Annotated in this window: 52 protein-coding genes and 3 tRNA genes (1 of these 55 only partly in view); 33 read left to right on the plus strand and 22 right to left on the minus strand. The window is 66.7% G+C overall.

Annotated elements, in window-relative coordinates; all coding sequences use genetic code 11:
* Positions 1-103: 103 nt before the first annotated feature.
* Both LJ760_RS14415 and LJ760_RS14420 read right to left on the minus strand, forming a co-directional pair.
* Positions 104-1,054, minus strand: coding sequence for a zinc-binding dehydrogenase (locus LJ760_RS14415; protein ID WP_227923933.1), 951 nt, complete (start codon positions 1,052-1,054; stop codon positions 104-106).
* A 211-nt stretch (positions 1,055-1,265) separates the two neighbouring features.
* The gene (locus LJ760_RS14420) at positions 1,266-3,287 is read right to left on the minus strand and encodes an FAD/NAD(P)-binding protein (protein ID WP_227923935.1); all 2,022 of its coding nucleotides are present in this window, start codon (positions 3,285-3,287) and stop codon (positions 1,266-1,268) included.
* A gap of 97 nt (positions 3,288-3,384) precedes the next feature.
* On the opposite strand from LJ760_RS14420, the gene LJ760_RS14425 reads away from it, so the two are divergent.
* From LJ760_RS14425 to LJ760_RS14440, 4 genes are all read left to right on the plus strand, one after another.
* Entirely contained in the window at positions 3,385-5,514 is a 2,130-nt protein-coding gene (locus tag LJ760_RS14425; protein WP_227923938.1) for a prolyl oligopeptidase family serine peptidase, read from the plus strand.
* Between the two features lie 82 nt (positions 5,515-5,596).
* Positions 5,597-5,684, plus strand: a tRNA-Ser gene (locus LJ760_RS14430).
* 82 nt (positions 5,685-5,766) lie between these two features.
* The gene (locus LJ760_RS14435; RefSeq protein WP_227923942.1) at positions 5,767-6,393 is read left to right on the plus strand and encodes a GNAT family N-acetyltransferase; all 627 of its coding nucleotides are present in this window, start codon (positions 5,767-5,769) and stop codon (positions 6,391-6,393) included.
* A gap of 12 nt (positions 6,394-6,405) precedes the next feature.
* On the plus strand, positions 6,406-7,446 hold the full coding sequence (locus LJ760_RS14440) for an aldo/keto reductase (RefSeq protein ID WP_227923946.1): 1,041 nt from the start codon (positions 6,406-6,408) through the stop codon (positions 7,444-7,446).
* 34 nt (positions 7,447-7,480) lie between these two features.
* Here LJ760_RS14440 and LJ760_RS14445 read toward each other — a convergent pair whose 3' ends face one another.
* Positions 7,481-8,038 (minus strand): hypothetical protein, encoded by a 558-nt coding sequence (locus LJ760_RS14445; protein ID WP_227923949.1) that lies wholly within the window; start codon positions 8,036-8,038, stop codon positions 7,481-7,483.
* Between the two features lie 89 nt (positions 8,039-8,127).
* On the opposite strand from LJ760_RS14445, the gene LJ760_RS14450 reads away from it, so the two are divergent.
* The gene (locus LJ760_RS14450; protein WP_227923950.1) at positions 8,128-8,964 is read left to right on the plus strand and encodes a crotonase/enoyl-CoA hydratase family protein; all 837 of its coding nucleotides are present in this window, start codon (positions 8,128-8,130) and stop codon (positions 8,962-8,964) included.
* Here LJ760_RS14450 and LJ760_RS14455 read toward each other — a convergent pair.
* A complete protein-coding gene (locus tag LJ760_RS14455) occupies positions 8,915-9,502 on the minus strand; it encodes a hypothetical protein (RefSeq protein WP_227923951.1) in 588 nt (195 codons plus the stop codon). The two genes, LJ760_RS14450 and LJ760_RS14455, sit on opposite strands and share 50 nt — an antisense overlap.
* A 153-nt stretch (positions 9,503-9,655) precedes the next feature.
* Here LJ760_RS14455 and LJ760_RS14460 point away from each other — a divergent pair, with 153 nt between their 5' ends.
* Positions 9,656-10,498 (plus strand): alpha/beta fold hydrolase, encoded by an 843-nt coding sequence (locus LJ760_RS14460; protein WP_227923952.1) that lies wholly within the window; start codon positions 9,656-9,658, stop codon positions 10,496-10,498.
* Positions 10,499-10,562: 64 nt separating this feature from the next.
* Here LJ760_RS14460 and LJ760_RS14465 read toward each other — a convergent pair whose 3' ends face one another.
* On the minus strand, positions 10,563-12,731 hold the full coding sequence (locus LJ760_RS14465) for a RecQ family ATP-dependent DNA helicase (RefSeq protein WP_442860665.1): 2,169 nt from the start codon (positions 12,729-12,731) through the stop codon (positions 10,563-10,565).
* Positions 12,732-12,828: 97 nt separating this feature from the next.
* On the opposite strand from LJ760_RS14465, the gene LJ760_RS14470 reads away from it, so the two are divergent.
* Both LJ760_RS14470 and LJ760_RS14475 read left to right on the plus strand, forming a co-directional pair.
* Entirely contained in the window at positions 12,829-14,235 is a 1,407-nt protein-coding gene (locus LJ760_RS14470) for a phosphomannomutase/phosphoglucomutase (protein ID WP_227923956.1), read from the plus strand.
* 2 nt (positions 14,236-14,237) lie between these two features.
* Positions 14,238-14,690, plus strand: a complete 453-nt coding sequence (locus LJ760_RS14475) for a hypothetical protein (RefSeq protein WP_227923958.1) — start codon at positions 14,238-14,240, stop codon at positions 14,688-14,690.
* A 66-nt stretch (positions 14,691-14,756) separates the two neighbouring features.
* On the opposite strand, the gene LJ760_RS14480 is transcribed toward LJ760_RS14475, so the two are convergent.
* Positions 14,757-16,643: a phosphoenolpyruvate carboxykinase (GTP) gene (locus tag LJ760_RS14480; RefSeq protein ID WP_227923961.1), complete on the minus strand. Its 1,887-nt coding sequence runs from the start codon at positions 16,641-16,643 to the stop codon at positions 14,757-14,759.
* 303 nt (positions 16,644-16,946) lie between these two features.
* Here LJ760_RS14480 and LJ760_RS14485 point away from each other — a divergent pair.
* The 5 genes from LJ760_RS14485 to LJ760_RS14505 all read left to right on the plus strand — a co-directional run bounded on the left by LJ760_RS14485 (position 16,947) and on the right by LJ760_RS14505 (position 22,259).
* Positions 16,947-17,022: transfer RNA gene (locus LJ760_RS14485), tRNA-Arg, on the plus strand.
* 158 nt (positions 17,023-17,180) lie between these two features.
* Positions 17,181-17,912, plus strand: coding sequence for a GAF and ANTAR domain-containing protein (locus LJ760_RS14490; RefSeq protein ID WP_227923963.1), 732 nt, complete (start codon positions 17,181-17,183; stop codon positions 17,910-17,912).
* Positions 17,913-17,955: 43 nt separating this feature from the next.
* Positions 17,956-19,389: a dihydrolipoyl dehydrogenase family protein gene (locus tag LJ760_RS14495; protein ID WP_442860666.1), complete on the plus strand. Its 1,434-nt coding sequence runs from the start codon at positions 17,956-17,958 to the stop codon at positions 19,387-19,389.
* A 135-nt stretch (positions 19,390-19,524) separates the two neighbouring features.
* Positions 19,525-20,196 carry an ABC transporter ATP-binding protein gene (locus LJ760_RS14500; RefSeq protein ID WP_227923969.1) on the plus strand — a complete coding sequence of 224 codons (672 nt, stop codon included), beginning with the start codon at positions 19,525-19,527 and terminating at the stop codon, positions 20,194-20,196.
* A complete protein-coding gene (locus tag LJ760_RS14505; protein WP_227923972.1) occupies positions 20,193-22,259 on the plus strand; it encodes a YhgE/Pip domain-containing protein in 2,067 nt (688 codons plus the stop codon). The genes LJ760_RS14500 and LJ760_RS14505 overlap by 4 nt, the downstream gene beginning before the upstream one ends.
* Here LJ760_RS14505 and LJ760_RS14510 read toward each other — a convergent pair.
* From LJ760_RS14510 to upp, 3 genes are all read right to left on the minus strand, one after another.
* Positions 22,256-22,780, minus strand: a complete 525-nt coding sequence (locus LJ760_RS14510; protein WP_227923974.1) for a SixA phosphatase family protein — start codon at positions 22,778-22,780, stop codon at positions 22,256-22,258. The genes LJ760_RS14505 and LJ760_RS14510 overlap by 4 nt on opposite strands.
* Before the next feature lie 71 nt (positions 22,781-22,851).
* A complete protein-coding gene (locus LJ760_RS14515; protein ID WP_227923977.1) occupies positions 22,852-23,721 on the minus strand; it encodes a winged helix-turn-helix domain-containing protein in 870 nt (289 codons plus the stop codon).
* Between the two features lie 552 nt (positions 23,722-24,273).
* Entirely contained in the window at positions 24,274-24,906 is a 633-nt protein-coding gene (upp, locus tag LJ760_RS14520) for a uracil phosphoribosyltransferase (RefSeq protein WP_227923979.1), read from the minus strand.
* Between the two features lie 75 nt (positions 24,907-24,981).
* Here upp and tadA point away from each other — a divergent pair, with 75 nt between their 5' ends.
* From tadA to LJ760_RS14535, 3 genes are all read left to right on the plus strand, one after another.
* Positions 24,982-25,452: a tRNA adenosine(34) deaminase TadA gene (gene tadA, locus LJ760_RS14525; RefSeq protein WP_227923982.1), complete on the plus strand. Its 471-nt coding sequence runs from the start codon at positions 24,982-24,984 to the stop codon at positions 25,450-25,452.
* A 70-nt stretch (positions 25,453-25,522) separates the two neighbouring features.
* Positions 25,523-26,008: a pyridoxamine 5'-phosphate oxidase family protein gene (locus LJ760_RS14530; protein WP_227923985.1), complete on the plus strand. Its 486-nt coding sequence runs from the start codon at positions 25,523-25,525 to the stop codon at positions 26,006-26,008.
* A gap of 75 nt (positions 26,009-26,083) precedes the next feature.
* Positions 26,084-26,173: transfer RNA gene (locus LJ760_RS14535), tRNA-Ser, on the plus strand.
* A 59-nt stretch (positions 26,174-26,232) separates the two neighbouring features.
* Here LJ760_RS14535 and LJ760_RS14540 read toward each other — a convergent pair.
* From LJ760_RS14540 to LJ760_RS14555, 4 genes are read right to left on the minus strand one after another with little or no spacing between them, the layout of a single operon-like run.
* Positions 26,233-27,225 (minus strand): phosphatidate cytidylyltransferase, encoded by a 993-nt coding sequence (locus LJ760_RS14540; protein ID WP_227923987.1) that lies wholly within the window; start codon positions 27,223-27,225, stop codon positions 26,233-26,235.
* Positions 27,222-27,611, minus strand: a complete 390-nt coding sequence (locus LJ760_RS14545) for a lysophospholipid acyltransferase family protein (RefSeq protein ID WP_331460730.1) — start codon at positions 27,609-27,611, stop codon at positions 27,222-27,224. The genes LJ760_RS14540 and LJ760_RS14545 overlap by 4 nt, the downstream gene beginning before the upstream one ends.
* Positions 27,604-27,954 (minus strand): 1-acyl-sn-glycerol-3-phosphate acyltransferase, encoded by a 351-nt coding sequence (locus LJ760_RS14550; protein ID WP_227923999.1) that lies wholly within the window; start codon positions 27,952-27,954, stop codon positions 27,604-27,606. Before LJ760_RS14550 ends, LJ760_RS14545 begins: the two co-directional genes overlap by 8 nt.
* Positions 27,951-28,646, minus strand: coding sequence for a CDP-alcohol phosphatidyltransferase family protein (locus tag LJ760_RS14555; protein WP_227924002.1), 696 nt, complete (start codon positions 28,644-28,646; stop codon positions 27,951-27,953). The genes LJ760_RS14550 and LJ760_RS14555 overlap by 4 nt, the downstream gene beginning before the upstream one ends.
* Positions 28,647-28,770: 124 nt before the next feature.
* On the opposite strand from LJ760_RS14555, the gene LJ760_RS14560 reads away from it, so the two are divergent.
* The 3 genes from LJ760_RS14560 (at position 28,771) to LJ760_RS14570 (ending at position 30,625) form a co-directional block, all read left to right on the plus strand.
* On the plus strand, positions 28,771-29,388 hold the full coding sequence (locus tag LJ760_RS14560; protein ID WP_227924005.1) for a hypothetical protein: 618 nt from the start codon (positions 28,771-28,773) through the stop codon (positions 29,386-29,388).
* Positions 29,389-29,915: 527 nt separating this feature from the next.
* Positions 29,916-30,191: a hypothetical protein gene (locus LJ760_RS14565; protein WP_227924006.1), complete on the plus strand. Its 276-nt coding sequence runs from the start codon at positions 29,916-29,918 to the stop codon at positions 30,189-30,191.
* Between the two features lie 119 nt (positions 30,192-30,310).
* The gene (locus tag LJ760_RS14570; protein WP_227924007.1) at positions 30,311-30,625 is read left to right on the plus strand and encodes a hypothetical protein; all 315 of its coding nucleotides are present in this window, start codon (positions 30,311-30,313) and stop codon (positions 30,623-30,625) included.
* A 34-nt stretch (positions 30,626-30,659) separates the two neighbouring features.
* Here LJ760_RS14570 and LJ760_RS14575 read toward each other — a convergent pair whose 3' ends face one another.
* Positions 30,660-31,526 carry a patatin-like phospholipase family protein gene (locus tag LJ760_RS14575; protein WP_227924008.1) on the minus strand — a complete coding sequence of 289 codons (867 nt, stop codon included), beginning with the start codon at positions 31,524-31,526 and terminating at the stop codon, positions 30,660-30,662.
* Between the two features lie 110 nt (positions 31,527-31,636).
* Between LJ760_RS14575 and LJ760_RS14580 the strand changes: the two genes are divergently transcribed.
* From LJ760_RS14580 to LJ760_RS14605, 6 genes are all read left to right on the plus strand, one after another.
* Positions 31,637-32,092, plus strand: a complete 456-nt coding sequence (locus LJ760_RS14580) for a 23S rRNA (pseudouridine(1915)-N(3))-methyltransferase RlmH (RefSeq protein ID WP_227924009.1) — start codon at positions 31,637-31,639, stop codon at positions 32,090-32,092.
* A 129-nt stretch (positions 32,093-32,221) separates the two neighbouring features.
* Positions 32,222-32,836: a hypothetical protein gene (locus tag LJ760_RS14585; RefSeq protein ID WP_227924012.1), complete on the plus strand. Its 615-nt coding sequence runs from the start codon at positions 32,222-32,224 to the stop codon at positions 32,834-32,836.
* Positions 32,837-32,903: 67 nt separating this feature from the next.
* A complete protein-coding gene (locus LJ760_RS14590; RefSeq protein ID WP_227924015.1) occupies positions 32,904-33,629 on the plus strand; it encodes a YcnI family copper-binding membrane protein in 726 nt (241 codons plus the stop codon).
* Between the two features lie 120 nt (positions 33,630-33,749).
* Positions 33,750-34,421 (plus strand): DUF4232 domain-containing protein, encoded by a 672-nt coding sequence (locus LJ760_RS14595; RefSeq protein ID WP_227924017.1) that lies wholly within the window; start codon positions 33,750-33,752, stop codon positions 34,419-34,421.
* A 69-nt stretch (positions 34,422-34,490) separates the two neighbouring features.
* Complete coding sequence (locus tag LJ760_RS14600; protein ID WP_227924019.1) at positions 34,491-39,380, plus strand: ATP-dependent helicase; 4,890 nt, start codon at positions 34,491-34,493, stop codon at positions 39,378-39,380.
* A gap of 38 nt (positions 39,381-39,418) precedes the next feature.
* Positions 39,419-40,216, plus strand: coding sequence for an Fpg/Nei family DNA glycosylase (locus LJ760_RS14605; protein WP_227924022.1), 798 nt, complete (start codon positions 39,419-39,421; stop codon positions 40,214-40,216).
* 16 nt (positions 40,217-40,232) lie between these two features.
* Here LJ760_RS14605 and LJ760_RS14610 read toward each other — a convergent pair whose 3' ends face one another.
* Positions 40,233-41,099: a LysR family transcriptional regulator ArgP gene (locus LJ760_RS14610; protein ID WP_227924025.1), complete on the minus strand. Its 867-nt coding sequence runs from the start codon at positions 41,097-41,099 to the stop codon at positions 40,233-40,235.
* A gap of 93 nt (positions 41,100-41,192) precedes the next feature.
* On the opposite strand from LJ760_RS14610, the gene LJ760_RS14615 reads away from it, so the two are divergent.
* On the plus strand, positions 41,193-41,765 hold the full coding sequence (locus tag LJ760_RS14615) for a LysE/ArgO family amino acid transporter (RefSeq protein ID WP_442860670.1): 573 nt from the start codon (positions 41,193-41,195) through the stop codon (positions 41,763-41,765).
* Positions 41,766-41,812: 47 nt separating this feature from the next.
* On the opposite strand, the gene LJ760_RS14620 is transcribed toward LJ760_RS14615, so the two are convergent.
* Genes LJ760_RS14620 through LJ760_RS14635 form a run of 4 tightly spaced genes read right to left on the minus strand, consistent with a single transcriptional unit; the run spans position 41,813 to position 46,347 of the window.
* On the minus strand, positions 41,813-43,171 hold the full coding sequence (locus tag LJ760_RS14620; protein WP_227924029.1) for a hypothetical protein: 1,359 nt from the start codon (positions 43,169-43,171) through the stop codon (positions 41,813-41,815).
* Positions 43,168-44,073, minus strand: a complete 906-nt coding sequence (locus tag LJ760_RS14625) for an ABC transporter ATP-binding protein (RefSeq protein ID WP_227924032.1) — start codon at positions 44,071-44,073, stop codon at positions 43,168-43,170. The genes LJ760_RS14620 and LJ760_RS14625 overlap by 4 nt, the downstream gene beginning before the upstream one ends.
* Complete coding sequence (locus tag LJ760_RS14630; protein ID WP_227924035.1) at positions 44,070-45,224, minus strand: FecCD family ABC transporter permease; 1,155 nt, start codon at positions 45,222-45,224, stop codon at positions 44,070-44,072. The genes LJ760_RS14625 and LJ760_RS14630 overlap by 4 nt, the downstream gene beginning before the upstream one ends.
* The gene (locus LJ760_RS14635) at positions 45,199-46,347 is read right to left on the minus strand and encodes an ABC transporter substrate-binding protein (RefSeq protein ID WP_227924036.1); all 1,149 of its coding nucleotides are present in this window, start codon (positions 46,345-46,347) and stop codon (positions 45,199-45,201) included. The genes LJ760_RS14630 and LJ760_RS14635 overlap by 26 nt, the downstream gene beginning before the upstream one ends.
* A 165-nt stretch (positions 46,348-46,512) precedes the next feature.
* On the opposite strand from LJ760_RS14635, the gene LJ760_RS14640 reads away from it, so the two are divergent.
* Positions 46,513-47,037: a MarR family winged helix-turn-helix transcriptional regulator gene (locus LJ760_RS14640; protein WP_227924037.1), complete on the plus strand. Its 525-nt coding sequence runs from the start codon at positions 46,513-46,515 to the stop codon at positions 47,035-47,037.
* A gap of 192 nt (positions 47,038-47,229) precedes the next feature.
* On the plus strand, positions 47,230-48,048 hold the full coding sequence (locus LJ760_RS14645; RefSeq protein WP_227924038.1) for a serine/threonine-protein kinase: 819 nt from the start codon (positions 47,230-47,232) through the stop codon (positions 48,046-48,048).
* 43 nt (positions 48,049-48,091) lie between these two features.
* Here the strand turns inward: LJ760_RS14645 and LJ760_RS14650 are convergent, their stop codons facing one another.
* Positions 48,092-49,546, minus strand: coding sequence for a SulP family inorganic anion transporter (locus LJ760_RS14650; protein ID WP_227924179.1), 1,455 nt, complete (start codon positions 49,544-49,546; stop codon positions 48,092-48,094).
* A gap of 233 nt (positions 49,547-49,779) precedes the next feature.
* Here LJ760_RS14650 and LJ760_RS14655 point away from each other — a divergent pair, with 233 nt between their 5' ends.
* Positions 49,780-50,685 (plus strand): RluA family pseudouridine synthase, encoded by a 906-nt coding sequence (locus LJ760_RS14655; protein WP_227924180.1) that lies wholly within the window; start codon positions 49,780-49,782, stop codon positions 50,683-50,685.
* 20 nt (positions 50,686-50,705) lie between these two features.
* Here the strand turns inward: LJ760_RS14655 and LJ760_RS14660 are convergent, their stop codons facing one another.
* Together LJ760_RS14660 and LJ760_RS14665 are read right to left on the minus strand one after the other, a co-directional pair.
* Positions 50,706-51,011, minus strand: coding sequence for a hypothetical protein (locus LJ760_RS14660; protein WP_227924039.1), 306 nt, complete (start codon positions 51,009-51,011; stop codon positions 50,706-50,708).
* A 128-nt stretch (positions 51,012-51,139) separates the two neighbouring features.
* Positions 51,140-51,589 (minus strand): hypothetical protein, encoded by a 450-nt coding sequence (locus tag LJ760_RS14665; protein WP_227924040.1) that lies wholly within the window; start codon positions 51,587-51,589, stop codon positions 51,140-51,142.
* Between the two features lie 332 nt (positions 51,590-51,921).
* On the opposite strand from LJ760_RS14665, the gene LJ760_RS14670 reads away from it, so the two are divergent.
* The 4 genes in view from LJ760_RS14670 to LJ760_RS14685 are tightly spaced (each overlapping or abutting the next) and all read left to right on the plus strand, a layout consistent with a single transcriptional unit that may run on beyond the window.
* The gene (locus tag LJ760_RS14670; RefSeq protein ID WP_269436607.1) at positions 51,922-53,451 is read left to right on the plus strand and encodes a pyridoxal phosphate-dependent decarboxylase family protein; all 1,530 of its coding nucleotides are present in this window, start codon (positions 51,922-51,924) and stop codon (positions 53,449-53,451) included.
* Positions 53,448-54,794 (plus strand): lysine N(6)-hydroxylase/L-ornithine N(5)-oxygenase family protein, encoded by a 1,347-nt coding sequence (locus tag LJ760_RS14675; protein ID WP_227924043.1) that lies wholly within the window; start codon positions 53,448-53,450, stop codon positions 54,792-54,794. The genes LJ760_RS14670 and LJ760_RS14675 overlap by 4 nt, the downstream gene beginning before the upstream one ends.
* On the plus strand, positions 54,791-55,330 hold the full coding sequence (locus LJ760_RS14680) for a GNAT family N-acetyltransferase (RefSeq protein ID WP_227924045.1): 540 nt from the start codon (positions 54,791-54,793) through the stop codon (positions 55,328-55,330). Before LJ760_RS14675 ends, LJ760_RS14680 begins: the two co-directional genes overlap by 4 nt.
* Positions 55,327-55,869: the 5' end (the start) of an IucA/IucC family protein gene (locus LJ760_RS14685; RefSeq protein ID WP_374200068.1), read on the plus strand. 1,329 nt of this gene lie beyond the right edge of the window; 543 of the gene's 1,872 nt are visible here — the first part of the coding sequence; it begins with the start codon at positions 55,327-55,329; its stop codon lies off the right edge, out of view. Before LJ760_RS14680 ends, LJ760_RS14685 begins: the two co-directional genes overlap by 4 nt.

Consider the following 55,869-nt stretch of genomic DNA (forward strand, 5'->3'; position numbering starts at 1 on the left):
TTGAGCTTTCGATGACCAACCCGGGCTAGTCAAATAACGCCGGCGGCTGCGCACCTTGGAAGGTGCGCAGCCGCCGTCGTTAACGGTTATTCGCCGTTAACAGCTATTCGCCGAAGCGGGCCACCAAGCGCCCCAGCACCTGGTTGTTCTTGAGCCGCTCAAGCCCGTCACCGACCTGGTCGAAGCTGATTTCCTCGTACCCCGGAGTGATCTCGCCGCGGAGCATCAGGTCGAAGACTTCCTCGATGTCTTCCACGGTGCCGCCGAGGGAACCCTCAATGGACTTGCCGAGGATGGTGTTGGTCGCCACCGTGAAGGTGGGCTTGCCGAGGCCAACCTGGACCACCTTGCCGCCGCGCCGGACCGCATTCACGGCCTTCTGCGTGGTGTCGAACCCTGCGTAGTCAACGATGAGGTCGAAGTCGCCGCCACGCCGCGGGTCGGTGACCCATTCCGCGGCGTCCTTGACGCAGGAAACCACGCCGGCCTCCTTGGCATTGGCCCAGGCTTCTTCCTTCATCTCGGCTACGTGCACTTCGGCACCGGCCAGGACGGCGGCGCGGGCGCCGATCTGCCCCAGGCCGCCGAAGCCGATCACGCCGACCTTCATGCCCTTGGCTGCCTTCCCGACTTTGATCATGGCGTGATAGGAGGTCATGCCGGCGTCCGTGGCGAGGGCAGCGAGGGAAATATCGAGGCCCTCGGGAACGCGGGCCAGGTCGCGGTAGTCCGCAGCGAGCTTGTCCGCGAAGCCGCCGGGAGTGAACATGCCGGTAGGCGGCTGGACTCCGGAGGAGCATACGCCGACGACGTCCCCGACCTGGAAGCCGGTCACCTCGGATCCCAGCGCGGTGATCACGCCGGCGTTTTCATGCCCCTGCGTCATCGGCAGGAACGGCATGGCGGATTCTCCGACCTCCATGTACATCACGTCGGAGTGGCACAGGCCCGCCGCCTTGACGTCAATGATGACCTGCGTGGGTGCCGGAACGGGCTCCGGGATTTCGTTCAGCTGGATCGGTTTGCGGTCCCCCATGTACTGCCAAGCTTTCATCACAACGTGTCCTCTCGGGTTGATTCGCGAGGCGGCTGCCGTGCTGGATAGGAGCACGAAATGGAGTGGTTCAGCCCCGCTGATGCCGATTTTATCGGCGCGGCACACCCTGGCAGGGGCCAGGTTCACCCGCCGCTGAGCGCTGGGCGCGCCGCTCCGGCGCCCCTCACCGCCACTGTTACTGTGCGACGTGCAGGCTTGAAAGCCGGGTTCAGCCCAGCACAGCAGGTTGGTCCTGGCCGGCCGACGGTTCCGGGGCCGTGGCCCGCGAATTCGGAACCGCAGCGGTGGACGCGGCAGCGGACAGCACCGCAGCGGCTATCGCGTCGGCGTCCTGCAGCGTCCGCGAGCCTTCCGCTGCCGGAGCGCCGGCCTCGGCGGCAATCGCCGTTCCCCACTGGACCGAGGACAGCTGCAGGCCCAGCACAAACAGGTTCTCCACCGGTTCGCCGCTGACACCCACCGCCCGGTAAGGCGGCAGGGTAACGTCCAGCCCGGGAGTCAGCACGGGGGTACCGTCGGCGGACATCATGACCTTCGGCCGGGCCAGGCCGTCGCGGATCAGTCCTGCCAGCAGCGGTGAGACGCTGCGGTCCACCCGGTTGGGCGGCATCATGGCCTCCATCAGGGTGGAGGCGGCATACTCCGTACCCACCCACGGTGAGGAGGCGGTGAACACGCCGCGGGCCTCGTCCACGTCGAAACGGGGATCGGGGCCGACAAAGTGCACCAGGCCGGCGCGGACCAGTGCGGCGAGCTGTTCGATCCGCTCCGGCGGCGGGCCGCTGGCCAGGCCTTCGACGAGCGGTTCGAACCAGCCCCGCAGTTCGCTGAGCCAGGATGCTTCGGCCAGGCCGCCGTCGGCCACCACCGCTTTCAGGAGGCTGCGTCCGGCGTTCAGGGCTCCGATTGCCATCTTCAACGGGTCGTCTTCCCCGGCGGCAGATCCTGCTGCGTCATCCTCCAGATAGGCCAGGACGGCGTTGTCCGCATCCTCGGCCCCGTTGAACGGCCGGCGTCCCAGCGGCTGGGCCAGGGCTTCAAGGTTGGTGCGGCGGTTGGACGGGACGTAGGCGTCCAGCACCGCTTCCTTCGCGGCATCCCACTCCGGGCCCGGAAGGTTAAGGGCAGCTTCCAGCTGGTCAGAGAATTGCGCGGCGGTGCCGTTCAGCTCGGCGGGGGCCACCCGGGCGAGCGTGCTGTAATACGCCCAGACCGCATCACGGTGCAGCAAGGGCCAGAGATCATGGTCGAAACCGGGCAACAGGCCGTCCGCCCGGAGGGCGAGCGCCCTGTCGCGGGTCAGCCAGCGGAGGTGGACTCCGCGGGGAACGTAGGAGTCCAGTTTCGCCTTGGCCCGGTAGGGCGTGCCGCGGCGCGAGGCGGCGATCAGCTGCGGTTCCCGGCCCGAGGGTTCGTAGCGCAGGGCGCGGCCGGCAGGCTGCCCGGTGGACACGTACCGCCCGCCGCGGCCAACGGTGGCCGCAGCCATCACGTCAAAGAAATTCAGGCCCAGACCGCGCACCAGCACCGGTTCCCCGGCGGGCAGGCGGGAGAAGTCGACGTCGGCCGGCACTGCCGGCGGAAGGTAGGTCAGGCCGTGGCGTTGGGCGGCGTCCTGTAGCCGTGCCTGTTCCGGGGAAAGCAGTGCGGGCAGGTGCCCCAGGGCCAGCACCACGGCGTCCGTCGCCAGAACCTGCTGGCCTTCCAGCTCGACGATCAGCCGGCCGGCCGCTTCGCGGGAGATGCCCAGCGCTTCGGTGCGGCGGTGTACGAGCTCCACGCCGTCGTCGGCCGCCGTTTTCCGAAGCTGGTCGTAGGTCCACTCCAGATACCGCCCGTACAACGGACGGCTGGGGAAATCCGCGGGACCAAGCGCGGCCAGCTCCTGGCGGTCACCGGCGGAGAGACCATCCGCCGCACGGGTGCCGGCACCCATCAGCTCGCGCCACTGGTTAAAGGAGAGTCCGGCGGGCGAGGGCAGCAGGTCGCGGACCGTATCCCCGGCCGGGACCACGGTGGGGAACAGCGCCGGTGTGTTCATCAGGAAAAGCCGCGACTGATTGGTCCGCCAGACGTGGCCCGGACCCGGGTTAAAAGGGTCAATCAGCTCAATCCGGAGGGGCTGGCGCTGCGCACCGGCCCGCCGGTTGGTCAGAAGCCGGTCCACTACGGAGAGGCCGCGGGGTCCTGCGCCAATGACAGCTACCCGGAAACTCTGCGTGTGATCCATCCATCTAGGGTATCCGGAGCCGGAGCGGCGCGGGTTCGGGCAGGCGGGCACACCCCGTCGAGCACGACTGGAAAGCCTCGGTAGCTAGGATGGGCGCATGACATCCCCGAACCTCGACGCCGCCGATTCAGCCCCTACCGACGAGTTCCTCTGGCTGGAGGACATCTACGGAGATAAGCAGCTGGACTGGGTCCGCTCCGAGAACGCCGTGACCGAAAACCTGCTCTCGCGCACCGGATTCGAGCAGACGGAGGAACGGCTGCTCGAAGTCCTGGATTCCACGGACCGGATCCCCATGGTCGCCAAGCGCGGGGAGCACTATTACAACTTCTGGCGCGACGCAGAACACCCGAAGGGCCTGTGGCGCCGCACCACGTGGGAGAGCTACACGGCAACGGAAACCGAGTGGGAGGTGCTGCTGGACCTGGATGAGCTCAGCGCGGCCGAGGGGATCGAATGGGTGTGGGGCGGGTCTATGTTCCTGCGCCCGCAGGACGGCGTTTCCTACCGCCGTGCATTGGTGGCCCTCTCCCCCGACGGCGGTGACGCGGCCCGCTACCGGGAGTTCGACGTCGTCGACCGCGCTTTCGTGCCCGGCGGCTTCGACATTCCCGCGGCCAAGAGCCGGATTAGCTGGGCCGGTGAGGACAGCCTGTATGTGGGGACGGACTTCGGCCCGGGTTCCATGACTACCTCCTCCTACCCGCGCACCAGCCGCATCCTGCACCGGGGGCAGGACTTGTTGGACGCCGAACCCTTCTTCGAGGTTCCGGAAGACCACATGATGGCCGTGGTGCAGCGGGACCAGACGCCCGGCTTCGAACGGGACCTGGCCGTGGACATCATCGACTTCTACAACACGCGTACCTTCCTGCGGGAGGGCAGCGACTGGGTGCAGCTTGATGTCCCGCTGGACGTGAACGTGGATGTTCACCGCCAGTGGCTGCTGCTGCGGCCGCGGACCGACTGGGAGATCGACGGCCTCACCCACCCCGCCGGTTCGCTGCTGGCCGCGTCGCTGGACGAATTCACCGCCGGAAACCGGACCGTCCACCGCCTCTTCACCCCGGATGCGTCCACGTCGCTGCAGTCCTGGAGCTGGACCCGGGACCGGCTGCTGCTGAACCTGCTGCGCGATGTGAGCTCCGAAATCCTGGTCCTCACCCCCGAAGACGGCTGGCGGGCGGACATCCTGGACGCCTGCCCGCCGCTGCACTCGGTGGACGCGTACGCCGTGGATGACGAGGACGAAGACGCCGGCAACGATTACTGGCTGATCAGCACCGGGTTCCTGACGCCGTCCACGCTGTCCCGCGGCACCCTGGCCGGTCCCGGTTCCCGGGACGGCAGCCGGGCCGAAGCGGTCAAGACCTCCCCCACCATGTTCGACGCTTCGGGACTGACGGTCGAACAGCACTTCGCCGTGTCTGCGGACGGCACCAAGGTTCCCTACTTCCAGGTGGGCCCGCAGGACCTGGTGCTCGACGGCTCCAACCCCACCCTGCTCAACGGGTACGGCGGATTCGAAGCCTCCCTGACCCCCGCGTACAGCGGAGTAGTGGGCCGCGGCTGGCTGGAGCGGCGCACCACGGACGCCGACGGCGTCGAACGGCACGGCGTCTATGTGCTGGCCAACATCCGCGGCGGCGGGGAATACGGACCCGAATGGCACCGTGCCGCGCTGCAGGAAAACCGGCACCGGGCCTACGAGGACTTCGCCGCCGTGGCCGAGGACCTCGTGGCCCGCGGCGTTACCTCCCGGGAGCATCTGGGCTGCACCGGACGCAGCAACGGCGGATTGCTGGTGGGCAACATGCTCACCACCTATCCGCACCTGTTCGGTGCTGTGTCCTGCGGGGTGCCGCTGCTGGACATGCGCCGCTACACCAAGCTTTCCGCCGGATATTCCTGGATCGCCGAATACGGTGACCCGGACGATCCCGCGCAGTGGGAGTTCGTTCAGACGTTCTCCCCTTACCACCTGATCAAGGAAGACGTTTCCTATCCGCCCACGCTGATCTGGACGGCCACCAGCGATGACCGGGTAGGTCCGGTGCAGGCCCGCAAAATGGCTGCCCGGATGAAGGCCATGGGTGCGGACAAGGTCTGGTTCCACGAAGCGTTGGAGGGCGGGCACGCCGGTGCGGCGGACAACCGGCAGTCGGCCCGGATGCACGCCATGTCCTACGAATTCCTCTGGGAAGCGCTCACCGGAAGACTGGCCTGAGGCGTTTTGCCCTAATCGGCAAGTTGCCGGTAGTCTTGTCAGGCTGGCAGCGGAAGTTGCCGGCGTTGTAAGTATGCAAGTTGGAGACGTGCCAGAGCGGCCGAATGGGCTTCACTGCTAATGAAGTGTGGGCCTAAAGCCCACCGGGGGTTCAAATCCCCCCGTCTCCGCGCTGAAACCCCCGGGCAACCGGGGGTTTTTTTGCGTCTACCCTAGATTCACCACCGAATCGCTTCAGAAGGGCACGCAGCTATGGCACTGGACGGCATCCTGCTTCACGGACCGCGGGTGACGCTGCGGGATTTCCGGGCCGACGACGTCGACGCCGTGCACGCATTTGCCTCCGATCCGATGGTCACGCAGTGGTCCACGTGGGGACCCAATACCTGGCCCGATACGCGGTCCTTCGTCGCGGACGCCGCCGCCGAACCTGCTGCCCCGGAGAGGACCCGGTTCACGCTGGCCGTGCTGTTCCAAGACCGTCTGGTGGGGACGGCGGCGGTGTGGACCACCAGCGCGTCCGACCGCAACGGGGAACTGGGATATACGCTGGCGCATGATGTGTGGGGGCAGGGCCTTGCCACCGAAGCCGCAGCACTCCTGCTCGGCCATGCCTTCGGTCCGATGGGGCTGGTGCGGGTGGAAGCCACCTGCCATCCCGGGAACGCGGGCTCGGTCCGGGTGTTGGAAAAGAACGGCTTCGCCTTCGAAGGCCGGCTCCGGGAACACCGGCTGGTGCGCGGGAAGCGGCGGGATTCCCTGTTGTTCGCCGCCCTCCTTTCGGACCGGAAGCTCTCAGGCCGGGACCTCTGCGACCGGGAGCTTTCAGGCCCCTCGGCGGATAAGCTGGCAGCCGGTTCACCGGCTTCCCTACCGTGAAGGAAAATACCCATGGAAATGCGACTGCTCGGCAACAGTGGAACCTCTGTCAGCAACTATGCGCTGGGCACCATGACCTTCGGGAACGAATCCGACGAGCGGGCCTCGAACGCCATCCTCGACGATTACGTCCGGGCCGGCGGGAACTTCGTGGACACCGCGGATGTCTACACAACCGGTGCGTCCGAAGAAATCATCGGCCGTTGGCTGCACGCCCATCCCACGGAAGCTGCCGACGTCGTCCTCGCCACCAAGGGGCGCTTCCCGATGGGCGGCGGGGCCAACGACCTGGGCACGTCCCGGCGCCATCTGCGCCGCGCGCTGGATGACTCCCTGACCCGGCTGGGTGTGGACCACGTGGACTTGTACCAGCTGCATGCCTGGGATCCCTGCACTCCGCTTGAGGAGAGCCTGGGCTTCCTCAATGACGCCATCACCGCGGGGAAGATCAGCTATTACGGGCTTTCCAACTTTACCGGCTGGCAGCTGACCAAGGCCGTCTACGTGGCCCGCGAACACGGCTGGGCGTTGCCGGTCACGCTCCAGCCGCAGTACAACCTGCTTGAGCGGGAGATCGAATCCGAGATTGTTCCCGCAGCGCTCGACGCCGGGCTGGGGTTGCTGCCCTGGTCGCCGCTTGCCGGCGGCTGGCTCACCGGCAAGTACCGCCGCGAGACGGTACCCGCCGGGAACACGCGCGTGGGCGACAACCCCACTCGGCAGTTCCAGGGGTGGGACCTGCGCAGCCATAACGAGCGGACCTGGCGGATCGTCGACGAACTGCGGACGCTGGCTGCCGCACACTCCGCCACGCCGGCACAGGTGGCACTGGCCTGGCTGGCGGACCGTCCCGGAGTGACCTCGGTAATCCTCGGCGCGCGCACGACGGACCAGCTCGCTGACAACCTGGGGGCGGCGTTCCTGGTGCTGACCGCCGAGGAAAAGCAGCGCCTGACGGACCTGAGCGTCCCGCAGGTCGGCAACTATCCGTACGGTCCGGACGGCCGGAACCAGCGGGAGCGTCTGCTCGAGGGCGGCCGGGCCGGGCGGTAACGCCTGCTGCACCCAATGCCCCGGCGGGAGTGCCCTACGGCTTGAGGAAGTCCTCGGGGCGCAGCTTCTGCGCCCATTTGCTGATCTCTTCTTCCCGGACCGCTTCTGATTCTGCCCCGGCTGCGGGTTTGGCTGCATCCGGCGCGGCCGCACCGGGCTTCGCGGCGTCGGGCGTGGCCGCCGACGCGGGATCCGGGATGGGCCGTACATACGGCTGCGGGTGCGCAGCCATGTTCGTGATGGCAGCCCCCGAGGCCCGGATGCCGGCGCCGGTGAACATCGCGTAGAGCTTCAGCGCCTTTACCGGCTGGCCCTGTCCGAGGGCGGCATATATCTGCCGGTGCTGATCTGCGCTCAGCAGCGCGGCAGCATCTCTGGCGGCCTGCGGCGACGTGCCGGTTGCCGCCGGCGCGGGACGGGGACGTGCAGGCCGTGCCGGCCGCGCCGGGCGTGCACCGCCCGAACCGTCGGCACCGCTGGAAGCGCCTGCCTCCGGCTTGGGGTTGGCGGCACGGCGCTTCTCGAACCTGCCCCAGAGCGCACTCAAAACAGCGATGGATAGGACGAAGAGAATGATAACCGCAAGCTCCATACCTTGATCCTAGCTTTGCTTTCTTCGGGCCTTAAAACGACCGGTATATTGACGTCCAGCACAATGACGCCCAAATCAACGGAGATGCCATGACGTCCAGCGCCACTTCACTGCCTTCCCTGAAATCCCTGAGTGTCGAAATTCATGGCGGCGTGGCCGAGGTGCAGTTGATCGGACCCTCCAAAGGCAACGCCATGGGCCCGGATTTCTGGGCCGAGCTGCCCGCAGTGTTTGACGCGCTCAGCACCGACGACGCCGTCCGGTCCGTCCTGCTCTACGGCTCCGGCGGGAATTTCAGCTACGGCCTGGACCTGCCCGCCATGGCTCCGGTGTTCGCGCCGCTGCTCGCCGCCGGCGGCATGGATGCCAAGCTGCGCGAAGGTTTCCGCCGGCAGATCAAGGACCTCCAGGACGCCGTCACCTCGCTGGCCCGCAGCGCGAAGCCGGTCATTGCAGCGGTGGACGGCTGGTGCATCGGCGGAGCCATTGACGTTATTGCCGCAGCGGACATCCGTATTGCCTCCCGCACCGCGCGCTTCAGCGTCCGTGAGGTTCGGGTAGCCATCGTGGCGGACCTCGGCTCGCTGCAGCGGCTGCCCGCCATCATCGGTGAAGGCGCCACCCGGCAGCTGGCCCTGACCGGAGAGGATTTCGACGCCGACCGCGCCGCGTCCCTTGGCCTGGTCACGGAACTGGCGGACGACGTCGTCGCGCGCGGACGCGAGCTGGCCGTGCAGATAGCTGCGAATCCCCCGCTGGTCGTGCAGGGCGTCAAACAGGTGATGAACCGGCGGACCCAGGCGCAGGTCCAGGACGGGCTGGATTATGTGCAGGTCTGGAACACAGCGTTCCTGGCCAGCCACGATTTCGGCGAGGCTACCGCTGCCTTCGCTGAACGGCGTCCGCCGGTTTACCGCGGCCAGTAGGGTTTCCGGAGGGCAGGGTTCTGCCCGGCCGCACCGCGACCGAGAGGGCGGCAATGGTCACCAGCCCCAGCATCACCGGAGCCCCGGGCAGGTCAGGAAACACCGCAAGCACGACCGCTGCAGCGAGTGCCGTGATGCCCATCGCCGCAGTCCGGGCATCGCGGGTCCGCACCGCAAGCAGCAGTAGGACAGCCCCGAAAACCGGGCTGAAGACCAGATCCGGGGTGAAGGGAACGCTGAACACTGCGAGTCCTGCGAGCGCTGCCAGGGCTCCCCGCTGCTGCCGGGTCCCCCGTCTGCCCTCCCACCATGCCGTGAGCGCCCAGGCTGCTGAGAGCAGCGCCGCGGCCAGGATCCCGGCGCCGAAACCGACAAGCAGGGAGCCGAACCGGTTCTGCGGAAGGAAAGGGAGATTGCCGGCGAGGTGCCAGGCCGCGCCCAGCACTACTCCGGCACCTGTCGCCGCCGCCAGCCACCGTGTCGCGTTGTGGTCCGCCCTGCGTTTGGTGCCCAGCTCTTGCGAATCATCCTGACGCATGCGCTTCCCCTCCCGGCTACACGTGCCGCCTCCCGGATAGAGTCTGCAGCATTTGCGGGCAGCCCGCACGCTTACCGAATGGCGTTCCTTCTCTTAGCATCTTCCTCGCAACGGGAACGGCCGTTCCCGCCCGATCCGAGAGGGGAACCCCTGATGGGTTACATCGAAGTTGGCACCGAAAACAGCACCGCCATCCACCTCTACTACGAAGACCAGGGAACCGGCCAGCCGGTAGTGCTGATTCACGGGTATCCCCTGGACGGCCATTCCTGGGAGCGCCAGACCCGCGAACTGCTCGCCTCCGGCTACCGCGTCATTACCTACGACCGCCGCGGCTTCGGACAGTCAAGCAAGGTCGGTTCCGGCTACGACTACGACACCTTCGCCGCGGACCTGAACACCGTGCTGGAGACGCTCGACCTGCGCGACGTGATCCTGGTCGGCTTCTCCATGGGCACCGGGGAACTGGCCCGCTACGTCAGCCGGCACGGCCATGACCGCATTGCCAAACTCGCTTTCCTCGCCTCGCTCGAGCCGTTCCTGGTGGCCAAGGAAGACAATCCCGAGGGCGTGCCGCAGGAAGTGTTTGACGGCATCGCAGCAGCCGCCCGCGAAGACCGTTACGCCTGGTTCACCAACTTCTACTCCGATTTCTACAACCTGAAGGAGAACCTGGGCAGCCGGATCAGCCAGGAGGCCGTCACGGCCAGCTGGAACGTCGCCACGGCGAGTGCCCCGGTGGCAGCCTACGCCGTGGTGCCCACCTGGATTGAAGACTTTCGGGCCGACGTCGATGCGGTCCGCGAAAGCGGCAAACCCGTGATGATCCTGCACGGCACGGCGGACAACATCCTGCCGATCGACGCCACGGGCCGCCGCTTCCGGAAGTTGGTCCCCGCAGCGGACTACGTGGAGATCGACGGCGCACCCCACGGCCTCCTGTGGACGCATACCGCCGAGGTCAATGCAGCCCTGCTGGAATTCGTCGGCAAATAACCGGTGGGAAAACAGCGGCGGGACGGGCTCGCCCGTCCCGCCGCTGTTGCACCGCAGGGCGGCGCTAGGCCTTCAGCGCCAGCACGAACGGCAGCACCGCTTCGGCCCCGGCTTCCCGCAGCACGCGCCCGGCTTCGGTGAGGGTCCAGCGGCTGTCCGCGAAGTCGTCCACCAGCAGCACCGGTCCGGGGTTCGCGGCGAACCAGGCAGCCCCTTCGGGGGGAACCGCAAACTGGTCCCAGACGGCGGCCAGCCGGAAGGCACTGTTGCCGCCGGGGCCGCCCGTGGGTCCGCCGTGCGGCAGCTGGAGCGTCCCCAGATACGGAATCCGGCCAAGCTCCGATAGCCCGCTCGCGAGCGAGTCCACCAGCTGCGGCCGGGACCGGGACGGAATGGACACAATGGCCACCGGGCGTTCGGCCCAGCCCCACTGCGCCAGGACCTGTACACAGCCGTGAAGCAGTGCCGAGTCCACCGGCATGTCTTCGGCGCCGGGGGCGAAGATTTCCCGTAGCCGTCCACCCCACCCCAGGTCGGTCAGCCGGGCCAGGGCACGCCCGCTGGAAACGGTCCGGTCCGGCTTGATCTTGCCCTTGACCGGCACACCCAGCCGGTCCATGCCCGAGGGGTACATTCCACGCGGATCCACCTCCACGCCAACCTTGTCCAGCGCCTGGGCCGCGTTGTCGGTGGCCTCCGCCGCGACGTCGTCGCCGAACCAGCGGCCTGCGCAGTTGTCGCAGCGTCCGCAGGGTGCGGCGGCCGGATCGTCGAGCTGCTGGGAGAGGAACTGCATGCGGCAGCCGGTGGTGCTCTCGTAATCGAGCATCGCCTGCTGTTCCTTCACCCGGGCCGCGGCAATGCGTTCATAGCGTTCCCGGTCGTAATGCCACGGCTGCCCGGTGCCCCGCCAACCGCCGGCCACCTTTTCGACGGCGCCGTCCACGGACAGGACCTTCAGCAGCAGTTCCAGCGGCGAGCGCTTCAGGTTGACCCGGGTCTCCAGGACACCGACGGACAGCACTTCGCCGGACGCCAGCTCGGAGAGCACTGCGGTGGCAGGCCCTTCCTCCGGCATGGAGGACGTGGCGAAGTACTGCCAGATGTCACGGTCCTCCGCACCCGGCAGCAGCAGCACATCGGCGTTCGGGGTGCCGCGGCCGGCACGTCCCACCTGCTGGTAGTACGCCACCGGGGAGGACGGCGCACCCAGATGGATCACGAAGCCCAGATCGGGTTTGTCGAAGCCCATGCCCAGCGCGCTGGTGGCCACCAGCGCCTTGACCCGGTTCTCCTTCAGGGCGGCTTCGGCCTCTTCCCGGTCCGCGGGATCGGTGCGCCCGGTGTAGGCAAGGACCGGATGTCCGGCCTTCTGCAGCAGCCGGGCGGTGTCTTCGGCGCCGGAGACGGTCAGGGCGTAGATGATGCCGCTGCCGGGCAGCTCGTCCAGGTGCGTCAGCAGCCAGGCCAGGCGCGCCTTGGGGTTGGGCAGCCGCAGGACACCGAGCCGCAGGGATTTGCGGGCCAGCGGGCCGCGGATGGTGAAGACGTCTTCGCCGCCGGCGGCGAGCTGTTCCTCAATGTCCTTCACCACGCGGCTGTTGGCCGTGGCAGTGGTCGCCAGCACCGGAACCGTGGAGGGCAGCCGCTCGATCAGGTGGCGGATGCGGCGGTAGTCCGGGCGGAAGTCGTGGCCCCAGTCGGAGATGCAGTGCGCTTCGTCGATCACCAGCAGCCCGGAGCGCCGGATCAGCTCGGGCAGGTGCTGTTCGCGGAACCCGGGATTGTTCAGCCGTTCCGGGGAAACCAGCAGCACATCCACCTGGTCGGCCTCGAGCTTCGCGGAAATGTCCTGCCACTCCAGCTGGTTGGCGGAGTTGATGGCCACGGCGCGGACCCCGGCCCGCGCGGCGGCAGCCACCTGGTCCCGCATCAGCGCCAGCAGCGGGGAAACAATCAATGTGGGACCTGCCCCCCGTGCCCGCAGCAGCAGGCTGGCGACGAAGTACACCGCGGACTTGCCCCAGCCGGTGCGCTGGACCACCAGGGCACGCCGTCCGCCGGCCACGAGGGCCTCAATGGCTTCGAACTGGTCCTGGTGGAACTCTGCGGAGTCATTGCCCACCAGGGCCCGCAGCAGCTCCACCGCCTCGCTGTGCAGCAAACGCGTGCTCTCGGAAACAGAGTCAGAAGCGGTCCCAGAAACAGTGCCTTGCGTATCAGTGCTTTCCATACCATCCACTATCCCAGCCCCTTGGAACTGTTCCCTGCACCGGATTTGAACTGTGGACAAGACCGCCGCGGCGGGCACCCCCTATAGACTGGCCAACGTGAACAATGCATTCGACCTCTCCGCGTCCTTCAAGGCCTACGACGTCCGCGGCGTCGTGGGCGAGACCATCACCCCGCAGATCGTCGAGGCCGTAGGGGCCGCGTTTGTAGACGTTCAGGGCCTGTCCGGGCAGACAGTACTGGTTGGCGGTGACATGCGTCCGTCCTCGCCCGAGTTCATCCGCGACTTCGCGCGCGGCGCCACCGCCCGCGGCGCCGATGTGCTCCTGCTGGACCTGATTTCCACCGACGAGCTCTACTACGCCTGCGGAGTGATGAATGCGGCCGGTGTGACCTTCACCGCAAGCCACAACCCGGCGCAGTACAACGGGATCAAGATGGCCAAGGCCGGCGCCGTGCCCATCTCCTCGGAGACCGGCCTCAAGGAGATCCAGGCCCTCGCCGAGCAGTACCTGAACGAGGGCGTCATTCCGGCGGCGGCAGCCAAGGGTTCCATCTCCGTCCGGGATGTCCTGTCCGACTACGCCAAGTACCTGCGCAACCTGGTGGACCTGTCCGGGATCCGGCCGCTGAAGGTAGTGGTGGATGCGGGCAACGGCATGGCCGGCATGACCACCCCCGCAGTGCTCGGCGACAGCATCCTGCCCGGGCTGCCCCTGGACATTGTTCCCCTCTACTTTGAACTGGACGGGTCCTTCCCGAACCACCCGGCCAACCCGCTGGAGCCGGAGAACCTGCGGGACCTGCAGGCCGCCGTCGTCGAACACGGCGCCGACATCGGTCTCGCCTTCGACGGCGACGCCGACCGCTGCTTCGTGATCGACGAAAAGGGCGAGCCGGTCAGCCCCTCCGCCGTCACCGCCCTGGTCGCCCGCCGCGAGATCGCCCGGGCCAAGGCCGCCGGCGAAGAGACGCCCGTGATCATCCACAACCTGATCACCTCCCGCGCGGTGCCCGAACTGGTGGCGCACGACGGCGGCCGTGCCGTCCGCACGCGGGTGGGCCACTCCTTCATCAAGGCAGTGATGGCCAGCGAAGGTGCCGTCTTCGGCGGCGAGCACTCCGCGCACTACTACTTCCGCGACTTCTACAACGCCGACACCGGCATGCTTGCGGCCATGCACGTACTCGCGGCCCTGGGCGAGCAGTCCCGCAGCCTCTCGGATCTGGCCCGCGAATATGAGCCGTACATCTCCTCCGGCGAAGTGAATTCCCGGGTCGAGGACGTCCCGGCCGCCGTTGCCCGCGTCCGCGCCGAATTCGAGCGCGACGGCGTCACGGTGGACACCCTCGACGGCGTGACGTTCACCGCCGACGACGGCGCGTGGTGGTTCAACCTCCGCGCGTCCAACACCGAACCCTTCCTGCGTCTGAACGCTGAAGCAGAGGACCTGCCCACCATGGAGCGGGTCCGCGACCACGTATTGAAACTAGTAAGGAAATAACAATGGCAGATGTAGAACTGAACGGATCAGAGCCCTCCGCCGAGGTCCAGGAGGACCTGAACTCCCTGCTGGGTACCGCCCTCGGTGTGACGCAGGAGCAGCTTGAGGCGCAGGGCGCTTTCCTGCCGGCCGCGCTCGTGGTGCAGAAGGACGGCGAACTGCGGATGATCGCCGTCGCCCCCGAGGACAGCGACGAGGACCTGGATGCGGACTCGATGATCGAGGACCTTTACACGGTGCTGACCGAGCAGAAGGGCGAAAACCGCGCCGTTGCCGTGTTCTCCGACATCCACCTGCCGGAGGAAAACACCGACGCCATCCACATCGTCACCGAACACTCCGAAGGCGTCTGCATCTCCGCCATCCAGACCTACTCGGAGCAGGACGGCGAGTGGACGTTCAACGAACCCATCTGGGAGGGCGGCGAGCCCATCGTCTGGGCCGACGCTGAGTAACCAGCCCTAGTACTGCAAAAGGGAAGCCCCGCCGGAGTTCGGCGGGGCTTCCCTTTTGTCTGCCGGTTAGGCGGTGGCGAAGCGGTCCTTCAGCTCGGCCAGCCGGTCCTTCAGTTCCTGCGGCAGGGTGGGACCGAAGCGGTGGTACCACTCGTCGATGCCCTCCAGCTCGGTGGCCCATTCCTGCGGATCCACGCGGACGGCCTGCTCCACGTCGGCGGGGGTCATGTCCAGGCCGGTGAGGTCAATGGAATCGCCCGTGGGCACAAACCCGATGGGCGTTTCCACCGCGTCCGCCTTGCCCTCGAGGCGTTCGATGACCCACTTGAGCACCCGGGCGTTGTCGCCGAAGCCCGGCCAGGCGAATCCGCCGTCGGCCGTGCGGCGGAACCAGTTGACCAGGAAGATCTTCGGCAGCTTCTCCTGGTTGGCCTTGCCGCTGAGTTCGATCCAGTGCCGCAGGTAGTCGCCGGCGTCGTAACCCATGAACGGAAGCATGGCCATCGGATCGCGCCGGACCACGCCCACCTGACCGGCAGCGGCGGCGGTGGTTTCGGAGGACAGCGTGGAGCCCATGAAGATGCCGCTGGCCCAGTCACGGGCCTCCGTCACCAGGGGAACGGTGGTCTTGCGGCGCCCGCCGAACAGGATGGCCGAGACCGGGACCCCGTTCGGAGAGTGGTATTCGTCTGCCAGCATGTCGATCTGGTCGATCGGCGTGCAGAAGCGCGAGTTCGGATGCGCGGCCGGGCGGCCGGCGTCGGGCGTCCATTCCTGCCCGAGCCAGTCGGTGAGGTGCGCGGGCGCCTCATCCGTCATGCCCTCCCACCAGACACCGCCGTCGTCGGTCAGCGCCACGTTGGTGAAGATGGAGTTGCCCTTGGCGATGGCACGCATGGCATTGGGGTTGGTGCTCCATCCGGTGCCCGGAGCGACGCCGAAGAGGCCCGCCTCCGGGTTCACCGCACGCAGTTCGCCTTCCTTGCCGAACCGCATCCAGGTGATGTCATCGCCCAGGGTTTCGACCTTCCAGCCCTCGATGGTCGGATCCAGGAGCGCCAGGTTGGTCTTGCCGCAGGCCGAGGGGAAGGCGGCGGAGACGTAGTAGTCCTTCTGTTCCGGGCTGGTGAGCTTGAGGATGAGCATGTGCTCGGCCAGCCAGCCTTCGTCCCGGGCCATGATGGAGGCAATGCGCAGGGCATAGCATTTCTTGCCCAGCAGGGCGTTGCCGCCGTAGCCCGAACCGTAGGACCAGATGGAGCGGTCCTCGGGGAAATGCACGATCCACTTCTCGTCGCTGCAGGGCCAGGTTACGTCCTCTTCGCCCTCGGCCAGCGGGAAGCCTACGGAGTGGAGTGCCGGCACGAAGAAGGCGTCCACCTCTTCCATCTTGCGCAGCACTTCGGTGCCGATGTTGGCCATGATGCGCATGGAGGCGACCACGTAGGCGCTGTCGGTGATTTCAACGCCGAACTTCGGGTCCTCCGCGGCCAGGTGGCCCATAACGAAGGGCACTACGTACATGGTGCGCCCGCGCATGGAACCGGCGAAGAGGCCGTTGAGCTTGGCGCGCATCTCGCCCGGGTCCATCCAGTTATTGGTGAAGCCGGCGTCTTCGCGCTTTTCGGAGCAGATGAAGGTCTGCTCTTCGACCCGGGCCACGTCCTTGGGGTCGGAGAAGGCAGCAAAGGAATTCGGGAAGGTCTCGGGGTTCAGCCGCACCAGGGTGCCGGCATCCACAAGTTCGTTCGTGAGGGACCGGTTTTCCTCTTCGGAACCGTCGACCCAGTACACGCGGTCAGGCTGCGTCAGCTCGGCTACTTCTTTTACCCACGCAAGGAGGGCCTGGTGGGTGGTGGGTGCAGCAGCCTCTCCCGTGGTGCTGTCCAGCGGCTGGCTTGCAGCATTCTCGCCGTTCTCATCAAGAACTAGCTGACGCGCGTCATGGCCCATGACTCTTCCCTTCGTTGGGTCAGTGGTGTGTTTTGATGCTAGTTGTGCCTTTCGGGACGCTTTGCCGGTAAAGATCGCACCTTTACTGCTGCATTCGTGATCGGTCCCACAAATCCAAGAGAATCAGGGCCTCCAACCTGCTCTAATGTGACTAAGGTCACGTAGACCGGTCTAGTGACACAGCCGACATACATCTCGATTGGTGTTGCCTCCAAAAGCCCGCTATAGTTATCTACGGCCAAACAGCCACGGAAGAACTTGAAAGAAACCGATGAGAATCGGTTTTGATACAATAGTTCTTATGCGTGCGTAGCTCAACGGATAGAGCATCTGACTACGGATCAGAAGGTTGGGGGTTCGAATCCCTTCGCGCGCACCACTCAGACCCGGTCCGATCAGGAGAACTGATCGGGCCGGGTTTTTTGCTGTCTCTGGCTACCCGCCCCTGCCCTACGTAGGGTGGTCGGTAAGCAACCGGGCCGGCAGTCTGCGCCGGAAGGCCTTTCCCGCAGCGGCCGGACCCCTAAGGACGCCGGCATGCCCAGTCCGAATAGCACGCAGTTACCCTCGGTACTCATAGATCTGGTGCTGGAGAGCCCGGACGTACAGGATTTCCTCAACCGGTCAGCAGTCCTGGCCTCCCGCGAATTCTCCGGCCCGGACGGCCCCGTCTCCTGCGCCGTGACGCTCCTGCATAAATCCCGGCCCCGTGTCGTGGCCAGCAGCAGCGAGGAGGCCAGGCACCTGGATGAGATCCAGTATTCGTACGGCGACGGCCCCTGCCTCACCGCAGCACGCAGCGGCACAACCGTCCTGGTGAAGGATCTGGCCGCCGAGCAGCGCTGGCCGGACTACACCAGCGAGGTAACACGTCACGGCCTGCGCTCCGTCCTCGCCGTGCCCATTGCCCTGTCCGGCGACTACCTCAGCGCCCTGAACCTGTACGCAGACCGCGAAAACGCCTTCCCCGACGCCACGGTGCAGGCGGCTGAGAGTTTTGCCCGGCATGCTGCGGCAGCCGTACGGCTGGCTATCCGCATTACCGACACAGCCGCAAGGGCAGAGGACCTTGTGGCCGCCATGCGTTCCCGCACCAGCATCGATATTGCCATCGGCATCATCATGGGACAGAGCCGCTGCTCCCAGCAGCAGGCCTTCGATGTACTGCGTGCGGCCTCCAGCCACCGGAACATGAAACTGCGCGAGGTCGCCGAATCCGTGGTGGCCTCGGTCAACGGTCGGCCCGCGGAAACGTATTTCGACGGGTAGGACAAGCTACCCGTTGCCCCGCTCCCGCCGCGGTGCAAGGCTCATGTCCATGACTGAGACTCTGCAGACCGACGTAGTGGTGATTGGCGCAGGTGCCGTGGGAGAAAATGCGGCAGACCGCATTGTCCGCGGCGGGTTGGCCGCCGTCCTGGTGGAAGCGGCCCTGGTGGGCGGCGAATGCTCCTACTGGGCCTGCATGCCCTCCAAGGCGCTCCTGCGACCCGGCACGGCGTTGAAGGAGGCACAGTCGCTGGCGGGTTCCCGTGAGGCGGTCACCGGCACGCTGGACGCCGCCGCCGTCCTGGAGCGCCGGAACTCGTTCACCTCCAACTGGGATGATGCCGGGCAGGCCGAGTGGGTCGCCGGCGCCGGCATCGAACTGGTCCGCGGCCGGGCACGGCTTACGGGAGAACGCGAGGTGGAAGTGGCCGCCAACGACGGCCGGACCCTGCGCATTTCCGCGCGGCACGCCGTCGTCCTCGCCACCGGCTCCACCCCGTCCGTTCCGCCGATCGAGGGCCTGGACACCACTGAGTACTGGGGCACCCGGGATGCCACCTCCGCCACCGGGATTCCCGGCCGCCTCGTCGTCATCGGCGGCGGGGTGTCCGGCGTCGAACTGGCGCAGGCCTACGCGCGCCTGGGCTCGAAGGTAACCCTGCTGGCCCGGCACGACATCCTGGGTTCCTTCCCCGAACCGGTACGTGCGCTGGTGAGGGAAGGACTCGAGTCCGACGGCGTGGACGTACGCACCTCCGCCTCCCCCACGTCCGTGCGGAAGTCCGACGACGGCGGCGTGGAAGTATCGCTCGAGGGCGGCGACACCGTGAGCGGAGATCGGCTGCTGGTTTCCACCGGGCGCCGTCCTGCCTTGGACGGGCTGGGCCTTGAGGAAATCGGCCTGGCCCCGAAGGCACTGGACACCGATGACTCCGGCCGGGTGGCGGGCGTCGACGGCGGGTGGCTGTACGCCGTGGGGGACGCCGCGGGGAAAGTGCTGCTCACCCATCAGGGCAAATACGAGGCTCGGGCAACCGGCGACGTGATTGCCGCGCGGGCAAAGCAGGAACCAGGCAGCGCGGAACCTGCTGCCTGGAGCCGGTACACGGCAACTGCGGACCATTACGCCGTGCCGCAGGTGGTGTTTACCGACCCGGAAGCAGCGATGGTCGGGCGGACGCTCGAGCAGGCCCGGGCGGACGGCGTGAACGCCTCGGAAACATCGCTGGAAATCGCCGTCGCCGGCTCCTCGCTGTATGCGGACAACTACCGCGGCTGGGCTCAGATGGTGGTGGACGAGGACCGGCGAGTGCTGGTCGGGGTGACCTTCGTCGGACCGGGCGTCTCGGAACTGCTGCAGGCGGCAACGATTGCCATCACCGGCGAGGTGCCGCTGGACCGGCTCTGGCATGCCGTGCCCGCCTACCCCACCATCAGCGAGGTATGGCTCAGGCTGTTGGAAAAGTACGGGCTGTGACTTCATGCCGGTTCTGCTGTGGCAGACCTCTCCGCGCTCTCATTTGAACTGACTAGTCAGTTTCCCGTAGGTTTGCAGATGCGCCTCTGAAGCGTGCCAGGCGCACAGCGACCCTAAGGACCCAAGGCGAAGACCATGCTCAGTGCGGAATCCCTCTTTATGAAGGGGCGCCACAGTGCCCTCCTCCCTCCAACAACCCTCGAGGCGGATACCGGCGGGCTGCTCCTGGTCTCCGGCGATGACCAGTCCACCCGTACTGCCCTCGCCCTGGTGCTTGCGGGCAGGATGCGCCCCACCGCCGGCAACCTCGCATGGGGGCACAATGCGCGGTTGGAGCATCTGCGCCGACACGCGGCACTGATCGATTCGCCGGAGGTCAACGAACCCGAACGGCATTTCCGCGTGCGGGACCTGGTCGCCGAAGACCTGGCGCTGATCCCCCGCCGGAACCGGCCGCGGGGAAAAGCCGCCGACTGGCTGTCCGACGAAGGCCTCTCGGATCTGTCTCCCCGGTGGGTCGAGGAGCTGGCACCGGACATCCGGCTGGATCTGCTGACCCGGCTGGCGCTGGCGGATGTCGACGTGGAACTGCTGGTCTTTGACTCTCCTGACCGCCACGGCGCCGATCCGGAGGCCTGGCTGCCCGTGCTCACCGGCAGCGTGTCCTCACCCACACGCCTAGTGACCGCCGTTGCGGTGGTGGCGCAGATCCCGCCGGACTGGACCGGTCCCACTGCTGCTGCGGGGGCCTCCGCGGACACCAACGCAGCCTCGAGCACCACCACCGCCGAGGAGGTCTCCGCATGACCGCCTTCCGCCTGGCACTCAGCGAGCTTCGCCGCATGACCAGCGGCACCCTCCCGAAGCTGGCCATCCTCGCCCTCTCCCTGGTCCCCCTGCTCTACGGCGCCGTCTACCTGTATGCCAACTGGGATCCCTACGGAAACCTCGACGGCGTCAAGGCCGCCCTGGTGGTCGACGACGACGGGGCCGACACCGCTGACGGCCGGCTCGACGTCGGCGCCACGGTCCGCGAAAACCTGGTGGAGGACGGGACCTTCGACTGGAAGATGGCGGACAGTGCCGCTGCCGCGGAGCGTGGGGTGAAGGACGGCACCTATGAATTTGCCCTGACCATTCCCGGGGACTTTTCCGCGAACCTGGCCTCGGCGTCTGATCCGGCGACCGCCCGGAAGGCGACCCTGCATGTCACCACCAATGAAGCGAACAACTACCTGCTCAGCAGCATCGTGGACAAGCTGACCTCTTCCGTCCATGACACCGTGGCGGCGGAAGTCGGCGAGGAAACCGCCAACCAGCTGCTGACCGGCTTCAGCACAGTGCACGGCGAGCTGGAACGGGCCGCCGACGGCGCCGGGCAGCTCGCCGATGGTGCAGCGTCCGCGGATTCCGGGGCCGCCGAGCTCGCCACCGGACTGGGGACCCTGTCCTCCGGAGCGCAGGCATTGGTCTCCGGGCAGGAACAGCTGGCTGCCGGAGCCAACCAGCTGTCGACGGGCGCCGGAGAGCTGTCCGCGGGAGCGAATCAGTTGTCCTCAGGTGCGGCCGAGCTTTCCTCGGGCCTGGGACAGCTCTCCTCCGCCACGGCACAGCTGCCGCAGCAGACACAGCAGCTGGCAGACGGCGCCCGGCAGGTGGCCGCCGGAACGGCCGGAGTGGAATCCGCTGTAACAGCTTCCGCCGACGCAGCCCGGCAGGGTGTCACCGATGCCGTGACGCGGCTGGTGCAGCGGGGTGTGCTGACACCGGAGCAGGCCGCAGCCCTGCAGCAGGAGCTTGCCGGAACCCCCGCCGGAACCGGCGGGCTCGAGCAATTGAAGGCGCTCTCCGACGGGGCTGCAGCCGTCTCGGCAGGTGCGGACCAACTGGCAGGCAGCGCCCCGCAGCTCACCTCGGGCATCAGCGCTGCGAACGACGGCGCTTCCCGGCTTTCCGCCGGCGCAGCGGACCTGTCCACCGGTGCCGCCGAGCTCTCCTCGGGGGCCGGCGGGCTGGCGGGCGGTGAGCAACAGGCCCTGGACGGCACCCGGGAGCTGGCGGCAGGAGTCGACGCCGCCGCCGCCGGTGCGGGCAGCCTCCAGGACGGGGTGGGGCAGCTTCGCGACGGGTCTGCCGAACTGGCCCGGCAGCTGAAGGACGGTGCGGGTGAAATCCCCAACCCGAACGACGAGGAACGGGCCAACGGCTCCGCGGTAATCGCCGATCCGCTGACCGTCAGCACGGTGGACCAGGCCGAGGCAGGCAGCTACGGTGCGGGACTGGCTCCCTATTTCCTGACGCTGGCCATGTGGGTGGGTATCTTCATGCTGGCGCAGGCTATGCGCCCCATCAGCCGTCGGGCGCTGGCCTCCAATGCCCCGGGCTGGAAGATTGCCCTGGGCGGCTGGCTGCCGTTCCTCGGTGTCTCGCTGGTCCAGGCGACCCTGCTGTATGCAGTGGTGCGGTTCGGACTGGGACTGGACCCCGTCCACCCGGTGCTGGCCTGGGGGTTGCTGCTGATGGCTTCCATGGCGTTCTCGGCGCTGATCCAGGGCATCGTGGCGCTGCTGGGGTCTGTCGGCAAGTTCGTGGTGCTGGTGCTGCTGGTGCTGCAGCTGGTCTCCTCGGGCGGCACTTTCCCGTGGCAGACCATCCCGGCGCCCCTGCATCTGGCCCACGACGTGCTGCCGATGGGCTACACGGTGACCGGGCTGCGGCAGCTGCTGTACGGAGGGGACCTAACGCAGGTCACCGCCGTCGCCGTCGGGCTGCTGGCCTACACCGCCGTCGGACTGCTGCTCTCCCTGCTGGCTGCCCGGCGGCACCGGCTGTGGACCCTGAAGACGCTGCAGCCGGAAATCAGCATTTAGGCCCGGCGCACCACGAAGTCGGTGATGCGGGCGTCGCGTCCGTCCAGCTCGGCCCACGGCAGCGCGTGTTCCATGACGGTGAGGCCCGACGTCGGATAGCGGGTGGCCATTTCCATGACGGCTTCTTCATCCGAGTCCGCCGAGGCCAGGCGCATGGCCAGATCCTGGACGCCGGGGAGGTGGGCGATTACCAGCAGGCTGGTGACCGTTTCCGGCACGTGGTTGATGAGGCTGAGGATCCGCTCCGGCGTCGCCATGTAGAGACCGTCTTCGAGCTTGGCAGTGGGCGCCTTATCCCCTAGTTCCTTGCAGACCCAGGTGCATGTCTGCCGCGCGCGCAGGGCTGACGAGCAGAGGATGAAGTCGGGAATGCTGCCGTGCTCGCGCATCCACTGCCCGGCCAGGGGTGCGTCCCGGTGTCCGCGCCCGGAGAGCGGGCGCTCGTGGTCTGCAACGTCGCGGGGCCAGTCCGCCTTGGCATGGCGAAGGAGCTGGAGTTTCTTGAGGTGGTGGCCGGTCATTTGCCAAGTTTAGCCGCGGACGGAGCCCCCGCTCCGTCCGCGGCTGCGGTCCTAAGGACCGCGGCTGGCAGCTAGATGCTGTATTCCGGTGCGGCCCAGACAACAACCTCGGGGTGCTCGTAGAAGCGGTACCCCTGCCCGCGGACCGTGCGGACGGTGTTGGCCAGCCGGCCCAGCTTGGACCGCAGACGCCGGATATGGACGTCGATGGTGCGTTCGTTCGGCACCTCTTCGGCATTGCGCCACAGGCCAGCCAACAGCTCTTCACGCCCAACGGTCCTGCTGGCGTTCTCCACCAGGTAGTTCAGGAGCTCGAATTCCTTGAAGGTCAGGTTCAGCGTGTCCCCGTCGAGGTGCACCTCGCGTCGGGACAGGTCAATCAGGACTCCGGAGGGCCGGATAGCTGCCGGAACCGGGGGTGCCGGAACCTGCTGCGGGGCCGGCTGCCGCCGGACCGTGGGGTCCCCGAGCGCCTGCCGGACGACGTCGATATCCGAACCGGTGGCTCCGGCAGGGGCAAGCGCCACGGCTGCGTGGCTTTGGGCGCCGGGCACCAGGGTCTGCACGTAGGCCCGGATTTCCTGCGCCAGCTTGCTCAGCGACGTGCCGTTGGCCGCGGCGGCTTCTTCATCGAGGCCGACATAAATAACGAATCCACGGGCAGCCGTGTCATTGCTGACCGGCTGCGGCCCGGGAATACCGTTCGGAGTGACCACCGACATGGGGGCGGTCATGGGGCTGGCATCCTGGCCCGGAACTGCGCGGAGCGGACGGACTCCGGCGCCGCCGGGGGCCGGGACGCCATAGGACTGGTTCCCAAACGGCTGCGCGCCGTATGAGCCGGGGAAACCGCCGACGGCGGCCTGGCGCTGGGAACCTGATCCGGCGCGGTTCTGCGCATTGCGCAGGGAGATGTGGACGTAACCGGATGCTACTGACATGTGGGACCTCATCGTGACTTGACGTCATCACGGCTCGATTGCTGGGGGTGTGCCCGGTCGAGACGGCGCCTATTATGCCCATAGTTGGGCCTGAGTCTTACCTCGGGATGGGGGTGGTTCCAGAGGTATGCATTCGACAACAACCAGTTTCCTTCGCGGCCCGGAGGCCGCTTGGGAAGCCTGTGACTGCTGCTGCCGTGTTGGTGTTCACACTCCGGATTATTGCATGTCACAAAGGGATTCACGCAAGTAACAAAGGGTCGGTTGTCTCACATAGTGGACGTTATGGGTCGTTTTGTGACGTAGTTCACAAAAAGACACAATGAATAGCTATGCGTAAATATGTATAAGACCTAAATCTATTTCGCACCACTTCGCGGCACTGTTCGGTCATATCGAACGGAGTCTAGAAAAAAGGCACCCACTCCGCAAGCAAGCTTACGAAGCAGGTGCCGTCAAGCATCGAAGCTATTGTCCACATAGTGGACAGGGCTTCGAAGCTTTTTTACTGGCGGAAGAACCGCGTCGCAGGCGGCCCTTCGGATGAGGTGGTTAGACGACGCCGTAAAGCCGGTCGCCGGCGTCGCCCAGGCCGGGAACAATGTAGGCGTTCTCATCGAGGCGCTCGTCGATCGAGGCGAGGACCACGGTGACGTTCGCGTCCTGGAGTTCCTCCTGGAGCACCGCGAGGCCTTCCGGGGCAGCCAGCAGGCAGATGCAGATGACTTCCGCGGCACCGCGCTGGAACATGAACTTGATGGCTTCGCGCAGGGTTCCGCCGGTGGCCAGCATCGGGTCCAGGACGAAGACCTGGCGGCCGGTGAGGTCATCCGGAAGACGCTCAGCGTAGGTGATGGCTTCCAGGGTTTCTTCATTCCGGGCCATACCCAGGAATCCGACCTCGGCCGTGGGGACCAGGCGGGTCATGCCTTCGAGCATGCCGAGGCCGGCGCGCAGGATGGGAACCACCAGCGGGGTCGGCTTGACCAGGCCCGTGCCGACGGCGGAGGTGACGGGAGTCTCGATCGGAACCGGCTCCACACGGACGGTTCGGGTGGCTTCATAGGCCAGCAGGGTGACCAGCTCTTCCGTCAGCTGACGGAAGATCGGTGACGGGGTGTCCTTGTCGCGGAGAACGGTGAGTTTGTGGGCAACGAGGGGGTGATCCACTACAAGTACGCGCATGCTTCAAAACTACCATTGCGCCCTGCCTCTCTCCGCGTTCGCCCGTGCGCGCGCGAATGGGAGACGATGGCAGGCATGGAGTCCCTTTCCCGAACACACGAAACCTGGATGGACCTTGCCCTGGCCGAAGCCCGCAAGGCGCTGGAGACAGGCGACGTGCCGATCGGCGCCGTCGTACTGGGTCCCGACGGCGAGGTGCTGGGTACCGGGCGCAACGAGCGTGAGGCGACCGGGGACCCGACCGGCCACGCCGAGGTGCTGGCCATCCGGAAGGCGGCTGCCGCCGTCGGGGAATGGCGGCTGGAGGGCTGCACCTTGGTGGTGACGCTCGAACCGTGCGCCATGTGTGCCGGGGCGATTGTCCTGGCGCGGGTGCCGAAGGTGGTGTTCGGCGCCTGGGATGAGAAGGCCGGGGCCTCCGGTTCTGTGTTCGACATCCTGCGGGAGCGTCGCCTGAATCACTGGGTCGAGGTGTTTCCCGGTGTGCGCGAGGAGGAATCGGCGCGCCTGCTGCGGGACTTCTTCGGCTCAAAGCGCAACTCCTAGCGTTCCGCCCGCTTCGGTTTGTACGTAGGCTTACTTTTTCCGGAACGCGACAACTAAAGGAGTTTCCGTTATGGGATCAGAGCAGGATGGACGGGACACCGTCGTCAAGATTCTTGAAAAGGCCCGAATCGCCACGCTGACCACGGTGGACCTGCAGGGAAACCTGGTCAGCCGGCCGCTGCAGCTGCAGGAGGCGGATTCAGACGGCAACCTGTGGTTCTTTACTCCGGACCCCTCCCCCAAGGCCGACGAGGTCCGTGCGAATCCGCACGTGAACGTGGCCATCAATGATTCCGAAGGCTTCCTCTCCATCAGCGGCACGGCGACGCTGACAAAGGATCCGGGCAAGATTTCCTCCCTGTGGAAGACCTCGGTGGAGGCCTGGTTCGAGCAGGGCCGTGAAGATCCGTCGGTGGCGCTGCTCAAGGTGGACTCGCATACCGCCGAATACTGGGCATCAGACGAGCCGAAGATCGCCAGCCTGTTCAAGATCGGCAAGGCTGCGGCCACCGGCGGCACTCCCGATATCGGCAAGAACGACGTCGTCGACCTCTAGTTCCAACTGGGCGCCCAGGCCCTGGCGGGACTGCTTTTGGGTGTTGGGCCTTCAACCCGGTAAGGTTGACGCGTTGGTGACGTGTCCGAGCGGCCGAAGGTGCAACACTCGAAATGTTGTTTGGTGTAAAAGCCAACGTGGGTTCAAATCCCACCGTCACCGCCAATGAAAACCCCCGGGAAACCGGGGGTTTTCTGCATTCTCGGGGCACCGTGGTGCATCTATCAGGTGTAGAAGAACCGCACCGCGTGAAAGAAGACCGGTGCCGCGAAGCAGAGCGAGTCCAGGCGGTCCATGATGCCGCCGTGACCGGGGATGGTGGAGCCGAAGTCCTTGATGCCGCGGTCGCGCTTGATGGCAGACATCACCAGCCCGCCGGCGAAACCCATCACACAGGAGATGAATGCCAGGAGCGCGGCCATCAACGGGGTGAACGGTGTGACCCACCATAGGGCAGCCCCCAGGGCGGTGGCCGAAAGCACTCCCCCGATGAACCCTTCCCAGGTCTTGTTGGGACTCACGCTCGGCGCGATCGGGTGCTTCCCGAGCGTCTTGCCCCACACGTACTGCAGCACATCGGAGCCCTGCACCACGATCAGCAGGAACAGCAGCAGATGCGCGCCGGTAGCCCCACCCGTCCCAGGCGCCGAGCCTTCGGCCGCATCTCGGCCTGCCTCCATGGCGAACGGAAGCTGCAGGAGCGCCGGGGCGTAACTGATGGCGTAGACGCATACCATCAGCGCCCACTGAATAGCCGCAGTTCGCTGCAGGAACCCGGTGGTCTGCCCGGCGAGTGCATTGCGCGCAGGCAGGAAGAGGAAGGCGTACACCGGGATGAACACACTGAACATGCCATACCAGTGCTCCCACAGGAACCAGTAGTGCGCCGCGGGGATGATGAACACCAGCCACACGAGCACTTTGTGATCTCCGCGGCCGGTCGGGGAGATGGTGATGAACTCGCGCAGTGCCAGGAGCGACAGCAGCAGAAACAGCACAATCGTCACCGTCTCGCCGGCTGCCAGGACCGCACCTATCAGTGCGACCATCAACCACCAGGCGTTGATGCGCTGCTTCAGGTTTCTGATGGTGCTCGTGATGCCCAACCGGCGGCCCAGGAGCCACGCGATCACGGTGGCTAAAACCAGAACAAGGACGACGCCGCCGAGGAGTTTCAGCGACGTCGAGTCCAGCAAACCCAGTTCCCAGTCGCTCACAGGTTGTCCTTCCGGGCCTGGCTACGAGGGTCCGAGACGTCGTCGTCCTGTCCAGGGGTATCTGTGGATTGCGGGCCTTGGTGCTTAGCCAGGCCTTCCACGAGAACCTGCCGGGCGCGAGCCAGGAACGCCTGCCTGTCCTCATCGGGATCAAGCTGCAGCGGCTCGCAGAAGATGACAGTCGAGAGGTGAGGCACCGGGATCACCGCACCTTTGGGGAGGATCCGTCCGAGGTTGGCGAGCGTCACGGGGACCACAGGTACCTCCGGGTGGAGACGAGCGAGTTTGTACAGTCCGCCGTGGAACTGGGCGATCGTATCGCCGTCGCCGCGGGTGCCCTCAGGGAAGATAATCAGCGAATCACCGGCGGCCAGCACCTCAGCCATGCCCTCCACCTGGCCCTTGGGGCTGACCCCCGAGTCCGATGCGCTGCCGGCGGCTGCTGGCGCCGTGGCGTTCGACCAAATAGGCGTTGAAGATCTGTTCGGCAAAAGCCTTACGCACCCCGGAGCCCCAGTAGTCCTTGGCAGCCACCGGGCGGGCGCGTTGCTGAAGCTCTGCCGGCAGTGCGGCCCAAATGGTGAGGAAGTCCAGATGGCTGGAATGGTTCGCGTAATAGATGGCCTGCTCGGGTAGATCCAGTTCTCCGGCTGCAGCCACTACGCGCGCACCGGCGAAGGCGCTGATAAGTTTCGCGAGGCTGCGCCGGGAGGCCCTGCCGACGTTCATGATGGCAAGTCCGTGCTGCGGGCACGCAGCGCCGCGCTGACACGGCGCAATCGGCGAGCACAGGTGAGCAGGGAGCCTAACGCAATGAGCGCCAGCGTGCCGAACAGCACCCACCCTTCCGACCAGGGAAGCCATGGTTCGGCGATGCCCACCAGGACGCCGATCATCAGCAACCACATGCGGTGCGGTTTGGCCAAGGGCCCGTCGAAGAAGTTTCCCGTGCCGAGGGATGCTCCGAGGCAGCGGATGTAGGCGGTGAGTACGGCGAGTATCGCCGCAAGGAATCCCAGCGTCACCCCGAAATCGACTCGGCCGGCGGTCACCAGCCCGGCGGTGGCGATGCCTGCTGCCCCCAGAAACAGCACGTCGGAGATTCGGTCAGGCAGTTCATTGTAGATATCGCCCACCGGTGAGCTCATACCCTTTTCCACGGCCAGCATTCCGTCGAGCATGTTCAACAACAAACGCAGCGGTATACAGGCAGCAGCCGCTGCCAGAAGGACAGCACGAATTATGGCGTCGTCGGTATATGCCGACCAGATCAGCACAGCGGCGCCCACTGCGGCGAACACCACTGAACCGACCGAGATCTGATTGGGGGTGAGTTTCGCCGCCGCAAGAATATCTGCAGATTTAGCCGCCCACCGGCTGCTGCGCTGCGGAATTTCCCGTCTGTCCGTTCCGTGGCTCATTTAGAGTGTCCGTTCATTTGGCCCTTTGTATTAGCTCATACGCTAGTGCGAGCCGAGCGGCGGAAATGGCAGCAACCCGCGATCAATCCCGTGGTTCCACTTCACCATTCATTAGAGTGTAAGCATGAGGCGCAAATCACCCTCCAGGAATGCCCTGCGGGACCACGGAATCGCCGGCGTCTGGGGCTTCGCAGAAGCGACGTTCTTCTTTGTGGTCCCCGATGTGTGGACATCCTGGGTGGGGCTGCGCCGACCGAAACGCGCGCTCGGCACGACGGTCTCAGCCCTCGGCGGCGCAATGGCCGGAGGGGCAGCGACTTACTGGTGGGGCCGCAAGGTAGCCGCAAACACGTCGCGTAAGGCGTTGGTGAAGATCCCGGCGGTCACGGATGCCATGATCAGCGAGGTGGAGCAGGAGATCGCCGAGTCCGGGGCCGCTTCTTTGCTGCGGGGTCCCACCCGCGGAGTCCCGTACAAGCTCTACGCGCGGGCAGCCGGGCTGCAGCGGACCTCGCTCGTGGGGTTTCTTGCCTGGACTGTGCCCGGACGCATGATCCGGTTCATCGTGGTGACATCGGCAGTATCGGGGATTGCCGCTGTGGGGCGCCGCAGGTTCCCCGGACTCTCTGAACGGAGCATCTCGACCGTGTTCTGGATCTGTTGGAGTGCGTTCTACGCGGTCTTCATTCCACTGAAATCCCGTCGCGGGTCATCCTCGGCCCAGCAATTAACCGGAACTTGATATTGAGCGGAGCCCTTGAGCTTCACATCGGTAGCGACGCCATCCGCGGGACTACCATAATCGCCAAAAGCAACAGCAGGATGGCGGGGATATATTAACCGGGCGGAACATCGCTTTTTCTGCGGTTATTGCCCATCCTTTTCGGCTGGGCCACCGTCGGTTTGCTCGGGCGGGTGATTCATTTCTTTGTCCACAGTCTATTTCTTCAAACGAGAAGGCTTCAGACGTCATGTGCTGACGAAGCCAGAGGGAGTTTTTGGAAGAAACCAGACCTGCCCCCGTCGCATCTCCGGAGACTTCCACGCCCCAAGATGACCGGCACCACGAGCCCCTGCCCTGCCCGACTTGCCTTCATCCGGATCCGCCGTTTACCCTAAATTCCGAGGCCCAGCAGTGCGCCCCGGAACTCCTATTTTTTGGAATCCTGTGGACCACAAACTGCGCCTACTCGTTCGGCTCGATGCCGACCCCTCCTCCGCTGTCCTTGAAGCAACGGGCTGCCTCCCGTCCGCCGGAGCGGCGAAGCCATGACTCTCTTCCGCTCCCGGCACGCTTCTGCCGTCTCCCTGTTGGACCTGCCGGCAGATCCCTTGGATACCCAGGCGCTGGCCGCTCTGCCCCAGGGGACTTTGCAAGGCCTGACAGACCGGGTCTACCGGCAACTCGATTCCGAGCATCCTTCCGCCTATGCGCTGGAGTGGTACAGCGCGCTGGCCCGCGAATGGGCGAGGCGGACGAGGTCCGGCGTCCGCCCGGAGGCTGTGACCCGCCACGGCGGAACGGGGGATCGCGGGGAACCGTGAGGCCCCTTGCCGGGCGTGCCCTGCGCAGCGTCACTGAACAAGTCGCGAGGACCAGCACCGCCTCGGCGGGGGTACTTGGCCGGCAAATTGTGTCCCGGAGAGCCTTTGTAGGATGAAGCATGGACACCAACGAACCACAGCCCACCATTGCCCAGCTGCGTGCACGCCAGACCGATCTCGTGCTCGCCCTGGCGACTGAGTCCCGCACCGACCGCCTGCAGCAGTACAGCGACGAACTGGAGTTCCTCGTGAAGTACATCAAGGAACGCGAAGAAGTCGAGGCCGCTGAAGCGGAAGCGCCCGCCGCTGCCCCAGCAGCCTCCCCCGCCGCAGACACCGCTGCCCAGGCCGACGGCGTCGAGCAGCGTGAAGACGGTGTGGTGATTGAACCGGGCTCCGATCTGGAGGCCGACGTCGACCGCGACAACCGCTAGCCGCTAGCCGCTAGCCGCTAGCCCTTCAGGAGGGCTACCCCTCCCAGAAGCGCCGGACGACGTCGGCGATCTCCTTCGCCTGCCGCCGGCCGGCCGCCAAGGAGGGGCGACGCGTGGAATCCAGCAGCATGTTGGTGCCAAAGGCCTGCAAAGCCTGCGCGTCGGCTTCGATCAACAGCGGTTTTCCGTCCTTCCGGATGGTTTTCAGTGCCTGCGGCAGGGTGGGCCCGAAGGGGCTCTGCGGTGCCTCGAGGCCGCAGGAAACCACGAGTACCTTTCCAAAGCCGGCGGCGACGTCGGCATTGGTACCCGAACGCATACCCCCGTCCATGTAGACCCGCCCGTTGATGTGCACGGGCGGCCACACCGTCGGGACAGTGCAGCTGGCGGTAACCACCAGGCCAAGGTCCACGCCGGAATCGCCGTCGAACACCTTGAAGCTGCCGTCTTCAGCGTCCACCACTGTGACGCCCATTGCCTTCTCCGGCCAGGCCGGGAAGGGAACCAGTGAACGGATGCTGTTCACCCATGCTTCCTCGGTCAGCTGCGTGTCCGCTTTCAGTGCCAGCTGGCCCAGCCGTGCGCGGGCGGCCTTCTCCCCGCCGCCGCCGAAACCGGCCGCGCCCATGAGGTTCATGAACCGCTCACCGTCGAATGCGTCCGGCTCCTGGTAATCCGGAGCACTGGCACCTTCCTCCGCCGTCTCCTGGGCGAGCGCCGCGGCCGGCACCTGCCCGAAGCGAAGCGCCGTTCCCACCACGGATCCGGCCGATGTACCGACAACGAGGTCCGCCTCATTCAGGTCGATGCCCTGGTCCAGCAGTTCCGCCAAGAGCCCGATCTCCCAGGCGATCCCGGCAACTCCGCCGCCGCCCAACACCACCGCACGCGATTCCAACACGTTGTAACCTCCTGGCCTGCGCCGTCGAAGTGCCCTTCCATGTCCCCGCAGTGTAAGCCCGGCGCCCGCCCGGTTACCGGACCTCGGCGGTTCCGGGCTTGAATGGTTGCATGGCATTAAAAGTTCTAATGGTGGGCCGCAAGCACGAGGACTGGGTGGTTGACGGGATCCGCCGGTACGAAAAGCGGTTGAAGAAACCCTTCGACCTGACCTGGGTCCCCATTCCGCATTCGGCCCGCGAAGGCGACGCCGCCCGGAAGGAAGAGTCCGAGCGGCTGCTGGCGAAGGTCGGATCCGACTACGTGATCCTGCTGGACGAGCGGGGTAAGGCCATCACCTCGCCGGTGCTGGCCCAGACGTTGCAGAGGCCGCTGGATTCCTCGCGCAACGTCACCCTGATCATCGGCGGGGCCTACGGCGTGGACCAGAGCGTCCACGACCGCGCCGACTTTGTCTGGTCCCTCTCACCCCTGGTTTTCCCCCACCAACTGGTCCGGCTGATCCTCGCGGAGCAGGTGTACCGGGCCCAGGAGATTGCCGGCGGACGCCCCTACCACCACGAATAGGACAGGGGACGACGGCGCCTGCCGCCGGAATCCCGCGTGCGCCCGGTTCTTCGGCTGCACGGTAAAGTAGGAGCAGTTTTTCAGCAGTCCGGCAGGCTCCGAGCCGGCCGGCGGGACCGGAAGGGAAGCATGCCCCAGCGCACCGATCCCTTCCGGCTGCTCCGCGCCGGAGTCGCCACCGCAGTCATTTTCGCGCTGGCCACAGGTGCGCACCTGGCCGGCGGCGGGATACTCCCCGAACCGGTCCTCCTCATTGCCCTGGCGGCCTTCACCCTGGCCGGAGTCAGTATTACTGCCGGGCGCCGGTTCCGGCCCGGCAGCCTCTTCCTTGTCCTCGGCGCCGCGCAGCTCGGGCTCCATGAAGCCTTTGGCATCCTGACCTCCGGCGTCCAATGCCTGCCCGGTGCTTCCTCCCACCACGGCGTTGCCGTTGTCTGTCCGGAGGCGGCGCCGCTGCCCGGGGCCGCCCTGTCCGGTCTCCACGCGCTCCAGCACGACGCCGGCCCCGCACTGTTCCTCGCGCACCTCGCCGCCGTGGCGCTGTCCGCGCTGGTGCTCGCCCGGGGCGAGGACGCCCTGCACGCCACGGCGGCCTGGCTGCGGCCGCTGTTCACGCCGCCGGCCCCGGTGACGTTCCGGCCCGTCCGGCCGCCGGCGATTTCCGGTCCCGCCGCCGGAACCCCGCCCACCCGGTACTGCTCCGCGCGCCCGTTGCGCGGGCCGCCGTCGTACGCATTGGCCTAATTCCTTTTCTCTTACTTCCCGCCTCCAGCGCGGTTTTTTGGCAATGCGCCACCGAAAGGCTCTTCCCATGCGTACCTCCTCCTCTGTCCTCCTTGCCGCCGGCGGCACCGCCGCCCTGATGGCGCTCGGCCTGGCCCCCGCGGCCGCCCACGTACATGTCACCCCCGACACCACCGGCGCGGGCGAGTCCGCCCTGCTGACCTTCGACCTCTCGCACGGCTGCGAGGGCTCCCCGACCACGGCCCTGACCTTCACCTTGCCGGACGAACTGGCGGACGCCACCCCCACGGCCCACCCCGGCTGGGACATCAAGAAGGTCACCGAGGAGCTCGCGGAGCCGCGGACCCTGCCCAACGGCTCACAGGTCAGCTCGCGCACCAGCGAAATTATCTACACGGCCAAGGAACCGTTGGCCGACGGCGTCCGGGACACCATCACCCTCGGCGTCGACCTGCCCGACGCCGAAGACACCACCCTGACCTTCCCCGTGCTGCAGAGCTGCGAAAAGGGGGAAACGGATTGGTCCCAGGTTCCGGCCGACGGCCAGACCAGCCACGACCTCGACTCCCCGGCGCCTACGGTCACCATCACCGAAGCGGACAACGACGATGATCACGCCGCCGGCGACGAGCACGGCAGCGCCCACGGCGCCACGCCGGAAAGCGCCGATGACCGGGATGACGACGTCGAGGCCGCCGAAGTTGCCGGCTACGTTGGCCTGGGTGCCGGGCTGCTGGGCCTTGCGGCAGGTGTCACCGCCCTGATCCGCACGCGTGGCCGCAGCCGGGCCTAGCCCGCGGACCTGAGCGGGCGCCGGGCAGCCTGCTTCCGGCGCCCGTAACGGTTTTGCGTCATTCCGTCCCGCCGGGCGGGGCGGATTGACGCACCCCCGCCCGACGGGAAAGGTGAGAGCATGATCACCTTGGCACCTGCCTCCCCCGTCAAAAAGTCCTCCCCGTCCCGCAAGGCACTAGCCCTGGTGGCTTTGCTGACTCTCTCCGGTTCCGCGCTGGCCGGTTGTGGCGGCTCAGGGGACGACGGCGACGCGTCGGTGTCCCCTTCGGCGTCAGCCAGTGAGACCACGCCAGCTCCGTCCCCATCAACCGAATCTGCTTCTGCTCCGGCTTCCTCTCCGGCAACCGGAGGCGGGGCAGCTGCCGGCCCCGTTCCCTGCACCGCCGACATGCTTGCCGGCGCCGTGGAGAATGTTCCCGGCGGCGCCGGAGCGGACGGTATCTCCCGCGTCCTGGTGCTGACCAATGTCTCCGCCGACGGTACCTGCACCGTGGCCGGCTATCCGGGTGTCTCTTACCTCGACGCCGCCGGACAGCAGGTGGGCGCACCGGCCGCCCGGACCGAGGGCGTGGCCGCCGGCCCCGTCACGCTGGCACCCGGCCAGGCTGCGGCCGCCGAGCTGCGGGAAACCGTGGCGCAGAAGTACGGAAACTGCCAGGTGCAGGAGACTGCGTCCCTGCTGGTCTATCCGCCGGAGGACACCGCTTCCCTGACTGTCCCCTACCCGTCCACGGGTTGCACCAACGCGGATATCGAGCTGATGCAAGTGGGTATCCTGCAGGCTCGCTGATTTTCGGCCTGCAGCCGAACCCCCGGTGGCAGCGGCCAAACTGTCACCGGGGTGGGGAAGAATAGTGCCATGACATCGGCATCTTCGGTGCTAGCCAAGTTCACCCCCGCCACCCGGGAATGGTTCGAGGGTGCCTTCACTGCGCCCACCCCGGCGCAGGTAGGAGCTTGGGATGCGATCTCGGAGCGGGCCAATGCGCTGGTGGTCGCTCCCACCGGGTCAGGCAAAACCCTGGCCGCGTTCCTCTGGGCGCTGGACAGCTTTATTGCCGGGGCCGCCGCTGCCGGACCCGGAGGCCTGCCGCCCGCCGAACTGCCCCTTCCGGAACTGCCCGCATCCGCTCCCAAACCGGCGGGGCGGAAGCGCACCCGGGAACCCAAACGTAAAACCAAGGTCCTGTACATCTCCCCGTTGAAGGCCCTCGGCGTCGACGTGGAACGCAACCTCCGCTCGCCGTTGATCGGCATTACCCAGACAGCCAAACGGCTGGGCCTGCCGGCACCGTCCATCACCGTGGGCGTCCGGTCCGGGGACACCCCGCAGAATGAGCGGCGCGCCCTGCTCACGCGGCCGCCGGACATCCTCATCACCACGCCAGAATCCCTGTTCCTGATGCTCACATCCTCCGCCAGGGAGACCCTGGCCGAAGTGGAAACCGTGATCGTGGACGAGGTGCACGCCGTGGCTGGCACCAAACGCGGCGCCCACCTGGCCGTCACGCTGGCGCGGTTGGACGCCATGCTGGAAAAGCCTGTGCAGCGGATCGGGCTCTCCGCCACGGTGGAGCCGCACGAAACCGTGGCGCGTTTCCTGGGCGGCAACGCTCCGGTGCGGATCGTTGCGCCGCAGTCCCGGAAGAACTGGAACCTCACCGTCACCGTTCCGGTGGAGGACATGACGGATCTGGGCAATGCGCCTACCACTGAGGACACCGTGGAGGGTGGTTACGCTCCGCAGGCGAGCATCTGGCCGCATGTGGAGGAGAAGATTGTCGACCTCATCGAGGCCAACCGCTCCACCATCGTGTTCGCCAACTCCCGGCGCCTGGCCGAGCGCATCACGGCCCGCCTGAACGAGATCCATGCCTTCCGGCTGGAGGCTGCACAGGCGGCCACCGGAACGGACGGGGTCCCGGCCCCGGCAGCATCTGTACGTCCACCCGCCCAGATCATGGCGCAGGCCGGGGTGTCCGTGCTGCGGCGCGGGGACCTCGCCGTCGAAGACGACACCCCCGTGCTCGCGCGGGCGCACCACGGTTCGGTGTCCCGGGACCAGCGGGCCCTGATCGAAGACGACCTGAAATCCGGCCGGCTGCGCTGCGTGGTGGCCACCAGCTCGCTGGAGCTCGGCATCGATATGGGGGCCGTGGATCTGGTGGTGCAGGTCGAATCGCCGCCGTCGGTGGCCAGCGGCCTGCAACGGGTGGGCCGGGCCGGGCACCAGGTGGGCGAAATCTCCCAGGGCGTGATGTTCCCCAAGCACCGCGGCGACCTGCTGAACTCGGCCGTCACCGCCGAACGGATGCTCGCCGGGCAGATCGAACCCCTGGCCATACCGGCTAACCCGCTGGACATCCTCGCCCAGCAGACCGTGGCCGCCGCCGCGCTGGGATCCATCGACGTGGAGGAATGGTTCGACGTCGTCCGCCAGTCCGCGCCCTTTGCCGGCCTGCCGCGCTCCGCGTTCGACGCCACCCTGGACCTGCTTTCCGGCCGCTACCCTTCGGACGAGTTCGCCGAGCTGCGGCCGCGGATTGTCTGGGACCGCACCGAAGGCACCATTACCGGCAGGCCCGGAGCGCAGCGCCTCGCCGTCACCTCGGGCGGCACTATCCCGGACCGCGGCCTCTTCGGCGTCTATCTGGTCGGCGATTCCGAAGGAAAGAACAGCCGCCGGGTCGGTGAACTTGACGAGGAAATGGTCTATGAATCCCGGGTCGGGGACATTTTCGCCCTGGGTGCCACGAGCTGGCGGATCGAAGACATCACCCATGACCGGGTGCTGGTCTCCCCCGCCTTCGGCCAGCCCGGCAAACTGCCGTTCTGGCGCGGGGACACCCTCGGCCGGCCGGTGGAGCTGGGCCGTGCCCTGGGCGCCTTCGTCCGCGAGATGGCCGCCGCGGATGACACAGCGGCCAGGGAACGCCTGACCGCCGTCGGGCTGGATGACTGGGCCGCCGGCAACCTGATCAATTACCTGCGCGAGCAGCAGCAGGCCACCGATGTGGTGCCCAACGACCGGTCGCTGGTGGTGGAACGCTTCCACGACGAACTCGGGGACTGGCGGGTAGTCCTGCACAGCCCGTACGGCATGCCGGTCCATGCGCCCTGGGCACTCGCTGTCGGGGCGCGGCTGCACGCCCGGTACGGGCTGGACGGATCGGCCATGGCCTCCGACGACGGCATTGTGCTGCGCGTGCCGCTGATGGAGGACGAACCGCCCGGCGCCGAGCTGTTCCTGTTCGACCCCGAGGAACTCGATTCCATTGTCACCGCCGAGGTGGGCGGCTCGGCGTTGTTCGCCTCCCGGTTCCGGGAGTGCGCGGCACGCGCGTTGCTGCTGCCGCGGCAGAACCCCTCCAAACGCACCCCGCTCTGGCAGCAGCGGCAGCGGTCGGCGCAGCTGCTGGATGTCGCCAAGAAGTACCCGACCTTCCCGATCCTGCTGGAAACGGTCCGCGAATGCCTGCAGGATGTCTATGACCTGCCGGCCCTGAAGGACATTGCCTCCGGCATTGAGCGGCGCGAGATCCGCTTGGTGGAAACCACCACTCCCTCGCCGTCGCCGTTCGCCCGCTCCATGCTCTTCGGCTACGTGGGCGCTTTCCTGTACGAGGGCGATTCGCCGCTGGCCGAACGCAAGGCCGCCGCCCTGTCCCTGGATCCCACGCTGCTCAATGAGCTGCTGGGCCGGGCCGAACTGCGCGAACTGCTGGATGCGCGGATCATCGCCCGGATCGAAAGCGAACTCCAGCGTCTGGCTCCGGACCGCCATGCCCGCGGACTGGAAGGCGTGGCGGACCTGCTGCGGCTGCTCGGTCCGCTCTCCGTTCCGGAGGTCGCCGCCCGCCTGCAGCCGGTGGAGCTTGCCGTTGACGAGACCGGGACCGCGGTGGAACCGGCTCCGGCCACCGCCACCCCGGAGGATGCCGAAGAGCTGCTGGAGCAGCTGGTCCGCGCCAACCGGGCCCTGAAAATCGGCATGGCCGGCAGCACCCGGTATGCGGCCATCGAAGACGCCGCCCGGCTGCGGGACGCCCTCGGTGTTCCGTTGCCGATGGGCGTGCCGCTGGCGTTTATCGAACCCGTTGCGGATCCGCTCGGTGACCTGGTGGGCCGGTATGCCCGGACCCACGGGCCCTTCACCGCCGCCGAAGCCGCCGCCCGGCTGGGCCTCGGCGTCGCCGTCGTCACCGGCACCCTGCAGCGCCTGGCCGGCGAGGGACGCGTCGCGGAGGGCGAATTCCGCCCCGCCGAAACCCTGCTGCTGGACGCGGCCGACGGCGTCGACTCCACTCCCCCGGCCACCGTCACCGTTCCCGGCTCTCCCGCCGGAACCGAATGGTGCGATGTCGAGGTGCTGCGGCGGCTGCGCCGCAGTTCGCTGGCGGCCCTGCGTTCCGAGGTGGAGCCGGTGGACCCGGCCACCTACGGGCGGTTCCTGCCGGTCTGGCAGAACGTGGGTTCGTCACTGCGCGGGCTCGACGGCGTGGCCACCGTGATCGACCAGCTTTCCGGCGTGCCGATTCCGGCTTCGGCCTGGGAACCGCTGATCCTGGGCTCCCGGGTGCGCGACTACGCCCCGGCCATGCTGGACGAGCTGACCGCCACGGGCGAAGTGGTGTGGTCCGGCAGCGGCTCCCTGCCGGGCAACGACGGCTGGATAGCCCTGCACCTGGCCGAAAACGCGCCGCTGACGCTCAACCCCTCCCCTGATTTCGAGCCGGGCGGCCTGCACCAGCGGCTGCTGGAACTGCTGGGCAACGGCGGCGCGTACTTCTTCCGCCAGCTCGGCGACGGTCTAGCGGCAGACGGCATGGCTGAAACGGATGCGAACATCATCTCCGCCCTCTGGGAACTCGTCTGGGCCGGGCGGATCAGCAATGACACTTTCACCCCGGTGCGGTCCCTGCTCTCCGGCGGGAAAACCGCCCATAAGCAACGGGCCGCCACCCCGCGTGCCCGCACCGCCCGGATGGGACGGCTGGGCCGGGCACCCGGGGCCTCTCTGACGGGCAGCTCCATGCGGCTGGCGGCCGGCGGCGCGTCCGCGCCAGCGCTCCGCAACGCTCCGCCCCTGGTCGCCGGGCGGTGGAGCATGCTCCCCGCGGTGGAAACCGACACCACCCTGCATGCCCACGCCACGGCCGAGCTGATGCTGGACCGCTACGGCGTGGTCACCCGCGGCTCCGTGGCCAGCGAAGGCACCCCGGGCGGCTTCGCCCTGCTCTATCGGGTGCTGGCCCGGCTGGAGGAAATGGGCAGGTGCCGGCGCGGCTACTTCATTGAGCAGCTCGGCGCCGCCCAGTTCGCGGTGCCCGCCACGGTGGACCGGCTGCGTTCCTTCTCCGAAGACGCGCAGTTGAAGCAGCCCGAACCGTCCGCCGTCGCCCTGGCCGCCACCGATCCGGCGAACCCCTACGGCGCCGCCCTGCCCTGGCCGACCCTGGAGGGTGGACACCGGCCCGGCCGCAAAGCCGGTGCACTGGTGGTCCTGGTCGACGGCGAGCTTGCGCTGTACGCCGAACGCGGCGGCAAGACACTCCTGACCTTCACCGAGGAGCCGGCTGTCTTGGAGCTTTCCGCAGCCGCCCTGGTGCGGATCATCCAACGAGGCGCGGCGGAGAAAATGGCCATCGAGAAGGTCAACGGGGCGGATATCCTCGATACGGACGCTGCGCGGGCACTGACCGCTGCCGGTTTCTACACCACGCCGAAAGGGCTGCGCTACCGTGTCTGATGTGTGGGCCCCGTGCGTAGTCGAACCGGGGAGGAACCGTGCCTGAGGGCGATACCATCTGGCGGGCGGCGAGGGACCTCAATGCCGTCCTGGCCGGCAAAGAGCTCACCCGATGCGATATCCGCGTCCCGAAATTCGCCGCCACCGATTTCACCGGCTCCGCCGTGCAGGACGTCGTGTCCCGCGGCAAGCATCTGCTGATCCGCGGCGGCGATCCCGTGGACGGCTGGATCCTCCACTCCCACCTGAAAATGGAGGGGCTTTGGCATGTTTACGCGCGCGGCGAGAAGTGGCGCCGGCCCGCGTTCAAGGCCCGCTGCATCCTCGAAACGGACACCCACCAGGTGGTCGGATTCGACCTCGGGTTCCTTCGGGTCCTGCCCCGGTCGGACGAGGACGACGCCGTCGGCTACCTCGGCCCGGACCTGCTGGGACCCGACTGGGACGCCGAAGAAGCGCTGCGCCGCCTCTCCGCCCAGCCGGACCGGCCCATCGGCCTGGCGCTGCTGGACCAGCGGAACCTCGCCGGGATCGGCAACATCTACCGGTGCGAGCTGTGCTTCCTGGCCGGCATCCACCCGCTGACCCCGGTCTCCGACGTCCCCGATCTGCCCCGCCTGGTGGACCTGTCCAAGCGGCTCCTGGAGGTCAACAAGGCCCGCTCCCGCCGGATCACCACCGGCGCCATGGGCCGGGACCAGCTCTGGGTCTATCGCCGGGAACGGCGGGGCTGCCTGCGCTGCGGCACCAAGGTGGCGCATGAGCTGCTCGGCGACAACGAGATGGAAATGCGGGACCTGTACTACTGCCCGCACTGCCAGCCGTTTCCGGGTTAGCCGGGGTAGGGCTTCCTTACCTGAGCTGCCGGGCGGCCCGCCGGATTGAGTCACCGATGCGGTGCAGCCTTTCCGAGTCCAGCTTCCAGGCCTGCCAGTACAGCAGGACGTCCCGGTGCGCACGCTCATCTAGCAGCACCAACGTCCCGTCCTTGAGTCCGTTGCCCAACTGCAGTTCCGGCAGCATGCCCCAGCCGAGTCCTGCACGGACCGCTGCCACAAATGCCTCAGAGGACGGGATAGTGTGCCGGGGCGGTCGTCCGTCAACGCCGCGGGCCTGCAGGAACCGGCGCTGCAGATCGTCCTTGGCATTGAACTGAACCACCGGCATGGCTGCCCAGTCGACACCGTCCTCACGCGTGAAGCGCTGCTGCAGGTCCGGCGTCGACACCGGGAGGTAGCGCATGGCGCCCAAGGCCTCGACCTTGCAGCCGTTGACCGGTGTCGGATCGGCAGTGACCGCGCCGATCACGTCCCCTTGCCGCAACAGCTGCGCACTGTGGTCCTGGTCTTCGACGTGCAGGTCCAGGGTGCTGTCCGTCCACTCGGCTGCTTCGGAGAGGACGGGGACGAACCATGTGGCGAGGGAGTCCGCATTGACGGCCACCGGCGTCGGCGTCCGCGGTGATGTGTCACCCGAGAGCGCGGAACGGGTTTCCCCCTCCAGCAGCTGCACCTGCCGTGCCATGCGCAGCAGAACCACGCCCGCATCCGTCGGCGTGCAGGGTGACCCGCGGCGAACAACGACCTGGCCGACGGAGCTTTCCAGTGCCTTGATGCGCTGGCTTACCGCTGACGGACTGATATGCAACCGATCCGCCGCCGCTTCGAACGTGCCCTCGTCGACGACGGCGGACAGTGCGCGGAGATGCTCGAAGTTCATGAAGCAAACCTAATGCATCCTTCAAATCATTCGTTTGTCTGAACCGCTGCCGCTGGTTACCGTCGAGGAATGCTAAGTATTTGGGCCACTGGAATGGTCACCGGCCTCGGACTGATTGTGGCCATTGGAGCGCAGAATGCCTTCGTCCTGCGGCAGGGGCTGCGGCGGGAACACATCGGCGCGGTAGTGGCCCTGTGCATCATCAGCGATGCCCTGCTGATCTTCGGCGGCACCGCCGGGATCGGGGCATTGGTGTCCCGGTTCCCGGCGGTCCTGGAAATCCTGCGCTGGGCCGGCGCCGCCTATCTCGCCTGGTGGGGCATCCGATCACTGATCTCCGCCGCCAGGCCCTCGGTGCTGGAAGCACAGGCACCGCGGGCCAAGGGCACCGTCATCCTGACGACCCTTGCCCTGACCTTCCTGAACCCGCACGTGTATCTGGACACCGTGGTGCTGCTGGGCAGCCTGGCGAACCAGTACGGTTCTGACACGCGCTGGATTTTCGCAGCCGGCGCCGTCGTCGGCAGCCTGATCTGGTTCACCGCGCTGGGCTACGGTGCCCGCAGCTTATCCACGGTGCTGAACCGGCCGCGCACCTGGCAGATCGTGGACCTGCTCATCGGCGTCGTGATGCTGGTCCTCGCCGTCCGGCTGGTCTTGGGCTGATCCGGACGACGGCGGTGGTCCGCCCGGCAGGCTCCCCTCAGACCCGGCTAGGCCCGCGGGGCGTGCGTGGCCGTGACCCAGCGCAGCAGCGAGTACAGCAGCTGGGATGCACCGGGCATAAAGCCGGATCCGTGGTGGTAGACCGGATCCATGGTGGTCACCAGCAGACGGGCGGACTGGTTCACCTCATCCACGTACAGCAGCGTGCCGGATTCGGCGCCGTCCTCTTCCATCACCACCAGCGAGCGGGCACCGGGGCGCGGATGCAGCAGACCGTGATGGTGCCAGGACACGGACCAGGGGGTGAGGAATTCCCACATCGGATCCTCGGGCAGCCGCAGCCGGGTGCCGTTGTCCTCGCCGGTGCGCCACATCCAGAACACCGTGGGGCGGAAGCTGTAGCCGACGCCGGGCAGCCACTGTTCAACCTTGTTCTCACCAAGCACGATCACGGTTTTCCCCGGGTCGGACAAGGCCTCAAGGATGGCCGGAACAAAGCGCGCAAGCTGGCCCTGATGCAGCCGGTCGCTGACAATCACCACGTCCAGGTCCGCGAGCACGGCCGGATCGGCGTCCGGAAGATACACGGATTCCATCCGGTACGGCGCCAGGGCCGGGTCGGCCAGGGTACGCAGGGGCTGGAAGGTGCCGCAGTGCAGCAGCCCGATCCGCGGGGCAGCCGATCCCTCCTTGCGTGAAACGGCGGAGGATCGGGGTCCGACGGCGGCAGGAGCGGGGGCGGACGCCGGCTCCGCCGCTGTGCATTCCCCGTTTTCCAGCCACTGCACCAGGTTCGGGCCCAGCACGCGGGTGGAATACTGATCGTCGCTGAAGCTCTCCAGGTCATTGCCGCCGTGCACCAGCACTTCGCCGGAGCCGATCCGGTAGCTGTAGTCCAGCGGGAGCCGGTACTGGCCGATGCCGGTCACCACGGTCGCACCCTCGGGCAGGTCCAGGTGATAGCCGCGGCCGTAGAAACCGGCGACGCCGATCTCCTCCAACCGCTCGTAGCTGTGGGTTCCGGGCACCCCCGTGCGGTAGTGCAGGTCCCGGTAGTCAATGCCTGCCCAGACCGGGTGCGGAGAGACCGGATGCGGCCGGACGTCCTGCGCGCCGCGGAATTCCAGCTTGCGCCAGACCGCCAGCCCGTCGATGAAGGGCTTAACCACCTGGCCGTTGACCAGCACCCGGCCGCCGGCGCGCACGAAGCCGGTGAGTGCTTCGCGGTGCTTGCCCAGCAGGAGATGGTCCACGCCGCCGCCGATCACCAGCCCGTCGGCCGAGAGGATCCGGGCGCGGGCGGCGTCGTCGTCGAGGTCGTAGGCGTCGACATCCTCGAAGGCGCCGCGCCAGGTGGTGTCGGTCTGGCCAAGCATCGGCTTGCCGCCGATCAAACGGATAATCACGGATGTTCCTTTACAAGGGGGGTTCGAATTTCCACGGGAGTCGGTGCCGGTGCCCCGACGGCGCCGGGCACCGGGCAGGCACGGCATGACGGGCCGAAATCCGGAACGGCGATCACGCGTTCGCCGGATACCGTGCCCACGGTGGGGGTGCAGATGGGCAGGCCGTAGACCTCGGAGAGGGCCGGACCGGTGAGCAGCTCTTCGGTGGGTCCCCAGCGGACGTCATGGCTGCCGACAAACAGCAGCGCGTTGCGGGACACGTGGAGCGCGTGGTCAGGATGATGAGTGGTCATGATGACTCCCATGCCCTCAGCAGCCAGCCCGGTGAGCACGCTCAGCACGCGGGACTGGTTGTTCAGGTCCAGTGCAGAAGCCGGTTCGTCCAGGACGAGCAGTTCGCAGCCGGAGGCCACGGCCCGGGCAATCAGCACCAGCTGCCGCTGCCCGCCTGAGAGGGTGGAATAGTCGCGTCCGGCCCAGGCGGCCACGCCTACTCGTTCCATGGCTGCGTCGGCGGCGGCGTAGTCCTCGGCGCGCGGCGTCTGATAGGCGCGCAGGTGCCGGGTGCAGCCCATCAGCACCATGTCGGCGACGGTGAAGGACGGACCTGCACCGTGGTCCTGGGGCACGTATCCGATGCCGGGCGCGCCGTGAACCGTTCCCTCACGCGGGGCAAGCAGCCCGGAGAGGCACTTGAGCAGCGTGGTTTTGCCGCGGGCGTTGGGCCCCAGGATGGACAGGACCTCCCCGCGCTCCAAGGAAAATTCCAGGTTCCGGAAGAGCCACGGGCGCAGCCGGGAATAACGGAAACCGAGGTCGGTAGCCTGCAGCAGCGGCGCGGAGTCAGCCGCCCGGCTGCCCGTTAGCGGATGAACCGTGCGGGACAGGGGTGCGACGGTCATGAGAGCTCGGCTTTCTTCTGCGAACGGGCCAGCAGCGCCACGAAGACCGGGGCGCCGATGATGGCGGTGAGGATGCCGAGCGGAAGTTCGCTGCTGCTGATGGAACGGCTGAGGGTGTCGATGAGCATCAGGTAGGTACCGCCCAGCAGCAACGACGCCGGCAGCAGGATCCGGTGATCCGGTCCCACCCAGAGCCGGGCGAGGTGCGGAACCACGAGGCCCACCCAGCCGACGGCCCCGGCCACGGCGACGGTGCCGGCCGTCATCAGGGCAACGGCACACAAAAGCACCACCCGGGAGCGCTGCGGGTTCACGCCCAGCGCGGCGGCGTCGTCGTCCCCCAGGGACAGGACATTCAGGCGCCAGCGCAGGGCCAGGACTATCGCCGCGCCGATTGCCACTGGAACCAGTGCGGTGAGCACCTTGTCATAGCTGGCCGCGGCGATGGAACCGAGCAGCCAGTGCACAATCGAGGGCAGTTCGGAATACGGGTCGGCCAGGTAGGTCATGAAGGAGACCAGCGCGTTGAAGAACGCCGCCACCACAATCCCGCCCAGGACGATCATCAGCATGGCGTTGTCCCGTCCGCCCAGCCGGCCCAGCAGCAGGACGCCGGCGAGTGCGGCCAGCCCGAACCCGAAGGCGCCGCCGACCATCCAGCCGCCGGACAGGCCGAGGGTCAGCACCAGCACCCCGCCGAAGGACGCCCCGGCGGTGACGCCGATGATGTCCGGGCTGACCAGCGGATTGCGGAACAGCGCCTGCAGGCAGGCGCCGCCGAGCGAGAGCGCTCCGCCCACCAGGAAGGCCAGCAGCACGCGCGGCAGCCGGACATCCAGGACCACGGTGGCTTCCTGGTCGGTCCAGGTCCGGCGGAGCATCCCTTCGCCGCCGAAGAGGGCGGTGACTTCGTTGAACAGGATGCGCAGGATTTCGTTCGGCGGCACCCAGTACCGGCCGGCGGCCATGGAAACCAGGGCCACGGTGCACAGGATCAGGACACAAAGCGGCAGGATCAGCCGGCGGCGGGCCGACGACGGCGGGGCACCGGCCGACGACGACGCCGACGACGTCGAGCCGGCGCGGGCAGGTGCAGGTGCGCCGGAGCTATGCGGAGCCGCCACCTCAGCCGCGGAAGACGTCGTAGCCAACGCTGGCGCCGTTCAGGTCCAGCCGCAGGGCGGCATCAATTTGGGCTTCGCTCACTTCGTACCCGTAGAGGTACGCAATCTTTTCCTTCATGGCGGCGCGCAGGGTGTTGCTGGTGCGGCCGGGATGGAACACCTCGGCCGCCCACTGCCACATCAGCGGGGATTCGGCGCAGGGAACTTCCCAGCGGTATCCGCCCAGCGGGGCCTTGTAGACCCGGCGGTTTTTGACGGCGGACACGGAGGCGAGGGACGGGTCCGCGTAGACCTCGGCCGGGGTGCGGGTATCGAAGCCACCCAGCGTGATGACTTCGGGATCCCACTCGATCAGCTGCTCGGCGCTGACCACGTTCTCGGCGGAAAGGTTCTCCGCCGCCATGTTCTGCCCGCCGGCCAGCTCCATCCAGTAGTGCATGTAGGAGGACTTGTTGGAGGCCGAATAGCCGTCGCCGGACTGGCCCAGGTGGACCACCCGCACGGGCTTGGAAACTGCGGCGAGCTCATCTTCCAGCCGGGCGATTTCGGCATGCATCCAGTCCACGATTTCGGTGCCGCGCTCGGGCTTGCCGAGGATGGTGGAGAACAGGGACACCCAGGTTTCCAGGTATTCCTGCGTTCCGTAGAGCAGGCAGACCGTTTTGAAGCCGGCGTTTTCCAGCGGCTCCACAAGTCCGTCGCCCTGGTCCGCCCACTGGAACACAACGTCGGGCTCCAGTTTGGTGATGGTCTCGATGTTGGGGGTGAAGCTCGACGGCGCGATGGTGGTGGTGGTTTTCGATTCCGGGAACATCTCCCCGAACAGGCCCTGCCGGTTGGCCTGCAGGGTGGATTCATTGATGCCCACGATCTTGCCGTACCCGCCGTCCACGGCAGCCAGCATGGATGGCGAGGGGATGACGGTGGTGGCGATTTTCTGCACCGGGGCATCGAAGGAAACCTCGACGCCGCGCATGTCGGTGACGGTGAAACCGCCGGATCCTGCTGCATTCCCGGCCGCAGCCACAGTGTCACGGCTGGAGCAGGCCCCCAGCGCCAATGCCAGGAAGCCGAGCCCGGCTCCGCCCAGGATATTGCGGCGCGAGGGTCCGGATTTGGGACCGGACGGGGAGATTTCGGGTGCAGTCAAGGACGTTCCTATCACAGGCGAGAGGTAAGGATTACCTAAGCGGACACCTAACATCTGACCACAACCGAAGATATTAGAGCACGTTTTTATGCCCTAATTACGGTGTGAAATGCATCGCATCGATTCCTAGCCGTCCTACCTTCCAGCAAGGCTAGGATTGGTCGAATGGACATCCCAAAGCAGCTCCCGGAGCAGGACGGCTACTGGTACGGCCCCGATCCGGAGCACCCAAAAGCCCGCGCCGTGCTGGATGCAGTGCGCAGTTACCGTGCCGCTGAAACCCTGGTCCGCCGACGCACCCAGGATGCCATGGGAATGAACGAAAACGACCTTTTGGCCATGCGCTGCCTTATGCAGGCCCGGCAGGCCGGTGGAAGCCTCGGCCCCAAGGACCTGAGCCGGCTCCTTGGGATCTCCACCGCCTCCACCACTGCACTTATCGACCGGCTGGAACGCGGCGGATACGTCCGACGGCGAGCCCGGCCCAATGACCGCCGTGCCTGGGAGATCGTCCCCACCGACGCATCGGACGCCGACGTTCGCCAGACCGTGGGCGATATGCACCAGCGCATGATGCGTGCCGCGGCAGAGCTGTCGCCGGAGGAAGCCGAGATTGTCATTTCCTTTATGGACCGACTGCGTTCCGCACTGGAGGAACCGAAGCCGGATCCGGGCAATCCACAGCACTGATCCCGCCCGGATTTGTCGGCACACCGGAAATCCACACACCCGAAAGCTGGACTCAGCTGCGCGCCCATCCTATTGTTAGCCAGACTAGTAAATAGACACGCTAGCGAATAACCCAGGGGCGGCATGGGCAGGCATCCAGCACCAAGAACCGCAGTATCCCCTGCCTCCGATGCCTCGGGTTTTAGTGCCCACGTGCTCATCGGCGGTCGATTCTGCCTGGATGAACCTATCGGGCAGGGCACCGCTGGCTACGTCTGGCGGGCTACGGATCTGGCATCCCTGGAGAAGGTGGCCGTCAAGATCTTTTCCGCCCCGCTTGGGCACAGGCCGGAGGGGCATGAAGCCGTACGGGAAGCGGCCGCGCTGCGGGCTGTCGAGAATCCGCACGTGGTTCGGATGATTTCCACGGGCACCATCAGCCACCCCGGCACCGGCGTGCAGACGCCATACCTGGTTCTGGAACTGGTGCGGGGCACCGACCTTCGGCAGAACCTCCCCGGCATACTGCAGCCCAGCGACGCTGCGCGGCTCGGCGTCGAGCTCGCCGCCGGACTTGGGGGCGTGCATGCTGCGGGGTACATCCACCGGGACGTGAAACCCTCGAACATCCTGGTGGATCCGGCAACCGGCCACGCCAAGATCACCGATCTGGGCATCGCGGTCAGCACCCAGGGGTTCGGGGATAAGGAACCGTCCTACGGGAGCCTGCCCTACATGAGTCCCGAGCAGGTGCGGCGCGCGCCCCTGACCTCCGCCACGGACATTTACTCGCTGGGACTTGTCCTGCTCGAATGCCTCACGGGTGTCCGCACCTTCGACCTGCCGCAGGTCGAATCCACGGTGGCCCGGACGGTCCGCGGACCGGAAATCCCGCCCACGCTCCCCGCCCGCTGGCGGTCGCTGCTGTCCGCCATGACTTCACTCTCTCCGCCCGAACGCCCGAACGCCGAGCAGTGCCGGGTGGAGCTGGCCTCCCTGCAGCACCAGTACGCGCACGCCGCCGCTGCCTGAACACGTCCGTACGGACGCCGGGCAGCTAGGGCAGCTAGGGCAGCTAGGGCAGCTTGCCCGCCATTCGTTCGCGCATCAGGCCGCTGGCCTCATTCAGTCCGGTGATCCGCACCTCGGTTCCGCGCCGCCGGTACTTCTCCGTCACGGCGTCGAGTGCAGCCACGGTTGATGCGTCCCAGACGTGGGAGCCGCTCAGGTCAATGACCACATTCGCCGGATCCAGGACGTATTCGAACTGGGAATACAGATCATTCGAGGAGGCGAAGAACAGCTCGCCGTTCACCGTGTAGACGGCGGTGGCATCGGCGTCGTTCCCGGTGACCGTGCGGTCCACGGTGACGAAGTGCGCCACCCTGCGCGCGAACAGCACCATGGCCACCAGCACGCCGACGCCGACTCCGCTGGCCAGGTTGTGGGTCCAGACGGTCACGGCCACGGTGGCCAGCATGACGGCGGTTTCACTCTTGGGCATCATCTTCAGCGTGGACGGGCGGATGCTATGCCAGTCGAAGCTGGTGACCGCCACGAAGATCATCACGGCCACCAGGGCTGCCATCGGAATCAGGGCCACAACGTCTCCGAGGACAACCACCAGGAGGAGCAGGAAAGCCCCGGCCAGGAACGTGGAAATCCGGGTTCGGGCACCGGAGCCCTTCACGTTGATCATGGTCTGGCCGATCATCGCGCAGCCGCCCATGCCGCCGAAGAATCCGGTGATGAGGTTGGCTGCACCCTGGCCCCAGGCTTCGCGGGTCTTGTTGGAGCGGGTGTCGGTGACGTCATCCACCAGCTTGGCCGTCATCAGCGATTCCAGCAGCCCCACAAACGCGACCGCCAGGGCGTAGGGGAAGACCACCTGCAGGGTGTCGAGACTGACGGGCACATCGGGCAGCAGCAGCGACGGCAGGCTGTCCGGCAGTTCGCCTTTGTCCCCGACCGTCGGGACGGAAAGGGAGGCGAACACCGTGATGGCCGTGAGGACAACGATGGCCACCAACGACGCCGGCACCGCAACCGTGAGCCGGGGCAGGCCGAAGACGATCAACAGCCCAAGCGCCACGAGCGGATAGACGAGCCAGGGCACCCCCAGCAGTTCGGGCACCTGGGCAATGAAGATCAAGATGGCCAGCGCGTTGACGAAGCCGACCATGACCTGGCGCGGAATGAAGCGCAGGAGTTTCGCCACGCCAAGCAGTGCCAGCAGCACCTGGAAGACCCCGGCCAGCAGCACGGCGGCAATCATGTACTCCACGCCGTGGGACGCCACCAGCGGTGCAATCACCAGGGCCACGGCGCCGGTGGCGGCGGAAATCATGGCCGGACGGCCGCCGAGGAAGGCGATGGAGACTGCCATGGTGAAGGCTGAAAACAGGCCGATCCTCGGGTCCACCCCGGCAATGACCGAGAAGGCCAGGGCCTCGGGGATGAGCGCAAGGGCCACCACCAGTCCGGCCAGGACCTCCGTCTTGAGCAGCTTCGGTGAACGCAGGGTACGCATAACCGACTGGCGCTCTTCCGGCGTCAGGGCCGGCGTCGTCGTTTTAGGCGGCACTGTGCGCGTCGGCTCCGTCTGGTCAGCAGGAGGAAGAACTGGTTCGGTGGCCACCGGGCTCCGTTTCGGATGGGGTTTCTGCGGCAGGATCTGCCTGGATTTCAAGGAGGGCGGGCCTGTTTCTACCCAGAACAGCCAAGCCCAATTTAAGCCCGCACGCGCGATATCCTGAAACCGTGATGCAGTCCCCGCTTCCCGTGCGCAACGGAGTCAACGCCACCCGCCTGCGCCTTCCCGGCGAAGGTCCCTGGGACACCGCCATGGACTACGTGCTTGAACGGTTCGGCCATGTGGATCCGGACGGAATCATCGAGCGGTTCGAACGCGGTGAAGTAGTGGGCCTGGGCGGCATTCCGCTGACCGCGGCCACTCCCCTGACCGAGCACACCTTCATCTGGTACTACCGCGAGCTTCCGCCCGAAGAGCGGATCCCGGTGGAGATCGGCATCCTGCACCAGGATGAGGACCTGCTGGTGGTGGACAAGCCGCATTTCCTGCCGACGACGCCGGGCGGCATGTACGTGGCCGAGTCGGCCCTGGTGCGGCTGCGGGTCCAATTGGGGATTCCGGACCTGATTCCCATGCACCGCCTGGACCGCATGACCGCCGGAGTGCTGCTGTTCTCCACCAACCCCGAAACCCGGGGCAAGTACCAGATCCTCTTCGAGAAGCGCCGGATCAGCAAGGAGTACGAAGCCGTCGCTCCGGTCCGGGAGGACCTCGAGCTGCCGCGGATTGTCCGCAGCCGAATGATCAAATCCCGCACCTACCTGCTGGCCCAGGAAGTCGAGGGCGAACCCAATGCGGAGACCCGGATCGAGCTGATGGAGAGCAGCGGCGGGCTGGGCCGGTACCGGCTGCTGCCGCATACGGGGAAGACCCATCAGCTGCGGGTGCACATGGCATCGCAGGGCATCGGCATCTTGAATGATTCGTTCTACCCGGAGCTGCTGCCCCAGGTGCCGGACGACTATTCCCGTCCGCTGCAGCTGCTGGCGCGGTCCGTGCAGTTTACCGATCCGCTGACCCGCCGGCCGGTGGAGTACCGCAGCCGGCTTTCCCTGGACGCTTTTCCCGGCGCCTAGGAGTTCACAAGCCTAGGAATTTACAGCACGGTCCAGCGTCCGCGCATCCGCCGGAGCACACGCAGGTCCTGACCGTTCGCTACTTCTTCCACTGCGGCCCGCATGTTGATGGCGGCGCGGCGGGCCCGTGAGTTCTCTACGGACCATTCATCGTCCGGGACGGTGAAACGCAGCGTGATCCGCGGAACGCCGGAGACGATATCCAGCTGGTTTGCCTCCACGTGGTGGGCGGCCCCCAGGGCGGCGACGGCCGTTTCCATGACCGCCTCCGGCGGGTTGCCCGGCTTCAGTCCGAGAATATTCAACTGGACGCGGAAAGAAGGCATGAATCAACCCTAGTGTCGATCGGTGCGTTGCCCGTGCCGGCACTCAGGGTCCCGGCGGGCACGCCAAAGGGCCCGGCAGCCGTCCGTAGACCGTACTGCCGGACCCCGTTGCGAAATGTGCTGCCGGACTAGACGTCGTCCGGGTTGAAGTTGGCGAGCGGGTCTCCGCCGCGGTGTGCGGGATCGTCGCTGGCGTCTTCTTCTTCGCCTGCCAGCGGGTCGCCGAAGTCGACGTCGTTGGCTGCCTCGCCGATTGTTGGCGCTTCCGGCGGAATCTGCGTGTCGCCGTTCAGGAAGCGCTCTTCGGCGGTGTCGTCGCGGAGGGTCTGATCGGAGAGTTCACCGGGTTCGTTCAACGGTGCTTCTTCGCGGATCAGCGGGTCTTCCTGCCAGTTGTCCGGGTTGTCTTCTGCTGCTCCGGGGTACGTGAGGTCTTCAGCGTCCACCAGCTCGTCCTGCTCCAGCAGCTCGTCTTCGGACACCACCGTAAGTTCATCCGGTGTGGCCACAGCGGCTACATCGTCGGCGAGAACCGGATCGTCGCCCAGCTCGGGATCGGGAATGCTCTGCTCGGTCATAAACCATGCCTTTCACGTCCGGTAAACCGGGCCGCCGTTGCTACGGCCCATTTAGTAAGCCTACTGATCCTGAGGATGGCATGCCACCCGGCCGGTTCCGCCGAGCAGCCATGGCGGCTGGCCGGCCGCGCCAAACGCGCACCCGAAATGCCCCTCTCGCGCGTCATTATGCCCGCCGAAAAGCCGATCCAGATAACTGTGACAGCTCTGGACCCTTGAATTCCCGGCACTTTTGGAATTAGGTCACGAAATGTTGACGTAATTGACCGGGGTGGTCCACTGTTTCTTCGTTACCTTTCCGAAAACGCAATTCAAGGGAGTCAGCAGTGTCCTTGCTGCACCACGCCGAACCTTCCGGCGATGTCCGTTTCCGTGTCGATGAGGCGTTCGCCGGCGGGCATCTGCTCAATGCCGCAAACATCGCCCGCTATGCCGCTGAGATGCGGCTCGGCGTCGACGCTGCCGCCGCCGCGGTCAGCGGAGCCGGCGGACCGTTCACCGGCATCACTCCGGCGGAGCTCAAACCAGTGGTCGACGCCGTTGACCTGGAGACGCCGCTGCCGGATACCGCCGCAGCGCTGGCTGAATTGGAATCGGTGTACCTTCGCGACGCGGTGTACTTCCATCACCCGAAATATGCCGCGCACCTCAACTGCCCCGTGGTCATCCCGGCCTTGGTGGGAGAAGCAGTGCTTTCCACAGTGAATTCCTCGCTGGACACCTGGGACCAGAGCGCCGGCGCCACCCTGATCGAACAACGGCTCATCCGCTGGACCGCCAACCGACTCGGTTTGGGCGAGAACGCGGATGGTGTCTTCACCAGCGGCGGCAGCGCGTCCAACCAGCAGGCACTGCTGATGGCACGCAACCGGACCGTGGCGGCCCTGCGCCAGGACCCGGAGCGGAAATCACAGCGGCTCCCCGAACTGCTCGCAGGCCTGCGGATTTTCGCTTCCGAGGCGAGCCACTTCAGCATCCGGAAGTCCGCGTCCATCCTTGGCCTGGGGTACGACGCCGTCGTCCCGGTTCCGTGCGACGACCATCAGCGGATGGACCCGGACGCACTGGCGGATGCACTGGCGGCGAGCGCGGCACGGGGCGAGCAGGCGATGGCAGTGGTCGCTACGGCCGGAACCACGGATTTCGGCAGCATCGACCCGCTGCTTCCGACGGCCCGGCTGGCGGAGGAACACGGTGCCTGGCTGCATGTGGACGCCGCCTATGGCGGCGGGTTGATCACGTCGCAGCGCTATCGGCACCTCCTTGACGGCATCGGCGCGGCGGACTCGGTCACCGTTGACTTCCATAAGACGTTCTTCCAGCCGGTGAGCTCCAGTGCCGTCCTTGTCCGCGAGCGCGCGATGCTCAACCACGTCACCTACTACGCCGACTACCTGAACCCGGAGAGCGCTGCCCGGGCTGCCATCCCCAACCAGGTCGACAAAAGCATCCAGACCACCCGGCGCTTCGATGCGCTGAAGCTCTGGCTCACGCTGCGTGTGCTGGGGGCCGACGGCGTTGGGTCGCTGTTGGACGCAGCAATCGATCTGGCCTCCGCAACCGGGCTCGTCGTCGGGGCGGATCCGGAATTCGAAATGGCGGCACCTGTGCAACTGAGCACCCTGGTCTTCCGCTATCACCCCGGCGGCACGGACGAGGACAGCCTCGACGCGGTGAACCTGCACATCCGGCGGGCCCTTTCCGCCTCCGGCGAAGCACTCGTGGCGGGCACCAAGGTGGCCGGCCGGCATTACCTGAAGTTCACCCTGCTCAATGCAGACACCACGCTGACGGACATGCGGGCCATTCTCGAGCAGATCCGCCGCACCGGTTCCGAATACCTGGCCGGAGCGGCAGCATGAGCGCCGGCATCCCGGAATCGGGACCGATCCATGACCTGCTGGGGATCGGCGTCGGACCCTTCAACCTGGGGCTGGCCGCCCTGACCGATCCGTTGCCGGAACTGGATGCCCTCTTCCTGGACAGCAGCAGCGGTTTTGATTGGCACCCGGGAATGATGCTCGAGTCCGCCCATCTGCAGGTGCCCTTCATGGCGGATCTGGTCACTCTCGCTGACCCCTGCTCGCGGTACTCGTTCCTGAACTTCCTGAAACAGACCAACCGGCTGTACCGGTTCTATATCCGCGAAAACTTCTATCCGCTCCGGGCCGAGTTCAACGCCTACTGCCGTTGGGTAGCCGACCAGCTGCCTCACGTCCGGTTCGGCGAACATGTCACCGGCATCCGGCACGACAGCTCCAGCGGACTCTACGAGGTCACCGCCCGGACTTCCGCGGGTCCACGGCGCTACCGCGCCAGGCGGCTGGTGCTTGGCACCGGAACCCAGCCGTATCTGCCGCCCGCGGCCGCAGCGCTTCGGGGCAGCGGGGCAACCGTCCTGCACAACGCCGACTACCTTTCCCGCCGGCAGGAACTGCAGCAAAAGCGGTCCATCACCGTAGTGGGTTCGGGCCAGAGCGCCGCGGAAATCTACCTTGACCTCCTGGAGGGCATGGACGCCCACGGCTACGAGCTGAACTGGGTCACCCGCTCCGGGCGGTTCTTCCCGCTGGAATACACCAAGCTCACCCTGGAAATGACGTCTCCGGATTATGTGGACTACTTCCATGCGTTGCCCGGCGCTACGCGGGACCGGCTCGTGGCGGAGCAGAAGAACCTCTACAAGGGCATCGACTCGGACCTGATCAACACCATTTACGACACCCTCTACGCGAAGAGCCTGAACGGGGATCCGCGCACCCGGCTACTGACCCACACCGAGCTCTGCGGCGGCACCTTCGATGCCGCCAGCGGACGCTCCACGCTGCAGCTGCACCATGCGGAACAGCAGCGCACGTCCGCCCTCGAGACCGATGCCGTGGTCCTGGCCACCGGCTACGCCTACCGGGAACCGGAGTTCCTCGCCGGCATCACCGACCGGATCCGGCGCGACGACGCCGGCCGGTTCGACGTCGACCGCTGGTACGGGGTGGGCACCGAACCGGGTGAGATCTTCGTCCAGAACGCCGAGCTCCACACCCACGGTTTCGTCACTCCGGACCTCGGTATGGCGGCATACCGAAATTCGGCCATTATTCGGGAAATCCTCGGCCGGGAGGTCTATTCCGTCGAAACCGGCATCGCGTTCCAGGACTTCGGAGTGCCCGGGCCAAGCACACCTGATGCCGGGGAGGTCCCCGCGTGAACTTCACGTTTACCCCCGTGGACCCGGCTCGGCACACCCCGGTGCTGCATAGCTGGATGACCCGGGATTACGCCCGCTTCTGGGGCATGCTCAACGCCTCGCCGGCCGACGTCGAACGCGAATATGCCGGCATTGCAGCGAACCCGCACCATTGGGCCTGGCTCGGATTCGAGACCGGGTCGGAGGTCCCGGCTTTCCTGATGGAAAGCTACGATCCGGCCCATTCGCCCCTCGCCGGCGCCTATCCAGTGGCAGCAGGTGACGTAGGAATGCATCTGCTCGTGGGGCCGCCGGACCAGCCCCGCCCCGGCTTCACCTCGGCGGTGTTCCGCGCGGTTCTGGAGTTCCTGTTCAGCGATCCCGCCGCCATCCGGATAGTCGTGGAACCGGACATCCGCAACACCAAGATTGCCGCCCTCAACGCCAGGTTCGGATTCGTACCGGACCGCACCGTATCCCTGCCCGACAAGGATGCCCGCCTCAGTTTCTGCACCCGTGCCGGGTTTGCAGCCGCACTTGAAGGAGTTACCCCGTGACCACCGCTGCTGAACCGATCGCTGTTGCTGATCCGGCCGGAGCCCCGCCCGAGCCGACGCCGTCAACCACCGCCCACCTCACGCCCAGCCGCTGGGAACGCGCGAACCGGCATCTGATCCGCAAGGCGATCTCGGAGTTTTCCCATGAACGCATCCTCCGTCCCGTGCCGGAACCAGGACGGGAAGGACTGTTCCGCCTTGCCTCGGACGACGGCCGGGCCGTCTATCGGTTCCGTGCCACGCAGTTGGTGCTGGAGCACTGGAGCATCCCGGCCGACAGCATCCGCCGTGAACTGGAAGGCACCGAAACCAGCCTCGATGCCTTGGACTTCATTACCGAGTTCGCCGCAACCCTCGGCATCAACGAGCAGATGCTTCCCGTCTATCTGGAGGAGATCTCCTCCACGCTCGCTTCCGCTGCCTTCAAGGACGTCGCGGACGCGGCGGGTTCGGAACTCCTGGCTGCCGGGATCACCGCCGGGCACGATCCGGCCGAGGATTTCCAGGCCGTGGAACGTTCCATGACCGAAGGCCATCCC

The sequence above is a fragment of the Arthrobacter sp. zg-Y895 genome, assembly GCF_020731025.1.
Lineage (GTDB): Bacteria > Actinomycetota > Actinomycetes > Actinomycetales > Micrococcaceae > Arthrobacter_B.

Excerpts from the sequence above, each read along its gene's own strand:
- LJ760_RS14415 (WP_227923933.1), bottom strand. The coding sequence starts at position 1,054 with ATGAAAGCTTGGCAGTACATGGGGGACCGCAAACCGATCCAGCTGAAC.
- LJ760_RS14420 (WP_227923935.1), bottom strand. The coding sequence starts at position 3,287 with ATGGATCACACGCAGAGTTTCCGGGTAGCTGTCATTGGCGCAGGACCC.
- LJ760_RS14425 (WP_227923938.1), top strand. The coding sequence starts at position 3,385 with ATGACATCCCCGAACCTCGACGCCGCCGATTCAGCCCCTACCGACGAG.
- LJ760_RS14435 (WP_227923942.1), top strand. The coding sequence starts at position 5,767 with ATGGCACTGGACGGCATCCTGCTTCACGGACCGCGGGTGACGCTGCGG.
- LJ760_RS14440 (WP_227923946.1), top strand. The coding sequence starts at position 6,406 with ATGGAAATGCGACTGCTCGGCAACAGTGGAACCTCTGTCAGCAACTAT.
- LJ760_RS14445 (WP_227923949.1), bottom strand. The coding sequence starts at position 8,038 with ATGGAGCTTGCGGTTATCATTCTCTTCGTCCTATCCATCGCTGTTTTG.
- LJ760_RS14450 (WP_227923950.1), top strand. The coding sequence starts at position 8,128 with ATGACGTCCAGCGCCACTTCACTGCCTTCCCTGAAATCCCTGAGTGTC.
- LJ760_RS14455 (WP_227923951.1), bottom strand. The coding sequence starts at position 9,502 with ATGCGTCAGGATGATTCGCAAGAGCTGGGCACCAAACGCAGGGCGGAC.
- LJ760_RS14460 (WP_227923952.1), top strand. The coding sequence starts at position 9,656 with ATGGGTTACATCGAAGTTGGCACCGAAAACAGCACCGCCATCCACCTC.
- LJ760_RS14465 (WP_442860665.1), bottom strand. The coding sequence starts at position 12,731 with ATGGAAAGCACTGATACGCAAGGCACTGTTTCTGGGACCGCTTCTGAC.
- LJ760_RS14475 (WP_227923958.1), top strand. The coding sequence starts at position 14,238 with ATGGCAGATGTAGAACTGAACGGATCAGAGCCCTCCGCCGAGGTCCAG.
- LJ760_RS14480 (WP_227923961.1), bottom strand. The coding sequence starts at position 16,643 with ATGGGCCATGACGCGCGTCAGCTAGTTCTTGATGAGAACGGCGAGAAT.
- LJ760_RS14490 (WP_227923963.1), top strand. The coding sequence starts at position 17,181 with ATGCCCAGTCCGAATAGCACGCAGTTACCCTCGGTACTCATAGATCTG.
- LJ760_RS14495 (WP_442860666.1), top strand. The coding sequence starts at position 17,956 with ATGTCCATGACTGAGACTCTGCAGACCGACGTAGTGGTGATTGGCGCA.
- LJ760_RS14500 (WP_227923969.1), top strand. The coding sequence starts at position 19,525 with ATGCTCAGTGCGGAATCCCTCTTTATGAAGGGGCGCCACAGTGCCCTC.
- LJ760_RS14505 (WP_227923972.1), top strand. The coding sequence starts at position 20,193 with ATGACCGCCTTCCGCCTGGCACTCAGCGAGCTTCGCCGCATGACCAGC.
- LJ760_RS14510 (WP_227923974.1), bottom strand. The coding sequence starts at position 22,780 with ATGACCGGCCACCACCTCAAGAAACTCCAGCTCCTTCGCCATGCCAAG.
- LJ760_RS14515 (WP_227923977.1), bottom strand. The coding sequence starts at position 23,721 with ATGTCAGTAGCATCCGGTTACGTCCACATCTCCCTGCGCAATGCGCAG.
- upp (WP_227923979.1), bottom strand. The coding sequence starts at position 24,906 with ATGCGCGTACTTGTAGTGGATCACCCCCTCGTTGCCCACAAACTCACC.
- tadA (WP_227923982.1), top strand. The coding sequence starts at position 24,982 with ATGGAGTCCCTTTCCCGAACACACGAAACCTGGATGGACCTTGCCCTG.
- LJ760_RS14530 (WP_227923985.1), top strand. The coding sequence starts at position 25,523 with ATGGGATCAGAGCAGGATGGACGGGACACCGTCGTCAAGATTCTTGAA.
- LJ760_RS14545 (WP_331460730.1), bottom strand. The coding sequence starts at position 27,611 with ATGGCTGAGGTGCTGGCCGCCGGTGATTCGCTGATTATCTTCCCTGAG.
- LJ760_RS14550 (WP_227923999.1), bottom strand. The coding sequence starts at position 27,954 with ATGAACGTCGGCAGGGCCTCCCGGCGCAGCCTCGCGAAACTTATCAGC.
- LJ760_RS14555 (WP_227924002.1), bottom strand. The coding sequence starts at position 28,646 with ATGAGCCACGGAACGGACAGACGGGAAATTCCGCAGCGCAGCAGCCGG.
- LJ760_RS14560 (WP_227924005.1), top strand. The coding sequence starts at position 28,771 with ATGAGGCGCAAATCACCCTCCAGGAATGCCCTGCGGGACCACGGAATC.
- LJ760_RS14565 (WP_227924006.1), top strand. The coding sequence starts at position 29,916 with ATGACTCTCTTCCGCTCCCGGCACGCTTCTGCCGTCTCCCTGTTGGAC.
- LJ760_RS14570 (WP_227924007.1), top strand. The coding sequence starts at position 30,311 with ATGGACACCAACGAACCACAGCCCACCATTGCCCAGCTGCGTGCACGC.
- LJ760_RS14580 (WP_227924009.1), top strand. The coding sequence starts at position 31,637 with ATGGCATTAAAAGTTCTAATGGTGGGCCGCAAGCACGAGGACTGGGTG.
- LJ760_RS14585 (WP_227924012.1), top strand. The coding sequence starts at position 32,222 with ATGCCCCAGCGCACCGATCCCTTCCGGCTGCTCCGCGCCGGAGTCGCC.
- LJ760_RS14590 (WP_227924015.1), top strand. The coding sequence starts at position 32,904 with ATGCGTACCTCCTCCTCTGTCCTCCTTGCCGCCGGCGGCACCGCCGCC.
- LJ760_RS14595 (WP_227924017.1), top strand. The coding sequence starts at position 33,750 with ATGATCACCTTGGCACCTGCCTCCCCCGTCAAAAAGTCCTCCCCGTCC.
- LJ760_RS14600 (WP_227924019.1), top strand. The coding sequence starts at position 34,491 with ATGACATCGGCATCTTCGGTGCTAGCCAAGTTCACCCCCGCCACCCGG.
- LJ760_RS14610 (WP_227924025.1), bottom strand. The coding sequence starts at position 41,099 with ATGAACTTCGAGCATCTCCGCGCACTGTCCGCCGTCGTCGACGAGGGC.
- LJ760_RS14615 (WP_442860670.1), top strand. The coding sequence starts at position 41,193 with ATGGTCACCGGCCTCGGACTGATTGTGGCCATTGGAGCGCAGAATGCC.
- LJ760_RS14625 (WP_227924032.1), bottom strand. The coding sequence starts at position 44,073 with ATGACCGTCGCACCCCTGTCCCGCACGGTTCATCCGCTAACGGGCAGC.
- LJ760_RS14640 (WP_227924037.1), top strand. The coding sequence starts at position 46,513 with ATGGACATCCCAAAGCAGCTCCCGGAGCAGGACGGCTACTGGTACGGC.
- LJ760_RS14650 (WP_227924179.1), bottom strand. The coding sequence starts at position 49,546 with ATGCGTACCCTGCGTTCACCGAAGCTGCTCAAGACGGAGGTCCTGGCC.
- LJ760_RS14655 (WP_227924180.1), top strand. The coding sequence starts at position 49,780 with ATGCAGTCCCCGCTTCCCGTGCGCAACGGAGTCAACGCCACCCGCCTG.
- LJ760_RS14660 (WP_227924039.1), bottom strand. The coding sequence starts at position 51,011 with ATGCCTTCTTTCCGCGTCCAGTTGAATATTCTCGGACTGAAGCCGGGC.
- LJ760_RS14665 (WP_227924040.1), bottom strand. The coding sequence starts at position 51,589 with ATGACCGAGCAGAGCATTCCCGATCCCGAGCTGGGCGACGATCCGGTT.
- LJ760_RS14675 (WP_227924043.1), top strand. The coding sequence starts at position 53,448 with ATGAGCGCCGGCATCCCGGAATCGGGACCGATCCATGACCTGCTGGGG.